Source organism: Rhodanobacteraceae bacterium (genome assembly GCA_024234055.1).
GTDB lineage: Bacteria > Pseudomonadota > Gammaproteobacteria > Xanthomonadales > SZUA-5 > JADKFD01.
The window spans coordinates 115,343-173,013 of sequence record JACKOW010000009.1 but is presented as its reverse complement, the minus strand read 5'-3'; the positions used below and the strand labels follow the sequence as shown (position 1 = coordinate 173,013).

Below are 57,671 nucleotides of genomic sequence, written 5' to 3'. Positions count from 1 at the left end.
CATGCGAGAGTGTGGTCTTGCCCAAGCCCGGGGGACCAAAGATCAGCACATGGTCCAGCGCCTCGCCACGTCGGCGCGTGGCTTCGATGTAGATCTCCATCTGCGCGCGCACGGCCTTCTGGCCCAGATATTCCGACAGCTTGCGCGGTCGGATACTGGCCTCGATGAGGTCTTCTTCACGGCTGGCAACCGGAGAGACGATGCGCGGGTCGCTGGAACTCATGGTCATCCGTGATGATTACGGCTCAGTTGCGGGGAAGAACGGCAGGCAAGGTTCGCAGGAAAAAGCACAAAGAGCGCAAGGACCATCATCCAGTGATCGAGTCATTGGCGTAAGACATGGCACAGGTAGACATTGACTCCAGGCACCCCGGGCGCAGGTAGTACTCGGTGCGGTCGGACGTCATCCATCCCCGGCCTCGCTTCTCGTCCTGCTTCGCATCCTTTCTGCTTTTTCTTCGCGTTTCGCGTCTCGCGTCCAGAAAAAGCGCTTGGACGAAGCGGATTCTGAACGAGCGGAGCGCACAAGCAAAGGAGCGCTTGCCGCGCGGTTCTACCTGCGTTTAGGCTGCGCGCCTATTCTGCATATCGAGTGAATACTCATGACACCTCATCCGATCACGCTGATTGGTGCCCCGACCGACGTCGGTGCTGCTGACCGCGGCGCCTCGATGGGCCCGGAAGCGCTGCGCGTTGCCGGTTTGCGCGAAGCGCTGATGGCGCGCGGCTTTGATGTCGACGACCGCGGCAATCTGGTCGGACCGATCAATCCGATGCAGCCGCCCGACCAAGGCTATCGTCATCTTGCGGAGGTGACGGCCTGGAACAAGCGCGTGTTCGAGGCGGTGAGCGCCGCTCTGGACGAGGGCCGCTTGCCGATCATGCTCGGCGGTGATCACTGCCTGGCCATCGGCTCCATCGGTGCAGTCTCGGCGCACTGCCGGCGCGTGGGCAAGAAGCTGCGGGTGCTGTGGCTGGATGCCCATGCCGACTTCAACACCTGCGAGATCACCCCTTCGGGCAACATCCATGGCATGCCCGTCGCCTGCCTGTTCGGCATCGGGCCCAAGGCGCTGGTGGAACTGGCCGGATTTTCGCCCGCGTTGAACCGCGATCAGATTCATCAGATCGGCATCCGCAGCGTCGATACCGGCGAGCGCCGACTGGTGCACGAACAGCAGATGTCCATCTTCGACATGCGCTACATCGACGAACACGGATTGCGCAAGGTCATGCAGGAGGCGCTGGCGGACCTGGACCACCACACCCACCTGCACGTCAGTTTCGATGTCGATTTCCTCGATCCGGAGATCGCGCCGGGCGTGGGTACCACGGTGCCGGGTGGACCGAACTACCGCGAAGCCCAGCTGGTCATGGAAATGATCGCCGATACCGGATTGCTGGGATCTCTGGACGTGGTCGAGCTCAATCCGGCCTTCGATGACCACAACCGTACCGCCGTGCTGGCGGTCGACCTGATCGAGAGCCTGTTCGGGAAATCGACACTGGTGCGTCGCGAGCGCTGAGCCTGCCGCCGGCAGAGTCCGATCTACCGGTCGCGACGTCGACAGTTCTTCGGTCGCTCGACCCTCGTTCCCCTCGTTTGCCGTTGCAATGCGGCGACGCTCGTGCGAGCGTTCGTCTTCAGGGGGCAACACCAATGAAGACGAATCTGGATGCGCGAATTCGAACGCACGCAGGTGCCGTTCCGCCGTGGCCTGCAGGCGCGGGTACTGATCGGTGTGCTGCTTGGCCTGGCGATGATGCTGGCTGCCGTTCTGCTGGTCTTCTACGGTCGCGGCTACGATCTGCTGCTGGCGCGGGAGAAGGCGCTGGCCAGCAGTGCCACCCAACGGCTGGCGGCAGAGGTGGGGCAGCAACTGGCGCTCGCCGAGGGTCTGGCCGCCACGCTGGCCAATCTGGGTGAACTGCTGCCACGCGATGCAGGCTTGTGGCGACGTCTGCTGCCGCATCTGCTGGATCTGGAAGATCGTGCCGACCTGATTGCCGGCGGCGGCATCTGGCCGGAGCCGGGCGAATTCGAGCCGGGCACCGAGCGTCGCAGCTTCTTCTGGGGCCGTGATGCAGCCGGCAAGCTCCGCTATTTCGACGACTACAACGCCCCGGGTGGGCCCGGATACCACCAGGAGGAATGGTATGTACCGGCGCGCCATCAGCGCGAGGCGCACTGCTACTGGTCGCGCTCCTATCAGGATCCCTACACCAGCGAAGCCATGGTGACCTGCACCGTGCCGATGCATCGCGGCGCCCGCTTCATCGGTGTCAGCACCGTGGATCTGCGCCTGTCCGGCCTGCAGCGTTTCTTGCTCGAACGCGGCCAGGCACTGAACGGCTACGCCTTCGCCCTGGACCGCAACGAAGTCTTCATCACCCGTCCACCGGAGCCGGCCGAGCTGGCGGGCGCCAGCTACTCGCCCACGGTCGCCGTTGAAGGCCTGATCCGCCAATATCCGGTCTTCGCCGAACTGGCGGCCTATCTACGCCGTGGCACCGAAATCAGACCCGACCCGGAGCTGTTGGCGTTGGCCCGGGACATCGCCGCTGCCAGCGACAACATCGACGATGCCGAGGCTCTGCGCATTGCCGACCAGCTGCGCGATGATGGCAGCAGCGGACTGGCGGTTCGGCAGACCACGCTGGATCGGGATGCCTTTCTGGGCGAGCCGGTGCTGGTGACCAGCTTGCGCTTTCCGGAAGCCCACTGGCAGCTGGTAGTGGTGCAGCCGGCCAGGCTGGTGCGTGATGCGGTGTTGGGTTTCATGCGCCAGCTGGCCTGGACCATGTCTCTGGCCATCATCGCGGTAATGGCCGTTGCTGGCTGGCTGGTGCGACGCTACCTGGTGATGCCGATCCGGCGCATGGTCTCGCAGCTTGCTGTCGCCGAACAGAGTTCAAGACCGGGACGGATTGATGTTCCCGGTGGCGACGAACTGGGCTTGCTGGCACGCAAGTTCAATGCCTATGCCGAGCAATTGCAGAACAGCAGCGATCAGTTGCGGGCCTCGGCGGCGCAGTTTCGCGCCGTCACCGAACTGGCCCACGATGCGCTGATCCAGATCGATGACGATGGCCTCATCCGCAGTCTGAATCGTAGCGGGGAACTGATGTTCGGTTGGCGCGAGGAGGAACTGCTCGGTGCGCCGCTGTCCCGCTTGATGCCCTGGGATCCACGGGTGGATGGCGACAACGCGGGACAGGTCGAGCGCCGCGCGACCAGCCGCGCCGCGACCCGAGTCCAGGAATTCGGCGCTGAGCGCCGCGACGGCAGCAATTTCCCAGCAGAAGTCTCGGTCAGCTACTGGCGAGGACCGAGCGGCGGTCTCTACAACCTGCAGGTACGCGACGTCACCGAGCGCAAGCGCTCGGAAGAACAGATCCGGATGCTGGCCACGCACGACACGCTCACCGGCCTGCCCAATCGCACCCTGTTCAATGATCGACTGGAACAGGCGGTCGAGCAGAGCCTGCGCACGGGTACGCTGATGGCGGTGCTGTTCCTCGATCTGGATCACTTCAAGCTGGCCAACGACAGTCTCGGTCATGCGGTGGGTGATGGCGTGCTGTGCGCCGTCGCCGAGCGCCTGAGAACCCGCTTGGTTCCGGGCGCCAGTCTGGCGCGCCTGGGCGGTGACGAGTTCGCGCTGCTGCTGCCGCAGATCAGCGATGCCAGCGTTGCCGCGCGCATGGCCAATACGCTGATCACGGCCTTGGCCGACCCTTTCGACATCGGCGGGCATCGCGTGCAAGTGGGCGTCAGCGTCGGCATCACGCTCTGCCCCAACGACGACCAGAACGCCGACCAACTGCTGCGCAAGGCCGATCTGGCCATGTATCACGCCAAGGCCGAGGGCCGGAACACCTATCGCTTCTATACCGAGCGTCTGCATCACGAGTTGACCGAACGGCGCGCACTGCTGGACGACCTGGCCAATGCCATCGCCGGCAATCAATTTGTTCTGCACTATCAGCCGGTGGTGTCGGCGAGCAGCGGCGCCCTGCACGGCATTGAGGCGCTGATTCGCTGGCAGCACCCGCAACGCGGCCTGCTGGCGCCCGACCTGTTCGTTCCGCTGTGCGAGAGCAGCGGCCTGATCGCGGCCATGGGGCAGTGGGTGATCGAGCGCGCCCTCGCCGATCTGGCTGCCTGGGATGCTGCCGGATTGCCACGCGTACGATTGGCACTGAATCTGTCCCTGGCCCAATTCCATGACCCGGAGCTGGTCAAGACGGTCAGTTCGGCGCTGGCTCGCCACGCGCTGACGGCTGATCGGCTCGAGTTCGAGCTCACCGAGACCGTGTTGATGCACGATCAGGATGAGGCCGTGGCCCTGATGCTTCGGCTGCGCAGCTTGGGCGTCAGTCTGTCGGTCGACGACTTCGGCACCGGCTATTCCTCGCTGGCCTATCTGAAGCGCTTCCCGGTGCAGAAGCTGAAGATCGACAAGTCCTTCGTGATGGGTGTGGCCGACGATCCGGACTCGGCGATCATCTGCCGCTCGGTCATCGGATTGGGTCACAATCTGGGCATGGAGCTGGTGGCCGAAGGCGTGGAGCGCAAGGCCGATCTGGCCTTCATCCAGCGCCATGGCTGTGACTGGGCTCAGGGCTTCCATTACAGCGCCGCACTGCCCATGCCGGAACTGAGACAATGGCTGGCATCAAGATCGCCGGCACTTGAGCTGAGCACAACCAGCAGGGGATAGGACCATGCTCGCAGCCTACATCGAAGCCTACGGCGGACCCGAGCGCCTGCGCGTGGGGACCTTGCCCGAACCCAGCCCCGGCGCTCACGATCTGCTGGTCGAGGTCGCCGCCGCCAGCGTCAATCCGATCGATTTCAAGCTCCGCCAGGGCAAGGTCAAGTCGATGATGCGCTTCGATTTTCCGCTGGTCCTGGGCAATGATCTGTCCGGCACCGTGCGCGAGGTGGGCGCCGCGGTGACCCGCTTCAAGCCCGGCGACCGCATCATCGCCCGCCTCGGAAAGACCCGTATCGGCGCCTTTGCCGAGCGCGCGCTGGTGGCTGAGTCCGATGCCGCCCTGGCCCCGTCGAGCATCGATCTGGTCGATGCCGCGGCCCTGCCCCTGGCGGGCCTGACCGCCTGGCAGGCGCTGTTCGAACTGGGCCAGCTCAGCGCCGGGCAAACCCTGCTGGTGCATGCCGGCGCCGGCGGTGTCGGCCATTTCGCGCTGCAGCTGGGTCGCTGGAAAGGGGCGAAGGTCTACACCACGGCCAGCGACAAGAATCGGGAGCGCTGCCTGCGGTTGGGTGCCGATGCCGTGATCGACTACCGCACCACGCGCTTCGAGCAGATCATGCATGGCGCCGATGTGGTGCTCGACACCCAGGGTGGCAACACCTTGCTGCGCTCGATTGCCATCACCCGGCCTGGCGGTCATGTGATCTCGATAGCGGCGATGCCCACCCCCGAGGTGGCGCGCGCCTGGGGCGTCGGTCCGCCGCTGACCTGGATACTGGCCTTCCTGACCCGCCCGGAGCGCGCCGCTGCCCGAGCCCGCGGCGTCAACTACCACTATCTGTTCATGCGCCCCGACGGCGCCCAACTGGCGGAACTGGTCAGTCTGGTCGACGCGGGTCAGCTGCGCCCGGAGATAGACCGTCGCTACCCGCTCAAGGACGCGGCCGAAGCACTGGCCTATGTCGAAGCCGGACATGCCGCCGGCAAGGTGCTGGTGGTGCCCTGAGGGCCGCGCCACAAGCGGCCCTCACCAAACATGTCGTAACTTATTGATCTACTGAATCACGAAGAAGGGGAAGGGGGCAGGGGTCCAACCTCGACGCATGATCTGGCCGTGCCGCGACGTGGGTCCCCTGCCCCCCGCCCCCTGTTTGATTCGCGACCAAGCGCACCGCCAGGGGCGAGCGGGACTCTCAATAGACCCTGCAGAACACCGATTTCAGGTAGCGCGATTCCTGCACGTGCGCCAGCCAGGGGTGATCGGCGCCGGCACCGCGCACTTCCAGGATCTGGACCGTGCGATTGGCGTAGAAGGCGGCGCGCCGGATCATGTCCAGGAACTGCTCCTCGCTGACCAGGCCCGTGCAAGAACAGGTCAGCAGGATGCCACCGGGTTTGACCACCGCCAGCGCCGCCTTGTTCATATCCAGATACTTCTTCAGCGCCGGAATGACCTTTTCGCGGTCGCGGGTCATCTTGGCCGGATCCAGGATGACGGTGTCGAACTGTTCGCCGTTGTTGGCGGCATCGCGCAGCCACGGAAAAATGTCGGCGTGGACAAAACGCGCACGCAGCTTGTTCAGCCGCGCGTTGTGCTTCGCCAGTTCCAGCACTTCCTCGTCCAGATCCACGCCCACCACTTCCTCGGCACCGGCGGCAGCGGCATAGATGGCAAAACCACCGGAATTGCAGCACAGATCAAGCACCCGCTTGCCCGCCGAAAAATCCCCGAGGCGCTTGCGGTTGTCGCGCTGATCGGCAAAGAAACCGGTCTTGTGCTTCTGACCCGGCGCCACCTTGAAGCGCAGGCCGTACTCGGTGATCGTGGTCGGCGGCGGCGGCGCCGGCACCGAGCAATCGAAACTCTCCTGCTTGGCAACATGCTCTTCGGCAAACCAGTAGAACTGATGGTCACCGAAGTGCTCGGCCAGCGCGCGCCGAATGACGTCGCGCAAGCGCCACATGCCAGCCGAGAAATACTCGATGACCAGGGTGTCGGCAAAACGATCGACCACCAGTCCACTCAGGTCATCGCCTTCGGAGTGGATCACCCGATAGGCGTCGGTGACTTCGTCCAGCCTGAGCACCTGGCGCCGCAGTTCCAGCGCCCGGGCGATGCGGTAGCGAAAGAAATCCGCATCGACGACCAGCTCCGGCTGCTCGGTGAGTACCCGCAGGGCGATGCGCGAATGGCCATTGTAGAATCCGCGGCCCACCCAGGCACCGGTGCGGTCTTCTATATCGACCACGCTGCCAGGACGCGGTTTCGGGTCCGGCTTCTCGACCATCTTCTGAAATATCCAGGGATGGTTCGAGCGGCGCTCGGTCTTGAGCCGCACCAGCGGCAGAGCTTCGGTAGGGGTCTTGGTCATTCGCCGATGATACCTGCCCCATCATCAGCGGCGCTCAGCCGCTGAAACAACTGCCGCAGATGGACCAGCCTCACCGGTTTGGCCAGATAGTCGTCCATGCCAGCCGCCAGGCAGCGCTCGCGCTCACCCGGCTGGGCGTTGGCGGTGACCGCCACAATCTTCGGTTGCCGCGCGATGGCCATGCGGCGAATCGCCGCTGCCGTGGCATAGCCATCCATTCCCGGCATCTGGCAATCAAGCAGGATCAGGTCGAAATCGCCCTCCGCAACCATGGCGACGGCCTGTGCGCCGCCATCCGCCGCCACACTCTCCAGCCCCAGTGCCTGCAGTTGCGCCAAGGCCACATCGCGATTGACGTCGACGTCATCGACGACCAGGACCTTGCCCGGAAAGCCCTTCGAGGGCTCGGCCGGGACGCTCTCGGTCGCCACGGTATCTTCCGGCGTCGATTCCAGCGCCAGCGTGAAGCTGAAACAGCTGCCGCCTCCGGGCGCGTTCTCGACGTTCAGAGTACCGCCCATGGCGTTGACCCAATGCCGGGTGATGGTCAAGCCGAGGCCGGTACCCTGGAATCGTCGGCTGGAGGATGCATCCACCTGGACGAAGGGCTCGAAGATGCGCTCGCGATCTTCCGGGCGTATGCCGATGCCGGTATCGATCACGCTGAAACGCACCTGGCCCGGCGCCGCCGCTTCGAGGACGATGCGCACACTGCCGACCTCAGTGAACTTGATGGCGTTGGCAGTCAGGTTCAGCAGAATCTGCCGCAGGCGCAAGGGGTCAACCCTGACCCTTCGAGGCAAGCGCGGATCGGCAGCCTCCAGTTGCAGTTGCAAACCGCGTTGCTCGGCCAGTGGCTTGAGACTGTCGAGCACCGATTCCACGATTTCGCTCAGAACCGCCGCCTGGGTCACCAGCGGCGCCTGCTGACGATCGGCCCTGGCCAGATCGAGCAGGTCGTTGAGCAACGCCATCAGACCCTCGGCACTTCCCAGCAAGGTCTGCAGTCGCTGTTTGTGGGCGGGAGCCAAGTCTTCCCGCAGCAGCAGTTCGGTGGTACCGATGATGCCGTTCAGCGGCGTGCGAATCTCATGGCTGGTGTTGGCCAGCAACTGGTCCTTGGCCACGCTGGCCGACTCCGCCGCGGCCAGCGCCCGTTTGAGTTCATGGGTTTGCTGAGCGATGTAGTTCTCGCGCTCGGCCACCACACGTTCCAGATCCGCGTGCGAGCGCGCCCGCGCCGCCATGGCCTCGATCCAGCCGCGGCGCGCTTCCGACAGGCGCTCGGCCAGATGCAGCAGGCCCTCGCGCATGGAGTGCACTTCGACCGAAGCGCCGGCCGGAAGGGCTTCCAGTTCCGGGATGCCGACCTCGCTTTGCACATCCAGACGATCGATATCCTGCTTGATCAACTCCAGCGGCCGCGCGATCAGGGCGACGACTCGGCCAATGGCCAACCAGATCGCAAGCATGCCCACCAGCGCAATCGCAGCGATCAGCCACTGCAGCTGCCGGCGCGACTGGGCGATGGCCGTGCCCGGCGAGCGCACGATCACCTGCCAACCGAGCATTCCCAGCTGGGACACCGAGGAGAACCGAGGAGGCTCATGGTCCAAGGCGTCGGGCCGCGTATCGTCACCGCCTGTCGGTTCCGGCTCTATCCGCATCAGCGGCCGAGGCGCGGCGCCATTGGAATAAACCACGGCGCCACCACGGTCCACGACGTCAAGCGACAGCCCTTCCTCTGCCAGATTCAGTCGCTCGACAACCCGGTCAAAGTTGGCAATGCGCAGGGCGCCCTGGACCACCCCGGCAAATTGTTGATCGAGGGATACCGGCGCGGCGATGGCGACAATGATGTCGGTGCCCAGACCACGGCCCTGAAAGACATCGGAGATGTAGCTCTGGCCGCTGTCACGGGGCACCTGGAAATAGGACCGGTCGGTCACCGAACGCTTGACCGCCACATAGTCCAGATCTTCCTGGAGGGTGCGACCGCTGGCTACAGCCCGCAGAAAGCCGTCGGCGTCGGTGCGCAGCATGGTCAGGAAGCCAGGAAAGCGCTGTCGCATCGATGCCAGATCACGTGACAGCGAAATGGGCTCGACATCGAACCTGGACTGGTAGTCGGCCAGATACTCGATGGCCGCCATGTGCAGCGTCAGATACTGGTCCAAGGCCGCCGCGGCCGTTTGTGCAGCGGCATCCAGCCTGGCCTGATGCACCGACACCAGATGCCGGCTTTCCAGCATCCCGTATGACCAGGCAAACAGCACCAGCGGCAACCCGCAGACGGCAATCAGCCAGGTACCGAGCTGATCCCGCAGCCGAGCACTACCCGTGGCGGGCCTAGCCGACATGGCACCGGCCGGCTCGATGAATTGGGGCGACCTGAGGTGGGCGGCATGTGGATTCCGTCATCGGTCCTTTCCTGGCAGGCCGTCCCGGAGGAGGCGTCCATTGACTTAGCCATGATGGCTCGGCAGAGGCTAGCATGGGCGAGTACTGACACCGGAGCCACTCCCTTGGCCGCATCCCTGGACCCGTCTGACCCTGCCATCCTGGATTACGAGACACTGGACGAATTGCGACTGCTGGACCGGGTCAAGCCTGGTCTGCTCGACCAGCTGATGGAGCGATTCGAAGCCAAGCGTCAGGGCCAACTGGCAGCGCTGGAGCAAGCCATGGCAGATCAACGCTGGCCCGAGGTGAAGACGCTGGCGCACTCCCTCAAGGGCGGCGCCGGCTCGATAGGCTTGATCGCGCTATCGCGACTGGCGGCACAGCTGGAGAGCGACCCTCAGTCGCTGATCCTGAATCCGGCTCTGCTCGGCACACTTGACCGGGCCATGAACGAGGGCATGAGGGCGCTGCGCGCCTGGCGGGACGGATAGGCGGCTGGCGGTCACTAGAACGGCAGTACCAGTTTGGCATCCAGCGCCAGCAACTGGGCCCGGAACAGCCCCTGGATGCGGGACAGGGCATCACCATCGGCAGCATCAAAGCGCAGCACCAGACAAGGCGTGGTGTTGGAACAGCGCACCAGCCCCCAACCGTCGGGCCAGTCAGCGCGCACACCGTCGATCAGGGTGACCCGCGCGCCATCGAACTTGGCCCGCTCGCGGAACTTCTCCATGAAGCGATAGTGAGCACCTTCCGGCATGTCGATCTTGAGCTCGGGGGTGCTCACGCCCTGCGGCAACTCGGCAAAGATCTCCTCCGGATCACGGCCATCAGCGGCGATGATCTCGAGCAGGCGACAGCCCGCGTACAGGCCATCATCGAATCCGTACCAGCGTTCCTTGAAGAAGAAGTGGCCACTCATTTCACCCGCCAGTTCGGCCTGAGTCTCCTTCATCTTCTTCTTGATCAGCGAATGCCCGGTTTTCCACATGACCGGGCTACCGCCATGACCGAGGATCACGCCAGACAGATGACCGGTGCACTTGACGTCGTAGATGATCGTGGCACCCGGCGCGCGGGTCAGCACGTCGCGGGCAAACAGCATCAGCAAGCGGTCGGGATAGACGATCTTGCCGGCGGCAGTGACCACGCCGAGGCGGTCGCCGTCGCCATCGAAGGCCAGACCGATGTCGGCCTTGAGCTGGCGCACGGTGAGGATCAAGTCTTCCAGATTGTGCGGATCACTGGGATCCGGATGATGATTCGGGAAGTTGCCATCAACCTCGCAATACAGCGGCATGACCTCACAGCCGATTTCCTCGAACAAACGCGGCGCGATACCGCCGGCGATGCCGTTTCCGCAGTCGATGACCACCTTGAGCGGACTCTCCAGCTGGATATCGCCGGAAATCCGCTCGATGTAGTTCTCGACCAGATCCATCTGGGTGAGCGCGCCGCGCCCCGATTCCAGACGATCGTCGACGATGCGGTCATAGAGAGACTGGATGTCCTGCTCGGCCAGCGTGTCGCCGCCGATCATGATCTTGAAGCCGTTGTAGTCGGGCGGATTGTGGCTGCCTGTCACCATGATGCCCGAGCCCGCGCTGAGGTCATGCGTGGCGAAATACAGCACCGGTGTGGGCACCGCGCCGATGTCGATGACATCACAGCCGGCAGCCAGCAAGCCCTGGACCACGGCGTCGGCCATGTCCGGACCGCTGAGTCGACCATCGCGACCCACCAGCACCGTCTGCAGACCCCGTGCGCGCACTTCTGAACCCACCGCGTGCCCAATTTGCTGGGCGATGGCGGGAGTCAGGGTCTTTCCTACCACACCGCGGATGTCGTAGGCGCGGAAGATGCTGCGATCAAGCACACCCCCGGCCTTCGACGATGCAGCCTTGACCGGTTTGGGTGGAGCCATAGGCGGGGCCGTGGACGCCGCCGCGACTGCGGCCGGGCCGGCAGCGGCTTCCGTCGGCGCCTGCCTGGCCGCTGCCAACTTGTCCTCCTTCGCGGCTGCCTCGACTTTCAAACGCTCCCCCAGCGTCACTTCCTTGGGCGCGCCCGCGCGCGACGGGTGCAACAGGCGTTCCAGCAATTCTGGACGCGTGCGCCAGACGATGACCAGGATCGCAGCGAGCAAACTGATGATGGCAGCCACCAGATTGCCCAAGGCGCTCTCCGGCCCCAGCACGATCAGCGGCGGTGGAATCCGATAACCGATGCGCAGCATGGCCCCGGGCACGGCTGCGGTATTGGCAATCGCTTCCGGGCTGCCCTCAAGTACGCCGGAATTGCCCACTTCGCCCTGCAGCAACGCCAATTGCAGGCCGCCGGTGGAGATCTGCTCGAAACTGGTCCTCAGCGGCTCATAGGGCAGCTTGATCAATGCGAAACCAACGATGCTGCCGCCATTGTTGACGGGGTTGACCAGGACCAGCTCGAGCGGGCCGCCACGCACACCGTGGACCTGCGCCGGTGCCGGTGCCCCCAGGCGTGCAGCGCTGAGCAGCATCTCGGCGTTGGCATAGCCAAAACCGCCGATATCGTCGCCGATCTCGTCGAGCACGTCGGCGCCGACGAAGCGGCCATCGCTCACCTCAGGCATGTTCTCCCGGATCGCGGCAAGCGCCCGAGTGGCGTCACCCGAACTGCCGCTGGCGAAATAGCGAGCGATTTCGGGATGCAACAAGGCTGCACTCAACTGACGTTGGCGCTCGGAGACAAATCCGCCGATGCTCTGGCGAGCCTGCGCCACCACGCGATCGGCTTCGCCTTGCAGGGACTCGGTAGTCCAGGCCTGCCAGGTCTGAAACAGAAACAGGGCGCCCACACTGAGCAGCAGGGCCAAACCGACCGGCGCCAGAATCTGGCGCACATCGAATTTCGCGCCCTTGGCGCCGGGCCTGGCTGCAGTGGCATCTTTCAGCTTTGAGAGAAGATTGCGCATCGATGGCACGCTGGCAGGGAATCCTGATTGGCTTGATGCTGCTGAATCCGATCCTTCGACCGGCCTGGAATGCGCCTAGTCTCGCTCAGCTGCGCCCGCTGTGTCCAAAGCCACCGCTCCCGCGTTCTGTGGCATCGAAACCGTCGACCACCCGCAAGCTGGCCTGCAGCACGGGCACCAGAATCATCTGCGCGATGCGATCGCCCGGCGCAATACTAAAGGGCTGGTCGGATCGGTTCCAGCACGACACCATCAGTGGCCCCTGATAGTCGGAATCGATCAGACCGACCAGATTGCCGAGCACAATGCCGTGGCGAGCGCCGAGGCCGGAGCGCGGCAGGATCAACGCCGCCACGGCGGGATCGGCGATATGGATGGCCATGCCGCTGGAGATCAGCTCACTGGCACCCGGCGCCAGCGTCAACGGCGCCTGCAGACAGGCCCGCAGATCAAGCCCTGCCGATCCGTCAGTGGCATAGGCCGGCAGCGGCCAAAGCGTGCCCAGGCGCGCATCCAGAATCCTGACGGCCAGATCCAGGGGGCTGCTGATCATGCCGTGCCGGCCTCCAGCCGCTGACCGATCAAGCGGATCAGGCGCGCCGCCAGCTCGCGCTTGCTGCCACTGCCCAGTTCACTGACGCCGTCGGCAGAGATCACGGTCAGAGCGTTGTCATCTCGATCGAAGGCGGCATCCGGTCCCACCCGATTGGCGACGATCAGGTCCAGACCCTTGGCCTCTAGCTTGCCACGGGCGTACTCCAGTACATCCCGGGTTTCCGCGGCAAACCCCACCAGCAGGCGGGGCCGCGCTGCACGCGCCAGTTCGGCAATGATGTCCGGATTGCGCACCAGCGCCAGGGCCATGCTCTCGGCACCCTTCTTGATCTTGTGCTCGGCTGCCTCGGCCGGACGATAGTCAGCCACCGCCGCCGCACCGATGTATACATCGGCGCCGGCCGCCGCGTTCATGACCGCCTCGTACATCTGCAAGGCACTGCGCACGTCGATGCGCTCACAACCCGCCGGCGTCGGCAGATGCACCGGACCGGCAATCAGCTGGACTCGGGCGCCCGCGGCACGAGCAGCCGCGGCGATGGCGAAACCCATCTTGCCGGAGCTGCGATTGCCGAGAAAGCGCACCGGGTCCAGATCCTCGAAGGTCGGCCCTGCGCTGACCACCACCCTGCGCCCCGACAGACTTTGCGGCACTGCGCCGATCAGCGCATCGATGATCTCTGCCGGCTCGGCCATGCGTCCGGCCCCGACATCGCCGCAGGCCTGATCCCCGAAGCCAGGGCCGATGATCTGCAAGCCGCGCTGCACCAACACCTGCAGATTGTCCTGTACCGAGGGATGCGCCCACATCTGCGCATTCATCGCCGGCGCCAGCGCTACCGGCGCGGCGCTGGCCAGACACAGCGTGGTCAACAGATCGTCGGCAATGCCGGCGCGCAACCGAGCCATCAGATCGGCGGTAGCCGGGGCAATCACGATCTGGCTGGCCCAGCGTGCCAGTTCGATATGCCCCATCGCCGCTTCTGCCGACTCATCCCAAAGGCTGCTGCGCACGGCACGGCCGGAGAGTGCCTGGAAGGTAGCCGCACCGACAAAGTGCCGCGCCGAGTCGGTCATCACCACCTGCACTTCGGCACCCTGTTCGCGCACCCGGCGCACCAGTTCGGCGCACTTGTAGGCGGCGATGCCCGCTCCCACCCCCAGAACCAGCCGCATTGTCGAAAGCTCTGCCACGCGTCGGAAAATTCCTACAGCACAATCAGCACAAGACTACCGGAAATTGCGCGATTGCCGGATCGCCCCCGGGAAGGCTGCGCGCCCATGCTGGCCGCTCCCGATCTCAGGACCTGCCCATGAACACCCATCGACCCATCCACGACTGGCCCGATCAGGAGCGCCCGCGAGAGCGCCTGATCGCGCTGGGCGCCGAACGCCTGAGTGATGCCGAACTGCTGGCCCTGTTGCTGGGTACGGGTACCCGCGGCTGCAGCGCCGTCGACAGCGCCCGTGAACTGCTGCGGCAATGCGGTGGATTGCGGGCCACACTGGCAGCGGCCCTGAGCGAGCTGCCCGCGGGCCTGGGCATCGGCCCGGCCAAATGGGCGGTGCTGCAGGCGGCGGCAGAGCTCGGCCGACGAGCCGGGGCCGGCAATCTGCGCCGGGGCGGCACCATCGGTGCACCGGCAGATGTGCATCAAGTCTTTCAGGCGCGCCTGCGCGATGCCGAACGGGAGGTGTTCTCGGCGCTGTTCCTGGATGCACGGCATCAGGTGATCGGCATCGAGGATCTGTTTCATGGCGGCCTGACCGGCGCGGCGGTGTACGTGGGAGAAGTGGTCAAGCGGGCCCTGAAGCTGGCCTCGGCGGCAGTTGTGGTGGCCCACAACCATCCGTCGGGCGTTGCCGAACCGAGCGCCGCCGACCGCGAGCTGACCGAACGCCTGCGCCAGGCACTGGCGTTGGTCGAAATCCGACTGCTGGATCATGTCGTGGTGGGTGACGGCGCCACGGTTTCCTTTGCCGAGCGCGGCTGGATCTGAGGTGCCGGCGTCGCTTCCAGCCTCGTATACTCGGGACGAACCCAACCTCGGACGCAAGCCGGATCACACATGCAAGTCGATGTCGCCAGCGCCTTGCTCGACCTGGACAGCCAGTTCCCGGCAGACGCCTGCGAGCACCGGGTGCGCGATGTTGCCCAGGCTGCCGAAGCCTTGCGCGAGCGCCGGCCTGATTTGTTTGCGGTGATGCAGGAGGTCGGGCAGTCCTATCTGTCGACCTTTGGTGAAGAATGGCGGCCGCTGCTGAAGAAAGCTCAGGATGCGCTGGCGCTGAGTTTTGTGCGCATGGCCTCGCGCCACGGCAGCTGGGGCCGTGATCTGCACGAGTATCACAATGAACAGCATGCGCTGGAACTGCTCAACGGACGCCTGGCGCGGGCACGGCTGCAACTGGGCTGGCAAGCCCTGGGGGCGCAGGACTGGCTGTTGCTGGCGCTCTTTGCCACCTGCCATGACCTGCGCCAACGCGAAGCCGCCGACTTCTGGCACGACATCGGCGCCAATGAACGTGCCAGCATCGCCGAGGCCTGTCGCATCCTGGATCAGGTGGGTTTTTCGCGCGAGCAGGATCGCGAGTTCTTCGTTGCGCTGAGTCTGATGATCGCCGGATCCACTTTCGATGCCCGCCCGGCCGCACGCAATTTCTTCAATACCGCCGAGGTTGCTTCCTCTGGCGGGTCATTGGCGCCCAAGCTGGTGGCCGAGCTCAGGGCCGAACGCGCCGAGGAGGATCTGGATCCGGAAACGGCGCGCTACACCCGTCTGATGTTGTTCGCCGCTGATCTCGACACCGCCAATGTGGCTGAGCCCTTCGCCGCCTTTGCCGGCAGCGCCGTGCGCCTGGTTCAGGAGCGGGAAAAGCGTGCCGGCCGAGCCCTCAATGCCGCCGAATCCGCGCTGCCGGTGTTCGATTTCCTGACCTCGGGACAGGAGCGCTACTTTTTCGAGCTGCATCGATTTGTGTCGCCGCTGGGCCTGGAAGTCTTCGGCAACGGCAAGCGCAGCAACGAACCCAAGGTGCAATGGCAAAGCCGACGCATGCGCGAGCTGTTTTCCGGCGGCCCCAGGCCCGGCCAGACCGGCCAGCACGTGATCGAAGCCTTCTTGCGCCTGGCTGACGAGATTGGCTGAGGCCGGGCTGCTGCCGAGTGGCCTGTTGCTGATTCCGGTGTCGGGTGGCAGCGGCAGCGGCGAGCTGCAGCGGGCTCTGCTGTTGGCGCGCAGTGCACGGCAGCGCTGGCCCGGCCTTCCGATCACCATTGCCGCGGCGGCTTCAGCGCTGCCGGCGCTTGCTGACCCGGGCATTGAGCAGGTGGCGCTACCGGCGTCACCTACGCGCTGCAGCACCGAAGTGATCGCGGCCATCCGCTCGCGACGCCCGGCGGTGGTGATTTTCGACAGCACGGCAAGACCGGCCCAGTTGCGTGCCGCCCGAGCCGCTGGCGCCAGCGTGATCTATCTCAGCTCACGACCCTCGGCGCGCTCGCGCGGCTTTCGCCCCGGCGTGCTGGCGCGAATCAACGAACACTGGTCCGTGGAACTCAGTCTGGATGCCGCCCTACCCGGCCGCTTCCAGCGCTGGCTGCTGCGCTGGTTCCAGACTGTGCGCTGGCGCCCCCTGGGTACGCTGCATGAGGCGCCGGACGCGGCGCGCTTACCCACCGAGGTGATGAGTTTTGTCGACGAGCACCCGGCCTTCGTGCTGTTCTGCCCTGGTGGTGGCGGTGGGCAGATCGAGGGCAGACCCGCGGGCGAGGCCTTTGCCGAAGCCGCGCGGGCGCTGCAGGCGCCAGCCGTGGTGGTTCGCGGCGACTGGGCCGCGGAACGGATCGAGCACGGCGACGGCGTGCTGCGCGTGGGGCCCTTGGCCAACGCCGCGCTCATGGCTCTGTTGCAGCGCGCCGAGTTGGCCGTGCTCGGCGCCGGCAGCCTGTTGTTGCAAGCCCTGTCGCTGGATGTCCCGTGCGTGGCGGTAGCCCTGGCCCGCGACCAATCGGCGCGACTGCAGATGCTGGAGGCCCACGCAGCGGTGATCGAATGCCAGCCCCGGACCGAATCCCTGACCACCGCGGCACGCCAGCTGTGGCGTGATGAATCGCAACGGCAAGCCTTGCGCACCCGCGCGCAGACGCTGGGACTGCGCAATGGCCTTGAGGAGGCCCTGATCGCGCTGGAAGCGCTGCTCTCGCGACCCTTGGGCTCTTGAGCCTGCCCTGCGGCGCAGCATCCGGACACCCCATCGGCCAGACCGCCTGCGCTGCCGACGTTCCCCTTCTTCCTGTGCGTCTCTTCCGCGATTCCATTGCGTTCTCGGCGTCCTGCCCTCGCAAAACCGGCCGAGGTCGCCAAGAACGACCCGCTGGGCTACTGCCGAATCACCTCAGCGTGCATCGGCACCAACTGCGCCAGAAGGCGGTTCTGCACCGCGAGCGGCAGTCCTACCTGCTGCATGGCCTGCTCGAGGTCTTCCACGAACCAGTTGAATTCGCGCTCGCTGATGTCCATGCCGCTGTGGGCATCGCTCATCGGCAACCCGGTGTACTCACAGGGACCGTCGGCCAGTTCGCAGATCTGTTCGATCAGGCGCTCCCGGAAATAGTCAAAATCGGTCTCGGCAAAGAGTTCGCCGATCCGCGGGTCCGTGCGTGATTTTTCAATCAGGGCATCGACCAGACTGGCCACGCCCTCGGCACCACCCAGTTGCTGGTACAGGCTATCCCGCGGAACCGTGGCGCAGGCGCCCAGCATCAACAACAGACTCAGGACCACCAGACTCAATCCGACCCGCATGGCGAGCCATCTGTGTCGTCCCGACGGTGCCATCGGGTCAGGAAGCGGCGTCATTGCGACCCAGGACCTGATCTGAGGGAGGCCATCCAGATGCCCAGCAGGCAGTCTCTGGATTGATTCGTCGCTGCGCTCCTCTCCATGGACCCATATCGCAAATTGTTGATTTGATTTGTTCATTTGTAGAAGCGCCCTTGCGGCGCGACCGCTGCGGCGGACCTGCGGCTTGCAGGTCGCGACGCGAGGTCGCTCCTACGGGCAAGCTGGCGGTTGATGGCCCGTGAGGAGTTTCGGGCCGAAGCAGGTGGCTCGCAATGACGCGGCGGTGAATCATGAGATGGGTTCATGGTGAAGCCTGCACGCTGAAGTAGTAGCCGCGCTGTCCGGAAATGCCGCCTATCGAACCCAGGTCCGCGTAGGCCAGGGCCAGATGCCATTGCTTGGAGGGCAACCAGGCCACAAAGACATTGCTCCAGTCGTCCTCGTGGGCAGACGCCAGTCGATCGGGTTTGCCGCGATATTCGACGCCCAGCAGCCAGTCCGGATGCACAAAGACCGCGACACTGCCCTCCAGCGTGGTGCTTCGGCGATCGCTGAAACCGGCCAGACCGAGCTGATGGGCGGTGGTCGAACGCAGAGTCAGGCTGGCCAGCGTGCGGCGACTGCCGATGCCATCCACCCAGAGCTTGCTGGCGCTGAGATAGACATCTGCGCCCTGTTGATTCTCGGCCGAGGCCAGCATGACCAGATCCGGATCGCGCGAGCGCCGCCATTGCAGGCCCAGCGATACTTGCGGGCCCGATCCATAGATCAGATCGCCGCCCAGGCGCAGTTTTGCCCCCAGCACCTCGGTATCCAGACGCCGATCGGGAAACAGACCGCGTTCGACCAGGGCATCCAGTCCCAGCGACATCCGCGCATAGGACAGTTCCAGCCGGTTGTCCCAGGCCAGCGCCAGCGCTGTTGAACGCAGATCGAAATCGCCGGTATCGACGACCGTCGCCCCCGCCACCAGATCCCATTCGCCGCGCTCGCCATGGCCGGCGATCACCGCCCAGGGCACCAGCCCGCCACCGGCGGCGCCTTCCACCGAGAGCAGTCCGCCGCTGCCACGCAGCCGGCCATCGGCGGCGCTGGCCTGAAGCGCGAGCACACACAGGCTCAGCAGGTATAGACCACGCATCCAGTCCGCTCGCGTAGAGTTCTCACCAGATTGTACCGGGCACCCGCAGGTCTGCAATGGATAAACACACCCACGGATTGAAATGCTATCTGGTCGGCGGCGCGGTGCGTGACCGACTGCTGGGGCGTGCGCATGGCGACCGCGACTTTGTGGTCGTCGGCAGCGCGCCCGAAGCCATGCTGGCGGCTGGATTTCGGCCGGTGGGCGCCGACTTTCCGGTGTTCCTGCATCCGCAGACCCAAGCCGAGTACGCGCTGGCGCGCACCGAGCGCAAGACCGGGCGCGGCTATGCCGGCTTCACCTTCCACACCGGCGCCGACGTCAGTCTGGAAGAAGATCTGCGCCGCCGCGACTTCACCATCAACGCCATGGCCGAAGACGCCGACGGCCGCGTGATCGACCCCTATGGCGGCCAGCAAGACCTGCAGCAGCGCCTGCTGCGACATGTGTCCGAGGCTTTCGCCGAGGATCCTCTGCGGATTCTGCGCGCAGCGCGCTTCCTGTCGCGCTTCGCGCCGCTTGGATTCAGGCTGGCGCCGGAGACACTGGAATTGATGCGCGGCATGGTCGACAACGGTGAGGTCGACCATCTGGTACCCGAACGCATCTGGCAGGAGCTGCGGCGGGCGCTGACCGAGGCCCAACCCAGCGCTTTTCTGGTCACACTGCGCGAGTGCGGCGCGCTGGCCAGGCTGTTTCCGGAAATCGACGGCCTGTACGGCGTGCCCCAGCGTGCCGAATTCCATCCCGAGGTCGACAGTGGCATTCATCTGCAACTGGTGCTCGACCAGTGCCCCAGACTGGCGCCGGGCGACGATCAGGTTGCCTACGCAGCGCTGGTGCACGATCTGGGCAAGGCACTGACACCCGCGGAAGAATGGCCGCGGCATGTGCTGCACGAGCAACGCGGCGTCGAGCCAGCCCGTGCCCTGAGCGCGCGCCTGAAAGTGCCGACCGAGCACCGCGATCTGGGCCTGCTGGTCTGCGAGCACCACCTGACCATGCATCGCTTTGCCGAACTCAAGCCGGGCACGGTGTTCAAATTGCTGGAACGGCTCGACGGATTACGCAAGCCGGAGCGGGTGCGGCGCTTCGCGCTGGCCTGCGAGGCCGATCACCGCGGCCGCCTGGGGCGCTCCGAGGAACCCTACCCGCAGGGTGAGCGACTGCAGTCGGCACTGCGCGCCGCACTCGCAGTCAGTACTGCACCCTTGCTGGAACGGGGTCTCAGCGGGCCGGCCGTCGGCGAAGCCTTACGGCAGGAGCGGGTCAAGGCGGTGGCTGCGGTGTTGGCGGGAGGAGCTTGAGGGCACGAGGGCACGAGGGCACGAAGGCACGAGGGCACGAAGGCACGAAGGCACGAAGAATCTCAGCCCTGCCTCGCGCCCGCTTTAACGCGCCCTCGTGCCCTCTCGCCCTCGTGCCCTCTCAACAAACCCAGCTCAGCCACCGCACGACCTCAGCGCGGCAGCCGCTCCAGTGCCCGCAGGGCGTCGGCGAAGGCGCTGGCTTCGTCGGAATTCCAGCTGCCACCGAGCATGCGCACCTCGGATTCGACTTCGGCGGCACGTGCACCGCCACTGAGTGCCACCCGCGAAGCGCGCGAATCCAGACCGGCGGCGATCAACTCAAGCACGCCATCATTCAGAGTCACCTGCCGATCCCGCGCATAGTCCTTGATGCGCAGTGCAAGTTTTTCGTCGATGCCCCTGACCAGATAATCCGGCATGTACTGACGCTGTCTCCGTGCGGTCCCAGATCTCAATGCTGCGATGACTGTGCCCATCTGTCCAGAAATCAGACGTGATGGAGCGCACAGCGGGGCCAATCCGGGTCGGTTTGCGGGCAACCGCGCCCGAGCAAGCGCACGGGCCCGCAGCGACCGGCTGATCTCGTAGTCTGTGCAGATGAACGCAGACACCACCCCACCGCAGGACTGGCGCCGGTGTTTACCGGCCGGCGTGCGCCCCTATACCGAATCGGCACCGCTGGCGGCGCTGTTCCTGGGCATTTCCTCCGGCTTCCCCTACGCGATGATCGGGGCCACGCTGACCACGCGACTGGCGCAGGATGGCATCGACAAGAAGGCGGTCACCGCCTTCTCACTGGCCTTCCTGGTCTACAACCTCAAGTTCCTGTGGGCCTGGATCATCGATGGCGTGCGTCTGCCGCTGATCGGCCATCTGGGGCAGCGTGTGTCCTGGCTGTGGGTCACCGGGACGCTGGTGATGGCCGCCGTGATCAATCTGGCGCTGGTCGATCCCAAGGCCAGTCTGTGGGCCACCGCCCAGGCAGCGATCCTGGTCGGCGTGGCCGGCGCCAGTTTCGATATCGTCATCGACGCCTATCGCATCGAGTTGCTGAGCCCGCGTCAACTGGGTGTAGGTGCCGGCATGTCGCAGTACGGCTGGCGCATCGGCTCGGTGGCCGCCGGCGCGCTGGCACTGGTGGTCGCCGAGTCTGCCGGCTGGCAATGGGCCTACGCCGTCTGTGCGGTGTTTGCCTTGCCAGCCATGGTGACCACCCTGTTCATGGGCGAACCCGCGCGCCATCGCGAGCCCGGCCATCGCACAGGCCTCGGGGAGCTCTGGCGTTCAGTCAGCGAGCCGCTGATCGAATTCTTCGCCCGCCGCGGCGCCGTTCTGGTGCTGCTGTTCGTGCTGCTGCACAAGATCGGCGACACCCTGGCCAACCTGACGTTCAGATTGCTCTTCGACGATCTCGGATACACCAATACCGAGATTGCCGCCTACGATGTCGGCATGGGCTTCTGGGCCTATCTGATCGGCATCTTCGTGGGTGGCGCCATGTATGCGCGCATGGGCGTGCGCCGATCGGTGATCTGGTGTCTGTGGCTTATGGCGGTGTCCAACCTGAGTTTTGCCGGCCTGGCCCAGATCGGGCACTCCAATGCCTTCATGGCCGCGGCCATCGGCTTCGAGAACTTTGCCAGCGGCGCCGGCGGTGTCTGCGTGGTCGCCTATTTCTCGGCACTGTGCGATCTGCGCTTCACCGCCAGCCAGTACGCGCTGATCTCGGCTGGCGCCAGCGTGGTCGGTCGCTTCATCACCGGCACCTCTGCCGGCGCCCTGATCCAGTCCCTGGGCTATGTGCAGTTCTATCTGCTGACCACGCTGCTGGCCCTGCCGGGCATCGTGCTGTTCATGCTGCTGGTGCGGCGCGGCTATGTGAACGAGGCCGACGGCGAGAAGCCGGTTTAGGTTGCTGGTTGCTGGTTGCTGGTTGTCGGTTGTCAGACCAGAGCCCGGGCACCGGCCGTGGTAGCCCGCACTGCGCGCAGCGCTGTCCGGGCGGCGATGCCGCTGGACCTCACCCAGCCGGGCTGGCCCGTATTGATCGGGACCGCTCTCCTTCGCGACCTTTCTGCTCTTCCTTCGCGCCCTTCGCGTCCCGCTCCTGGCTCAAACCCGGCTGCAGTGCCTGATCCGCGTCAGCCCTGTTTGGGCCGCAGCCACCAGGCGCCGCCGAGCGCGGCCAGCATCGTGAAGAATCCGCCCAGTGCCGCATAGACATGTGGCCAGATCGGGCCGCGCGCGGCGGGCGCGTAGTGTTGGCAGAGCACGATGGCCAGCACCGTCAGCAAGACGGCCATGGCCAGCGCCAGTCGATCGTAGTGCTGCAACGTTGCCGTGCGCGGCGCGCGGCTAGCAGCGAAGTGGTAGATGCCCATCAGCACCGCCAACAACGGTGCGAGCAACAGGATCCCGACCAGCCCGGTCATGGAGGGCTAGTCGGTCATCGCTGCGCGGAGTTCTGCGAAAGCGGAGCGAAGAGCCTCCAAGTTCTCAAAGGCACGCTCTGAAGGACCCGCCAAGACAGCTACGCGCGCCCCTCCTTCGCTCCACAATTCCTGACCTCGGATATTCAACAATCGACCATCTTGCAGCGCACTCATCGCCGCCGCGCTGGCCTTGGCGTCGACATAACCCACACCGGTCAGCAACAACTCGCCGCTGGCGGCGAAGAACTTGAAGTTGAGCTTGCCGTCGGGCTCCTTGAACTGCACGAAACGCGGCAGTTTGGCTTTCTTGGCCGCTTTGGGCGCCGCGGTGGTTGCCTGCAGGCGGTTCAGAGAGCGCAGACCTACCGCATCGCGCAATCGGGCCAGCAGCGCCCGCGCTTTCGGTCGCAGGCGCTCGGCACCTTGCTGCAGGATAGCTTCGATCTCCTGCGGCCGTGTCACCAAATGGATGTAGCGCTCGCGAGCGGGGCCGAGTTCGGCATCGATGCGCTCGAACACGCGTTGCTTGGCATCACCCCAGGCGATGCCCTCGGCATAATCCTGACGCAGCGCTTCGGTTTCAGCGGCGCTGGCAAAGGCCTGGTAGAGCTGGAACAGCGAGGAGCTCTGCGGATCCTTGGGCTCGCCCGGCGCCTGCGAATTGGTGACCATCGCAAAGATCGACGCCCGCAGCGCCTTGCTGCTGCCCCACAAGGGGATGACGTTGTCGTAGCTCTTGCTCATCTTGCGACCGTCCAGACCCGGCAACACCGCGGTGTGCTCCTCGATGGCGGCCTCGGGCAACGTGAAATAGTCGCCCCCATGCAGATGATTGAAGCGCTGCGCCAGATCGCGGGCGATCTCGATGTGCTGGATCTGGTCGCGCCCCACGGGCACCCGGTGGGCATTGAACATCAGGATGTCGGCGGCCATCAGCACCGGATACAGGTACAGGCCCATGGCGATGCCGTGATCGGCATCCAGACCCGCAGCGACGTTGGCATCGACCGCGGCCTTGTAGGCATGAGCCCGATTCAGCAGCCCCTTGGCGGTCACACAGGACAGCAGCCAGGTCAGCTCGGTGACTTCCGGCAAATCGGACTGGCGGTAGAAGTGCACGCGCGCCGGATCGAGGCCCGCTGCCAGCCAGCTCGCAGCCACTTCCAGTGTCGAACGGTGGACTCGCTCGGCATCGGCAGAGCCGGCGAGCGCATGGTAGTCGGCCAGGAAATAGTAGGACTCGATGCCCGGATCCAGGCTGGCGGCGATGGCCGGCCGGATGGCGCCCACGTAGTTGCCCAGATGCGGAGTACCGGTCGGCTTGATGCCGGTGAGGACGCGAATGCTCATCGGAACCTGCTGAAGGAGGACGATTCGGGAGGCCTGAACCCGGCGCACAGCATGGCGACCGGAATTGCGCGAGCGAATGGTGGGTCGTGAAGGGATCGAACCTTCGACCAAGAGATTAAAAGTCTCCTGCTCTACCGCTGAGCTAACGACCCACTGCAAGCCGGGCGCGGAAGTTTAGGGAAGGGGGGCGGATACGGCAAGCGTTGAAACACGCGGACGGCGTCAAATGACGCCAATCCAACCAATCGCACACCGGCATGCCGGCACCAAGGAAGTCCCGCCGCAGCGACCACGGGGGCAGTCGCTGCGACGGGAACACCAGACCTGCCACCGTGCAGAAGGGGTCCGGGTCCTGTTGCCAGAAACGGATTGTCGGTAGGCAGGTCCGCGAAATAGATGTCGCCAGTGCCTGGAATGTCTCATTCACCTCGCTACCGCCCGACGGACGGTAGCTTTCACGCAGATCGAGCCGAGACCGGCACACGGACGACCTCAGAACCTCAGTCAACCGCTGCCGCCCGCCGGCGTTGATGACCGAAAACCGAAGGAATTCAGCGAATGCGATCGGGATGGGTAGCACTGTTGTTGCTGTGGAATGTGCTCGCCGCCGCGGCGCCACCGTCACCGGGGCTGTATTTCGACCGCGACCGCGATGGCCACGGTCTTGATCTGCAGATCGTAGGCGATCGCGTGGTCGGCACCTTCTTCAGCTTCGCCGACGACGGCCAGCCGGTCTGGTATCTGATCGACGGCAGCTGGTCCGGTGACAGCGGCAACCTCGCCATCAGCGAGTACCGCTACGATCCAGGCGCCAACCCGGCGGCCACGGTGTTTGCGCGCTTTCCCGGTGCCAGTTTGACGCGCGTCAGCGACAGCAATGCCTGCGGCAGCGGCGGCGCCAGACCCGGCGCCAGCGGCCTCTACGACTTCCGCTTCGCCATCGGCGGCGAGGCACTGCGCTGGTGCCTGGAACCGATCGTACCGGCCACCACGGCGCCCGAATCGGCGCTGTCCGGCAGCTGGTTTGGTGGCAACGACGACAGCGGCTGGGGCCTGATCGGCTATTTCTTTGGCGAGGCCGGTGCCACCCGCGCCTTTCACACCCTCTACGTCTACGACGCCGAGGGCAAGCCGCGCTGGGCCTACGCCAGCGACCCGGTCAGCGCCACCGCCTTTGCGCAGCAGTTCCGCTTTGCCCGCGGCTATTGCCGCAGCTGCGCCAGCCAGCCCCTGGTGGTGGCAGACGCCGGACCCGTGTCCCTGCAACTGGTGACACCGCGCAATGATGTCGACAGCAATCGCATCGGCCTGCAGATGGAATACCCCTACGGTGCCGGCGGTCGCTTCGTGCGTGCTGACCACCGACTGGAAATCCTGACGCGCTCGCCCCCTCCGGAAGCCGTGGCCGCCACCCGGGAAGGATTGGTGGCTGGCGAAACCCTGGCATCGGGCAGCACACGCTTCATGGGCATTCCCTATGTGACGCCTCCGCTCGCTGCCCTGCGCTGGCGCGCGCCGCAGCCAGCGCCTGCACGCACACGAGTGTTGACGGCCAACGTCATTGGCCCTGGCTGTCCCCAGAATGCGGTCAGCGACGGCCTCTACAACTCCGGCCTCGGTCGACGCGACGAAGACTGTCTGCAACTCAACATCTGGACACCCGAGTTGCGCGAGGGCGCCGCGATACCGGTGATGGTCTGGATCCATGGCGGCGGCCTGGTACAGGGCTCGGCCGTCGAGCAGCGCCCTGACGGAGGTCTGGTGTACGACGGTGCCACCCTGGCTGACGACGGCGTGGTGCTGGTCTCGATCAACTACCGACTCGGTCCACTGGGCTTTCTGGCGATGTCCGAATTCGCCGGTGAAGCGCCGGATCATCCGAGCGCTGGCAACTATGGGCTGCTCGACCAGATCGCCGCCCTGCAGTGGGTGCGGGACAACATCGCGGCTTTCGGCGGCGATCCCTCCCGCGTCACCATCTTCGGCGAATCGGCCGGAGGCCTGTCGACCTGCGCCCTGCTCTCCAGTCCGCTGGCACGTGGATTGTTTCAGCGCGCGATCATGCAAAGTGGTGGCTGCCGACGGTCGCTGCCGGAACTGGACAGCGCACCGGCAGGACAGAGCAGCGCCTTTGCCCAGGGCGATCGCGTGATCGGTCTGGCCGGATGTGCCGGCGTCAATGACCGCAAGGCCTGCATGCGCGGACTCAGCTGGGAGGCATTGATCGAGGCCACCCACCCGACCGTGGGCTTCGGCCGCAGCGGCGAGACCTTCGGCCATGCCATCGATCGCTACAGCCTGACCGAGGCGCCAGGGCTAGCCATGCAGAACGGCAGTGCTGCCCCGGTGCCCCTGATCGCCGGCATCAATGCCGACGAGCTGACCTCGTTGTTGCCGGTGAGCTCACGGCCTGCGACCGTGGTCGCCTACGAGGAGCTGATCCGCCAGACCTTCCCGAGCATCGCCACGCTGGTGCTGCAGCAGTACCCGGCCAGTGCCTATGCCGAGCCGTGGTACGCCTATGCCGATCTGCTCGACGATCTGCAGTTTGCCTGCCCGGCCGCCGCCTACACGCGCAACCACGCCGCCAACGGCCACCCAACCTGGCGCTATGTCTACACCCATGTGTTTGCCGGACCAAGCGCCGTCTACGGTGCCTTCCATGGCGCCGACATCGGCTTTGTCTTTGGCCCGACGCCGAGCGCCACGGCGGCCGAGGCCGACCTGTCGGCACAGGTGCAAAGGCAATGGACGCGCTTTGCGGCCAGCGGTGACCCCAACGGCGGCAACGACCCGGTGTGGCCGCAGCGACTGGCCAACGATGATGTGGCCATCGAGTTCGACGACCTCAGGCGGGGACTGGTCAGCGACTACCGCAAGAGTTATTGCGATTTCTGGTCGCGCTATGTGGTGTTTTGAAGGCGCGAGGGCGCGAGGGCACGAGGGCACGAGGGCACGGGAAAGGCTGCGGGCTTCGGGCTGTTGTGGGTCCAGACTTGTCTGGACCCACCAGCGACGGCGTTATTGCGCGCCACCTGTGCCGGCACGACTGCCCATGACGTAGCGCGGCTCCGGCGCGCGGCGGATCGGGATGTGCACCAGAGTTGTTCGCGCCGGCGGCCGCGGCCTGGCCTGCCAGGCGCCGCGCGCGTGCCATCGCTGCGCGCAATCCAAGTGGCTGCGCGTGACTTCGCTCTTTGCATGACGCCGCCGGGGCTACAGAAGCATCGCGGCTGAAGCCGCTCCCACAGGAGTGCCGGGACTCTCGCGGCTGAAGCCGCTCCCACAGGGGAGCGTAGGCCGCTGCGTCTGCCTTGGATCGGTCCAGCCCGCATTTCTCGCACCTGCGCGAGCAGATGCCCCCAATTTCCTAGTGGTTCAAGGCGATTCCGAGGCACGCACCAGTCACGGAGTGTTTGGCTGCATCTGCCCGCTTTGCGGACCTCGCGCGTTCTTTGCGACTATCGCTGCGTTGCTCCTCCTCGCCATGGAATCACCATTCCTCGTCGTCGCGCCTTGCGCTAGTCGCAAAGCCCTGCGCGATCTTCCGCAACAGGTGTGAGAAATGCGGGCTAGTGGAAGTTCTTTCCGAGCTTCAGCACATTGCGGCCATCGGCGTGTTCATAGCTGAACTCGTCCATCATCGAACGCACCAGATGGATACCGAGACCGCCGATCTCGCGATCCGGAAGTGGGCTGTCCAGATCGGGAGCCTCGACCTGGGTGGGATCAAAGGCCGGGCCCGCGTGCGCGATGACGGCCCGCAGCACGCTCTTGCCGATGATCAAATCCACCTGCATCGGGTCATTGAGGCTGACACTGCCGTGCATGATGGCGTTGGTGAGCAGCTCGTCGAGCGCCACCTGCATGGCCCGCATCGCTGGCTCGGGCACATCGCCAGCCATGGCTGCGCGCTCAAGGGCATCGTTCACCGCACCAATTTCGGCACGCCCACCCTTGATCCGGAAATTCCAGATCTGAGGTTCAGGCTCGGCAACTGCGGCGCTGCGGCTGAACAAACGCTTGAGCCATTGCCACATCGTTAGCCCTCATTGGTCGGGGAGCGCGGTGCCATCGTGGCCGAAGCCATGAAGCTACGCAAGAGTATCAGTCAGAGCGCCGCAGATGTTCCAGTCGGTAATCAACAATCAGCGGCGCATGATCCGAAAATCGATCTTCCTTGTGGACACGCACGGCAGCGGGTGCCTCGGCCAGATTCGGCGAAGCGAGTTGGTAGTCGATGCGCCACCCCACATCCTTGGCCCAGGCCTGGCCGCGATTGCTCCACCAGGTGTACTCGGCCACATCGGGCTTGAGCTGACGATGGCTGTCGACCCAGCCGCGCTCGACCAGCAGGCGCTCCATCCAGGCGCGCTCTTCGGGCAGGAAGCCCGAGTTCTTCTGGTTGCCGCGCCAGTTCTTCAGGTCGATGGCACGATGGGCGATGTTGTAGTCGCCACAGACGATGTAGCGCCGGCCATCGCCGGCCATGTCCTCGAACTTCTCTGCCAGCCAGTCCAGCGTCTGGAACTTGAATGACTGACGTGGCTCTCCCGAGGACCCCGAGGGCAGGTACAGCGAAACGATTGACAGGTCACCGAAATCGGCCTGCAACCAGCGTCCTTCGGCATCGAACTCGGCTCGACCGATGCCTTCCACCAGACGATCGGGGCGACGAGGCAAATACAGGGCAACGCCGCTGTAGCCCTTGGCCTGTGCATCAACGAAGTATCCGGTGTATCCGGGAATGGAGAAATCCTGCTTCAAACGCTCGGGCTCCTGCAGGCGGGTTTCCTGCAGGGCGATGACGTCGGCGTTCTGTTCGGCCAGCCACGGCAGCACGCCCTTGCGCGCCGCTGATCGCAGGCCATTCAGATTGAGACTGATGATGCGCATGACCACCACTGGATCGCTTCAGAACCGGACGCAGGCTAGCAGCCTGCCGGAAGCGAAGGAAATCGGCAGCCAGCGCATCTCAGCCGAAGCGCCCGGGCGGCTAGTCGGGTCGGACCAGTCGCGTGCCCGACAACAGTCCTCGTTCGGTGCAGCTGATGCCCGCGGTCGGGTACTCCAGGGTCGTCCGATAATTGATGCTCACGGCATGGTCGACGATGCGCATCTGTTCCACCTCGAAACTGCCAAAGCTCACCGGGGCGCTATTGCCATCGCGGCAGGCAATCAGGCCTTCGCCATGAATCATCGAACCGGCCTGGGTGAAGTTGCCGTCAGTCCAGTCACAGAACACGCCTTCCCCACCCAGGATGGTGGTGGTGACCCGGGTATCGCGGATCGCGCTGGCAACGATGTCGAACTCAGCGGGAAACACATAGCTGCCGATCTCGGGGCTGTTGTCACAACTGAACACCGCCACCTGGGAGCCGAAATAGATGCCGTCCATACCGAGATTGGCATAGCTGATGCGCTGGATCGGGCGCATGGCGGTCACCCCGTCGATGGTGTAGCTGACGGTGGCCTCGTTGAAACCGGTGAAATGCAAGGTCATGCTGCCGGCATTGCGCGGCAGCACAGCGGCCGGGTTGAACAGACCGAAAAGCGGCGGGCCGGTCACCTCAAACAGCGTTCCGGTGAAGAACTCCTCGCTGCCACGCGGTGCGTTCGACAGCAGATACCAGACCGGTTTGCCGTCGGCCCGGTAGTGGAACATCACTGCAGAGATGACATCGCCCTGGTGCAGCACCATCAGTCCCCAACCACTTTCGTCGGGCAGCCACCACATGTCCTGATAGTTGCGAGTAGCCAGGGCCGGCCACGCCGCCAGGGCCAGAACCAGTGCCAGAAACAGACTACGCCAGCGCGCCATGGCCATCTCTCCAGATAAGTCCGACGCTTGATTATGCGCCGCTCGGTGCGGTCGATCTGCCAATTGCGACACGCCGATCTCACCCGCGGACCAGGGTGCACGACGGCGATTCATGGCGGTTGCCTGAACAGGATCTGCGCAGCCGCCAGGAATTCAGCTGCAGCGAACCTTGAGCAACGCCCCGATCGCCATGCTCGCGCCTGCCTCGCAACCCGCGTGGGCGCAGTCCTCAGCCAACGTCGGGAGCCCAAGTGCGTCAGCGTGCAGCAAGACCGTCATCGACGAGACCCTTGTCACCCGCCCGGATTGCCGCCTGGACCGGCACCCTGGTTCTGCACACGCTGATCATCGGCAACCTCTGGCGCGACACCGCGGTGCGCCCGGCGCTGGTCGAGCGCAACGCGTTGACCGTGGACATCGCCCTCATCGAAACCCCGGAACCGCCGCCACCACCAACCCCGGCGACCAATCCGCAGGCGGCACCAGCTTCAGCGCAGGCGGCCAGGGCCAGGCCGAAAGTCGCAGCCGCAAGGACGCGCCCAGTGGCAACCGCTGCCGAGCCCGCGCTGATCCTGCCTGATCCGGTATCACCCAGCCTGCGCCTGGAACAGAGCCGGGTGGCCGTGGCTGCCGAGATCGCTAAGGAAAATGCGCCCAAACGCCGGGCCTTCGCCGGTCGCTCCATCGACGCCATGCTGCCCGGCGCCGACACCGGAAAACTCCCCGGCTTCCGTCCGCAGACCGTGGAAGAAAGCAACGGACTGGCGCGCCAGATCGGACAAATGTTGAGCGCGGGCGTACCCAGCGCCGCGGTCGACTACCACGCCCCGCTGGATCTGCTCACCGAAGGCTGGGAGAACCGCCACCACAGCAGCGACCAGGCCGAATGCGATCGACGCTACGCCCAGTTCGAATCCGATCTGCGCCACCAGCTCTGCGGCGACGTGCGGCCGCCGAAGTGAGGTCTTGGGTTGCTGGTTGTCGGTTGCTGGTTCGGGGGGTGCGACCGGGACTCTTACCAAACATGCGCTAGACCATGGATGTATCGAGCTTGGGAAGAAGGGGCAAGGGGCAGGGGTCCAACCTCGGCGCAGGATCTGACCGTGCGGCGACCTGGGTCCCCTGCCCCCTGCCCCCTGCCCCCTGTTTGATGCTCGAACAAAACGCACCGCCAGCGGCGACCAGGATTCCCACCGACAACCGACAACCGACAACCAGCAACCACCCGCCCGAACCAACACTCCACATCCCAGCGCGTAGACTGCGGGGCGTTTCCAAGGCCCCATTGATCATGACCCAGACTCGACCCAGTTCACGCCAGCCCGACCAGATGCGTCCGGTGAGCTTCGAACGCAACTACACCCGTCACGCCGAAGGCTCGGTGCTGGTGAGCTTCGGCCACACCCGCGTGCTCTGCACCGCCAGCGTCGACGACCGTTCGCCGCCGTGGCTGCGCGGCACCGGCGAGGGCTGGGTGACGGCCGAGTACAGCATGCTGCCTCGGGCCACCCATACGCGCTCGGCGCGCGAGGTGGTCAAGGGCGCTCCGGGGGGTCGCACCCACGAAATCCAGCGTCTGATCGGGCGCTCGCTGCGCGCCGTCGTCGATCGTCGGGCGCTGGGCGAGCGACAGATCATCCTCGATTGCGATGTGTTGCAGGCCGATGGCGGTACCCGCACCGCGGCCATCACCGGCGCCTACGTGGCCCTGGTCGATGCCACCCGCAAGATGCTCAAGAACAAGATGATCAGCAAGGATCCGATCCACGGTCAGGTGGCGGCGGTTTCGGTCGGCATCTGGAAGAGCATCCCGGTACTGGACCTGGATTACACCGAGGACTCGGACTGCGAGACTGACATGAACGTGGTACTCAATGACGGCATGGGCTTTATCGAACTGCAGGGCACGGCCGAGGGTCATGCCTTCCGTCAGGACGAGCTGGACGTGATGCTGGCGCTGGCACGCAAGGGCGCCGCCGAGTTGCACGCAGCGCAGCGGGAGGCTCTGGCCCGTGACTGACTGGCGCGACGTGGTGCTGGCCAGCCACAACCAGCACAAGCTGGAGGAGCTGCGCAGCCTGCTCGCCGATCTGCCCTGGCGTCTGCACGGTGCCGGTGAGCTGGCCATTCCCGAGCCGGACGAGCCGGCCTGTACCTTTGTCGAGAATGCCCTGATCAAGGCCCGCCACGCCGCCCGTCTGAGCGGCCGCTGGGCACTCGCCGACGATAGCGGCATCGTCGTCGACGCTCTGGCTGGCGCTCCCGGCGTGCACAGCGCCCGCTTTGCCGGGCCCAAGGCCGATGCGAAGGCCAACATCGACAAGCTGCTCAAGGCTACCGAGACGCTCGAAGGCGCCGCCCGCAGCTGCCGTTTCGTCTGCGTGATCGTGTTGATGCGATCGGCTGACGACCCGTCGCCGATCATTGCCGAAGGCGTCTGGACCGGTCGCCTCTCACGCATTCCGCGCGGCAAGGGCGGCTTCGGCTATGACCCGGTGTTTCTGGATGCCTCCAGCGGCCTCAGCGCAGCTGAACTCAGCCCCGAGCAGAAGCACACCCTCAGCCATCGCGGCAAGGCCCTGGCCCAGCTGCGCGCACGCCTGGCCGGCTGATCGTCACACACTCGTGGGAGCAGCTTCAGCCGCGACGGGTCTTGCACCACTGTGGGAGTCCCGGGTGCCCCTGGCGGTGCGCTTATTCGCGCGACAAACGGTCGGCGATCTCGGGGGCCATATTTTTTGTCCGCAAAGGACGCAAAGGACGCGAAGATCCAAAGGACGTCCGGCTGTGCGCGATCTCTGGCGACACCACCAGCTGACATCTTGGAGTAGCTCTACTTTGCGTCCTTTGCGTCCTTTGCGGAAAATGTCTTGATTCAGATACTTGCGACATGTTTGGTGAAAGCGGCTTCAGCCGCGAATGGTCTTGCGGACCGATCGCGGACAAAGGCCGCTCCCACAGAATCACGGAGTAATTGAGCACAGCCGCAGATGATGACGCCCATCAACCCCGCCAACATCCCGCTGTCACTGTACGTGCATCTGCCCTGGTGCGTGCGCAAGTGTCCTTATTGCGATTTCAACTCGCATCAGCGCCCCGCCGCATTGCCCGAGGACGCCTATGTAGATGCCCTGATCGCCGATCTGGCGCTGGAGGCACCGCTGGCGCTCGGCCGTCCACTCGAATCGATCTTCTTCGGGGGCGGCACACCCAGCCTGTTCAGCGCCCGTGGTATCGGCCGCATTCTTGATGCCGTGCGCGCGTCGCTGAGGCTGCAACCCACATGCGAAATCACCCTGGAAACCAATCCCGGCACGGCTGAGTTCGACCGCTTCGAAGGTTATCTGGGCGCCGGCGTCAATCGTCTGTCTTTCGGCATGCAGAGCTTCGACGACGACAAGCTCAAGCGTCTGGGTCGCATCCACGGCGCCGATGAAGCGCGTAGCGCCTACGTCATGGCCCGCAAGGCCGGTTTCGACAACATCAACATCGATCTGATGTATGGCTTGCCTGGCCAATCCGTGGCGCAGGCCGTGCGCGACTTGCGCACCGCCCTGGCGCTGGAGCCCGAGCACCTGTCGCACTACCAACTGACACTGGAGCCACAGACGGTCTTTGCCCGCACGCCACCCACCGATCTACCCGATGAAGAGGCGCTCGCCGACATGCTGGACGAGTGCCAGCCGCTGCTGGCGGCGGCCAGCTTCGAGCACTACGAGGTCTCGGCCTATGCCCAAGCCGGCAAACGCTCCCGGCACAACGAGAACTACTGGTTGTTCGGCGACTACCTCGCCGTGGGCGCGGGCGCCCACTCCAAGGTCAGCGCCGCCGATGGTCAGGTGCGCCGACGCGTACGCCAACGCACGCCCAGCTTCTACCTGCAGCAAGCTGGCAGCAGCCGGGCCTGGAGTGAGGATCGCAACGTCGAGCAGCACGAACTCGGCTTCGAGTTCATGCTCAACGCGCTGCGCCTGAAGCAGGGCTTCGCGGAACAGTTGTATCGGCAACGAACCGGGCGCCAGCTCGAGAGTGAAGCCGGCTACCAGCGCGCACTGGCCCGCGATCTGTTGCACCATGACGATGGCCGTGTGCGGGTCAGTGAACTCGGTTTTCGTTTCCTCAATGACGTGGTCGCTGGCTTCCTGCCGGCGCTGTCCAAGCGCTGATCCGTGTTGCTTGTGGCTGCCAGCTTCGCAGTTGTCCGGCGATCATCCAATCAACACTCACCTGGAGCCCATCGGCAATGAACTCTCCCGCGAACTATCCCATCGGCACACCCGGCACGGCCTGGGGCGCGGCGGAAGTCGCCGAGTGGCGCGCACTGCAGCGGCGCCAGCGCAGTTATCAGGACGAGGTGCTGAGCGCCATCGATGCCTTGCGCTCGCGCTTCGACCTGCTCCAGTACGGACATCTCGACCACGATCCCGCGCGCTATCCGCTGTACGCGATCAAGAGCCGCGACTGGCGCGAGGAACTGCCGATCGTGCTGGTCACCGGCGGCGTGCATGGCTACGAGACCAGTGGCGTGCACGGCGCCCTGCGCTTTCTCGACCGGCATGCGCAGGACTACGCGGGACGGGTCAATCTCATCGTCGCCCCCTGCCTGAGCCCCTGGGCGTACGAGATGATCCATCGCTGGAATCGCGACGCCGTGGATCCGAACCGGTCTTTCCGTGCCGAGAGCCCGGCCCAGGAATCCGCCGCGCTGATGAACCTGATCGCGCCGCTGAAGGATCGGGTGCTGGTGCACATCGATCTGCACGAGACCACCGACAGTGATGAAAGCGAGTTTCGCCCGGCGCTGGCAGCCCGCGATGGCAAGCCCTTCGAGCCCGGGGAGATCCCCGACGGCTTCTATCTGGTCGATGACACCGAGCAGCCGCAACCCGAGTTCCAGCAAGCCATCATCGACGCCGTGGCCAAGGTCACGCACATCGCACCAGCGGACCAGAACGGCGAGATCATCGGCTCGACGGTCGTCTCCCCAGGCGTTATCCGCTATCCCTTCAGGGCGCTCGGCCTGTGCGCCGGCATCACCTCGGCCCGCTTCAAGACCACCACCGAGGTCTATCCCGACAGTCCCAGCGCGAGCCCGGAGCAATGCAATGCGGCGCAGGCGGCGGCGGTGTGTGCGGCCATCGACTTTGCGCTGGCGTGGCTCGCCGAGGCCTGATGACGCCAGCGCCGGCGATACGGCGCGCCACCTTACGAACCTGCCGGCGTCATGCCTCCCGGTCCAGGATTTCGGGAGGCTGGCGTCCATTGTGAAGGATCAACAAGAAACACCGTTGGCCAGTGCATATGGGCCCATGCTTGGCGCAAGATTCAGCTTGGGTTAACTATCCCAATACGAGCGAGGACAGCGCAACCTGCCCTCGACGAAGTTCAGCATGGCCAGGCATCGGAGTAGGTATGGGCAAACGCATCGCGTTGTTGTGCTTGTTGGTCGCGTTCGGCAGTGCCGCGCTAGCTCAGGGCCGGGCTCAAGTCCTTGCCGACAGCGGCTTTCGCCCGGTGCCCGATGGCTTCGGATTCGCCAACTGGGGCGGAAACCAATATCCCCATGCCAAGCTGACCGCCGACGATGTCTCCTTCCTGTTTGGCGATCAGGTCTGCGCCCGCAAGCAGGGGGATACCTGTATCCCGACGCCGGCTGCGCAGCTATGGATTGATCAGGCCAACAAGAATACGGAGGGCGGGCACTGCGAAGGCATGGCCGCACTCAGTTCGGCCTTCTACCTCAAGCAGGAGAAGGTCGATAACTTCGGCGCGAAGCAGCCACATGAGCTGAAGCCCGACGACGAGTGGTTGATGCGCACGATCTCTACCTACGCGGTGACGCAGTACGTGGATCCGGTCAGTGCCACCGTCACGAATACCCAGAAGTGGTCCCTGCAACAGATTGTCGACGAACTCATCAAGACCCTGAAGGCCCGCAACGACTACCCCCGGATTGGAATCTGGGGTGACAGCGGCGGCCACGCGGTGACCCCATATCGGGTCGAGCAGAGTGCCCCAGGTGTCTACCGGGTGTTCCTCTACGACAACAATTACCCGGGGGCCGAGCGCTACCTCGATATCGATGTGCCGAAGAACCGTTGGGTTTACGGCTTTGCAGCGCTGAATCCCAGTCAGGACCCGAAGCCCTGGCAAGGGTCTGCGGGCACGATGGCGCTCACCCAGCTGTCGGTGCGCTATCAGCCGCTCAAGTGTCCGTTCTGCCCCAAGACCCCGCAATCCGGACCGAAGGCGACGCCCAAGCCGCAGCCGGCACCCAAGCCACAGGCGAAGCCGAACGCCAAGCCTCAGGCGAAGCCGACTGCCAGGCCCCAGGCCAAACCCAAGCCGAAACCGCAGGCCAAGCCCAAGACGGCGCCCCAGCCCAAGCCGAAGGCACCTGCCACCCGACCCAGCTCGGCGCCGAAGCGTCCGCCGGCAGCACCGACCGACACCTGGACGGTGTACACGCCCAGTCGCTGCACCCAGGTACAGGCCGTAAGCCGGGGTAGCCAGAAGCAGCTGTCGATGGGGGCCGCCGGCGCCAGCAACGGCATCGATGGCGCGTCGATGCGACCGATCTTCGGCTCGCAGGGCTGCGTGGTGCAACTGCCGCGCAATCAGGAATACGACGTCAAGCTGGTCGATGACGGACGCCCGTCCGACAACCCGAAGTCCGAGGTCACGGTCTTCACCGACGAGAAGGTCTATCAGGTCAGCGATGTCGAGGTTGGCGGCGGTGCGACGGAGACCGTCCGTTTCAGCGGTGACGATTTTGTCTACGAAGCCGGCGCCAGGCAGAAGCCCACCATCCGCGTCGCCGATAGCCGCGGCCAGTACGAAGTCAGCGACTTCGAGATTCAGAAGGGTCGCAGCTTCAAGGCCGAGGAGGACGACAGCGGGCGCATTGCCTTCAGTGATGACGATCCGGACCTGGACGCCTACAACATCGACGTGGAAATCGTCGGCGACGAGGAGACGCTGGAATACGAGCTCGAGGATGTCAGTGCGGGCGACGATGGTCAGGTACTGATGGACATCGACGACGAGGGCGAACTCGACTTCGACGTCGACAGCGATGGCGACGGTGAAGGCAACTATTACGACGAAGACGACGACAACGACGGCACTCTGGATGAAGTCGACACCGACGACGACAACGATGGCGTGGCTGACGACGAAGATGAGAACTATCTCGGCGAGCCTGACGACGACTATTCGGACGACGGCGCCGACGAAGACGACGACGGCGCCGACGAAGGTGACGACGACGCCGCTTACGACGACGAAGACGACAGCGCCGACGAAGGGGATGACGAGGCTGCCTACTACGACGAAGACGACAGCGCTGACGACGGCGATGATGACGCCGCCTACGACGACGAAGACGACAGCGCCGATGAAGGTGATGACGACGCCGCCTACGACGACGAAGACGACAGCGCTGACGAAGGTGATGACGAGGCTGCCTACGACGACGAAGACGACAGCGCTGACGAAGGTGATGACGAGGCTGCCTACGACGACGAAGACGACAGCGCTGATGAAGGTGATGACGAGGCTGCCTACGACGACGAAGACGACAGTGCTGATGAAGGCGACTACGGCTCCGATGAGAGCGAGGACTACGGCTCAGAGGACAGCGAGGACTACGGCTCCGATGAGGCCGAGGACTACGGCTCCGATGAGAGCGAGGACTACGGCTCAGAGGACAGCGAGGACGAGGGCGAGGGCGATTACGACGAATAGGGCTTGAGTCTGATCTTCCGCCGCTCTACCTGGCTGATTCCCGCGCTCCTGATCACGGGAGCGCGGGATCAGAAAGTTCAACGCTCGACCTCAATGGTCTGCGCCGAGGCCCGCAGCGGCTGTTGCGCGCCACCCGCCAGGGCCCGAGTGAGCATCCCGCCAAAGAGCAGAACGAGTACGCCACCGGTCGCACCGATGGCAGCGTGCAGGCCCCAGAACTGGGCCGGAGTCATGCGCTCGTAGTAGCCGCCAATCCAGCCGATCAGGTTGTTGGCCACAAACAGAGTGGTGAAGGCCACGCCCATCATGGTGGCATTGACGCTGGCCGGTGCCGTGCGTGAGACCAGCGCCAGCAAGGTCGGCCAGTAGTACAGGAAGGCGATGCCCATGCCGGCGCAATAAAGCATGGGCCAGACCGGGTGCACCGGGGCACCATCGGCAATCAGGATCGCGGCAACCAGGATCAGATTGCTCAGGGCTGCCAACCAGGCGCCGATGCCGATCTTGGCCAGATCACCGGGCTCGCGTCGGCGTTCTGCCTGCTTGCGCCAGATCCAGAACAACAGCGGCACCCCGAGTATGCTGAACAGTGGATCGATGGACTGGTACCACGGCACCGGAATCGTGAAGCTGCCGACCTCCAGCGCCACCTGCGCCTGTATCCAGACCGGCAGCACATTGGCCAACTGATAGTAGGCGACCGACTGGAAGATGCTGATCAGCATCACCGCGACCAGCGCCAGGATCACGCCCCGGTCGGCGGCAGTGAGCCTGTCGCGCTCGAAAGTGCAGCGTTCCACCCGCGCCGGCAGATGCCGATAGCCGACCAGATAGGTGGCGAGGCCAGCCAGCATGAAGATCGCCGCCATGCCGAATCCGTAGTGCCAGCCATAGACCTTCGCCAGCAAGCCGGTCAGCAGTGGGCCGGTGACGGCGCCGACATTGATGGCCACGCTGAAGATCGCGAATCCGCGAGTCCGCAACGCCTCTTCATCGCGCGGGTAGAGCGCTCCCACCTGGGCCGAGATATTGCCCTTGAGGAAACCCGAGCCGACCACCAGCAGCACCAGCGCCAGCAGGAAGGACTGCTCGAAGGCCATCGCCAGATGACCACCGGACATGCACAGCGCGCCGATCACCACCGCATTGCGCTGGCCAATCCAGCGATCGGCAATCCAGCCCCCGAACAAGGGCGTGAGATAGACAAAGCCGGCGTACAGACCAAAGATCTGCGAAGCCAGCGCCTGCGTCGACAGGGGCCCGAACAGCGATTCGACCGCTGCCCGGAATCCGGCGAAGCCGACGATGTTCTCCACATGCCCGGGCAGCAGCAATTCGTTGACCATGTACAACACCAGCAGCGCGGTCATGCCGTAATAGGAAAAGCGCTCCCAGGCCTCGGTGAAAGCCAGGTAGTAGAGGCCCTTGGGATGACCGCCAATGCCGGCACTGGCGGATGACGGTGCGGGTTTGTTGAACGTGCTCAACGCCTTCCCCTGATTGGAAGCTAGCGCAGAGCCGAGCTCCGCTGCGATCGCCCATTCTGCCCCAGATTGACCTGCATCAAGGCAGGCAATCCGCAGCGGACTAGGCTGCAGTCATGAACATCCAACTGCCCTTTGCTGATCGCACCGCCGCCGCACACCTGCTGGCCAAGGCGCTGGACGAGTACCGTGGCCATCTGCCACTCGTCCTCGCGCTGCCACGGGGCGGTGTTCCGATCGGCCAGGTCATCGCCGGGGAACTGGGCGGCGATCTGGACATGGTTCAGGCGCGCAAGATCGGCGCTCCTTTCAACAGCGAGCTGGCCATCGGCGCCGTGGCGGAAAACGGCTGGCGCTTCGTCTTCGACAGCACGGCAGAGATGGACATCAGCGCCGCGCAGATCGATGAACTCGCCGAGCGCGAGCTGGCCTTGATGCGCAAGCGGCGCCAGGACTGGGTCCAGGGACGACCGCCACCCCAGGTTCGCGGGCGACTGGTTCTGGTGGTCGACGATGGCATCGCCACCGGTGCCACCATGATCGCGGCGATCGAGTCACTGCTGCCGCAAAAACCCGCTCGCCTGATCTGCGCCACACCCATTGCCTCTCGCGACTGCCTGTCGCGGCTGCGCGAGATCACCCACGATCTGGCCTACCTTGCTGCTCCTGAAGACTTTCGCGCAGTCGGTCAGTACTACATCGACTTCCGCCCGGTCGAGGATGTGGAGGTCAAGGCGATACTGGCGCCATTTGCGATTGCGGCGAAACCGGACTAGCAGCCTGTCCCATTTACGGATCGCGGGCGCCGATGGACCTGCAGGTACTGACCACGCAACAACGCCAGCGCATCCGGGAATCATTGCGAGCCACCTGTTTCGACCTGAAACTGCCCACAGGCCATGAACCACAATCCCGCCCGTAGGAGCGACCTCGCGTCGCGACCGGCAAGTCGCACGTCCGACGCAGCAGTCGCGCCGCAAGGGCGCTCCTACAGGTGAACCAAGCAAATCAACGACTTGCGACATGGGTTCATGGAGAGCCACCTGTATCGGCCCAGCAATGCGCACGGGCCATGAGCCCTTGCAGGTACGAAGCTGCCTTGAGGAGGGACGCGCGCCTGCGCGGCCGCTCTTGATCCCCGCTCAGCGCGAAGCGGCGCCGCAGCGCGGCGCCCTCCACAACAGCGCCCCGATACCCCCGGTGCCCGGCGCTGGAATGCGGTTCATGGAGAGCGTAGCGAAGCAATCCAGGGGGCGTGCAGCGATACCATGGCGCGGCAGTCCTGATGCTTGGGCCGTTGCGTGTACCGGCCGCGAAGACGAGACTGTAGGCCCCAACTGCAGAGCCAGCCCCATGCCCACCCAGGCCTTTGAGCTTGAAGGCGAACATGTCGAGCTCAATCAGCTCTTGAAGCTCTGCGGCTTGTGCCACAGCGGTGGCGCCGGCAAGGCCCTGGTCGCCGCGGGCGAAGTGAGCGTCGATGGCCGCATCGAGACCCGCAAGACCGCCAAGATCCGCGCCGGGCAGGTGGTCACCCTGGGCCATGAGCGCATCGAGGTGCGCGCGGCCGCTGCCAATCCGGGGGGGCTGACGTAGAACCGGCTCTTGTAGGTCCAGACTCGTCTGGACGCGGTGGTCAATGTGGAGCAGAAGCGTCCAGACAAGTCTGGACCTGCGACGGCCACGGCCCATGAACCCTCAGCAGACGCTAACGGCGGAAGCGCTACTATCCGCGTCCTTTCTCTCGTTGCGAGTTCTTCATGACCCTGTCCATGCACCATGCCTCGGTTCCGCTGTTCCAGCAGATGCTCAAGGCGCTCAGCGATGTCCTCGGCAAGGCCGCCGAATACGCGGCGGCGAAGAAGATCGAGCCTTCGGTGCTGCTGCAATCGCGGCTGTATCCCGACATGTTTCCGCTGACCCGTCAGGTTCAGATCGCCTGCGATTTCGCCAAGGGCGTGGCCGGACGTCTGGCCGGGGTTGATCTGCCGGTATTCGAGGACAACGAGCAGAGCATCGAGGACTTGCAGGCGCGCATTGCCGGCACCCTGGCTTTCATCGGCGACCTTGATGCAGCGGCTTTCGACGGCAGTGAGGCCCGCGAGATTGTGCTGCGCCCGGGCACGCCGAAGGAGCGCAAGCTCGACGGTCGCAGTTATCTGATCCACTACGGGCTGCCGCAGTTCTTCTTCCATGTCACCACGGCCTACGCACTGCTGCGCCACAACGGCGTCGAGATCGGCAAGAAGGACTACATGGGCGCTTACTGAGCGTCGAAGAACGTCATCTTGGTCCGTAGCTTGCCACCAGGCCCTGTGTCGCCGCCTGCGAATGACCGTTGTCACGCAGGCCCTGCGGGCCAACGTAACCTGCCTTCGAACCTGGCTCCGCTCCAGAAAATCCCGCGCACGGGCAAGGCGACCGTCGATGCGCCTGTGTAGAGCCACGCGAACCCCACAGGGTATGCTGTGCGCACTGTCACCCGGTCGGCGAAGATGACGCGGCAGCCAGCTTTCGATCACCCTGCTTCAGCCGCGGAGCCCCATCTCCGTCGGCCTTTGCCATCGGCTTGATGTCAGCCCCGGGCGCCCGCTTGCGTGTCGCCATGATGCGATTTGCACTGCTGGCGCTGATCGGGCCGTGGTCGGCACCGCTGTGGGCGCTGCCATCGGATCGCGCCCTCAACGAATACACCCTGACTCACTGGAACAGCAGCGACGGCCTGGCGCACAACATGGTCACGACCATGGCACAGACCGGCGATGGCTATCTGTGGCTGGGCAGCTTCGAAGGCCTGTCGCGCTTCAACGGCCACGAGTTTCGGGTCTATGACGACCAGACCCTGCCATTCACCGGGGTCAACGGCATCCGCGGGCTGGTCGTCGATGGTGGCCGTCTCTGGGTCAGCACCTCACGCTCGGGCTTGTTCGCGCTGGACTCCTCGGGCTGGCAGCGCTACGGCCCTGAACAGGGCCAACCCTTCGAACAGATGCTCGGCGCCGAACTCGGCGGCGATGGCTGGCTGTGGCTGATCGGTGAGGAAAACGGCATCGCCCGCTGGCGACCTGGCCGAGAGGCGCTACACATCAATCACGCTTCCGGTCTGGCGCACGACACCGTTTATGTCACCCTCGGCGATGGCGCCGGCGGGGTCTTTGTGGGCACCGCCGCGGGGCTTGACCATGTCAATGCCGATGCCGTGGTCGAACACTGGGGTGCCCAGCGTGGTCTACCGCCCGGACCGGTACGCAGCGTTCAGCGAGCGCCGGATGGCAGCCTTGCCGTCACTGTCGGCGGCAAGGTGGGCTGGATCAGCGACCGCGGCTACCGTCCGCTGAGCGGCACTCGGGTACCGGGCTCAGCCCAGGTATTGCTGTACGACAACGATGGCGGGCTGTTGATCGGCACCGCCGATCAGGGCTTGTGGCGCCACAGTCCGCGCGGACTGGAACAGCTTGATCGCCGTCACGGCCTGCACGGCAATCGGGTGGTGTCGCTGTTCGAAGACCGCGAGGGCGATATCTGGATCGGCTCCGCCGACGGCCTCTACCAGCTGCGGGATCTGCGCTTTTCCACCATCGATGAACGCCACGGCATCGGCGAGGGCTATGTCCGGGCGCTCTGGGAACAGCCGGCCGGCACGCTCTGGATCGGCAGTACCGACGGCCTCTATCGCCGTGACGGCGACAGCGTGCAGCGATTCGGTCGCGAACAGGGCCTGCCGAATGAATCGATCCTGGCGCTTGCCTACTCCAGGTCACAAGGCCTGCTGGTGGGCACCTTCGGCGGCGGTCTGGTCCGTATCGCCGACGATCGCGCCCAGCCCGTGCCTGGAACCGAGGCTTTGGCCAGTTTGCAGGTTAGAGCACTGTTGCCGCACTCCGATGGCAGTCTTTGGATCGCCAGCAACAGCGGCCTGTTTCATCTGCGTGGCCAGCGACTGACCCGTTACGGCCGCGACAATGGCCTGCCGCGGGATTTCACCATGGCCCTCAGCGAGGGCGCCGATGGCGAGATCTGGATTGGAAGCTCCGGCGGACTGGTGCGTTTTGACGGCCAGCAGTTCCAGAGCTATGGCCCGCAGCAAGGACTCCAGGCTGAAGACGTGTTTTCGGTGCTGGTCGAGGCCTCGGGCGAGCTCTGGATCGGCAGCAATCGCGGACTGAAACACTACGCGCAAGGCCGATTTCTGGATGTGCCGGGCGACGATCCTGCCTTCAACACCAGTCTGTTCCAGATTCTGAAGGACCGGCGCGGCGATGTCTGGATCAGCAGCAACCGCGGCATTTTCCTGGTATCGGGCTCGGAGCTGGCCGCCGTGCGCGCCGGACGAAGCGGACCGGTGCACGTCAGGCGTCACGATCGCAGCGATGGCATGAGCAGCGAACAGGCCAACGGCGCCTCACAACCTGCCGGAATTGCCATGGCCGACGGCAGCCTGCGCTTCGCCACCGCCGTCGGCGTTGTCGTGGTCACACCGGAGCGACGCTTTCCGCAACGCCCGGTGCGTCTGGATCCAGTCATCGAATCGATCCATGTCGACGGTGAAGACATGGCCATCACCGAAGGCCAGCGCCTGCCGGCCGGTACGCGCCGGGTGGAGTTTCGCTATGTCGGGTTGAGCCTGCTGGCACCTGAGCGCGTGAGCTATCGGCACCGACTGCTGGGATTCGACGAGCATTGGGTGGAAGTCGGCAACCAACGTCTGGCCTCGTACACCAATCTGGCTCCGGGCAGCTATCGCTTCGAAGTCGAAGCCGCCACGGCAGAGTCCGCAGCGCAGCGCACGGCACTGGAATTCTCCATCGAGCCATTGTGGTGGCAACGCGCGAGCACGTTGGCACTGGGCGGCGTGCTCGGCCTGTCACTGATGACGCTGGCCTGGCGCCGGCGTACCACCCAGCTGCGTCATCGCAGCGCCGAACTGGAACGGCTGGTCAACGAGCGCACCCGTGATCTGCAGGTCACCGCGCGCGAACTGGCGCAGGCCGACCAGGACAAGAACCTGCTGGTGGAGAAATTGCGCGAGCAGGCCGAAGCCTTCGAACGTCAGGCGCGAGAGGACTGGCTGACCGGCCTGCCCAACCGCCGTGCCTTCGAAGAGCTGCTGCAACAGCAGATTCAACGGGCCGGCGCCTCGGCCTCGCCGCTGTGCGTGGCCCTGGCCGATATCGATCACTTCAAGGACATCAATGACCGCCATTCGCACGCCACCGGCGATCGTGTGCTGATCGCCGTGGCCGAAGCCCTGCGTGAGGGGGCCGGTGCCGGCGCGCTGATTGCCCGCTGGGGCGGCGAGGAGTTCATGCTGCTATTCCCCGACTGCAGCCGTGAGCAGGCCTTGCAACGCTGCGAGCAGCTGCGCGCCGCGATCGCCGCGCGTGTGCCTTTCTTCGGCGACGGCGCGCCGCAACAAGTCACGTTGAGCTTCGGAGTCGCCGAGTTCTGCGATGCCACGGGCGGCAGGGAGCGCCTGTTGAGTCAGGCTGATCGGCGCCTGTACCAGGCCAAGGACGCCGGACGCAATTGCGTGCGCTGAGTGGGGCACGGGGCACGGGGCACGGGGCACGGGGCACGGGGCACGGGGCACGGGGCACGGGGCACGGGGCACGGGGCACGGGATGAAAGCACAGAACGGCGTCATTGCGCGCCACCTGTTTCGCCCCGACACTGCCCAAGGGCCATGAACCACCCGCGTGCCTGGAGCGACCTTGCGTCGCGACCGGCCAGCTGCAAGTCCGCAACAGTCATCGCGTCGCAAGGGCGCTCCTACAAGAGAACACGGCTGGCAGTGAGCGCACTTCTGCCTAGCCCGCATTTCTCACACTAAGTAGTGCACCGGGGTTCTCAAATCAGATAAAGTTGAGTTGCGAGAACAACTTAGCTGAGATTTGCGGAGAACCCCGATGCCGACACAGTGTAGCGCGACGAGCACGATTTTTGAGCAAGTGGATGGTCGTCAGGTGGTTGTCGGATTTGATGGCGGCGAGATCACGTCGGACGCGGGCGCACTGCTTCTGGGTCGCGTCGATGATTCGATCAAGCTCATGGATCGGCTGGCCGGGTGCTTTCAAGATGGTCGAGATCCTGAGTTGATCGAGCATTCGGTGCGGACGCTGGTGATGCAGCGTGTGGTTGGGATCGCACTGGGCTACGAGGATCTGAACGATCACGATCAGTTGCGGCACGATCCGGTGTTGGCGGTGCTGGCGGGCAAGCTCAAAGCGCAGCGCAAGGACTGTGCGCCGTTGGCGGGCAAGTCGACGCTGAATCGGTTGGAGCATGCGCCGAAGGCGACGCCGGGTGAGCGTTATCGAAAGATTGCGCATCATCCGGAGCAGATCGAGTCGTTGTTTGTGGATTTGTTTTTGGAGGCGCACGAGACGCCGCCGGAGTCGATCGTTCTGGATTTGGATGCGACCGACGACCCGCTCCATGGGGATCAGGAGGGGCGGTTCTTTCATGGCTATTACGATGGTTACTGCTACCTGCCGTTGTACGTGTTTTGCGGCAAGCATCTGCTGGCAGCGAAGCTGCGCCGGTCGAACATCGACGGCAGCGCGGGCGCGGTTGAAGAGATGGATCGGGTGGTGGGACAGATCCGCAAGCGCTGGCCCAAGGTGCGGATCACGCTTCGGGCGGACAGCGGTTTTGCACGCGAGGAGCTGATGGCGTGGTGCGAGAGCAACGCCGTTGACTACGTGTTTGGACTGGCCAAGAACGCGCGTTTGATCGAGGTGCTCGAGCCGGCTTTGGCGCGGGCTCAGGCGCGCCAGGCGCGCAGCGGAAAGGCGGAGCGGGAGTTCACGGATTTCCGTTATTCGACGCGCAAGAGTTGGAGTCGTGAGCGCCGCGTGGTGGGCAAGGCAGAACAGTTACCGGGTCTAAGCAATCCGCGCTTTGTGGTGACCTCGCTGACATCCGAGACGTGGTCAGCGCGAGCGCTGTACGAAGATCTGTATTGCGCTCGCGGGGAGATGGAGAACCGCATCAAGGAATGCCAAGGGGACCTGTTCGCGGATCGCACGTCGACGGCCACCATGCTCGGCAACCAGTTGCGTCTGTGGTTGTCGTCGTTTGCCTATGTCCTGATGGACGCGCTGCGGCGAAAAGCACTCGCCGGCACTGAATTGGCTCAGGCAACCTGCGGCACGCTGCGTTTGAAGTTGCTGAAGATCGGCGCCTGGGTCGTTCGGAGCGTTCGTCGGGTTCGTATCGCGATGGCGTCGAGCTTCCCGTACCAGGACTTGTGGAGCGCCAGCTACGCTCGTCTTGCCGACAGCGGCTGATTGAAACCAGCGATCCTGCGTCAACGGCCCCTTCCGGGGCTACGGCCGTCGGCGGCGGGCAATAAAGTCAAACAAATCAGCAAGAAAAGCCACGACATCCCGCGCCAAAATGAGCGGAAATCGAACACCAAGCGCCGTTCTGCCGCCGGTGCGGACGAACGATCTTCAACCACCGCAAGAAACAACGTCCCGCAACCGTTGAAGCGAGGGGGTGTGAGAAATGCGGGCTAGGGGTCAGGAACCCGATGGCGAGATCGAAGCAGCTTGAGGAGGGACGCGCGCCTGCGCGGCCGCTCTTGATCTTCTGGCACCCGCAAAGCGGCGCGGCGAAGCAATCCAGAAGCAAGGTCGCAAGTTCCTGGATTGCTTCGTCACTGCGTTCCTCTCCATGAACACATATCGCAAGTCGTTGATTTGCTGTTGTAGGTCACGTTGCTCGCGTGGCGAGCTACGTGACGCAATTCGATGTCACACGTCCGCTGACGCGGACAACATGACCTACGACATCGGGTTCATGGCCCGTGCGCAGTGTCGGGCCGAAACAGGCGGCTCGCAACGACGCCAGAATGCGAGCGCTACGCTGTACCTTGCTTGCGACGATTCGAAGCTCCGCGGCCCTCACTTCCCCTGCCCCGTTTCCCCTGCAATCCCCACCCTGCTAGCGTAGCCGCCCATGGCCCCAGACCCAGACGAGCACCTGAAGCACCGACTTGCCCCCTGGATCGTCGCCTTCGCCGGCATGCTGGTGCTGATGGTCAGCAACGGCATGGTGATTTCCGGCATCACTGCCTTCGACGAATCTCTGATTGGTGAGTTCGGCTGGTCGCGTGGCGATCTCAAGTTTCGGGATCTGATCACCCTGGTAGGCACTGGGCTGGTGGCGCCGTTCATCGGCGTGCTCATCGACCGCTTTGGCGTGCGCGTGCTGTTGATCGCCGGCAGCCTGATGCTGTCGGCGGGCTACCTGGGATACGCCGAGGTGCGCAGCATCTCCGATGTCTATCTGATCCATGCCCTGTTCGCTGCGGTGCTGGTGGCCAGTGGCATGAATGTCGCCGTGATCCTGGTCTCCGGCTGGTTTGTGCGCCATCGTGGCACGGCCATGGGTCTGGTGGTGCTTGGCACCAGTCTGGGCGGCGTGCTGTTTCCGCCGGCCATCAGCCTTCTGATTGCTGCGCACGGCTGGCGCGAGAGCTTCCAGCTGATGGCGCTGGTGCCACTGCTGTTGCTGCTGATCGGGGTGTTTCTGGCGCGCGCGCCGCGCGAGCTGGGTTTGCAGCCGCTGGGTGCCGACAGTCTGGCCAGCGATGCCCGCCCCCATGGACACGGCGACGATCTGACCCTGGCCCAGGCCACGCGCACGCTCTGCTTCTGGGCACTGGCAGCAGTGGCCGGGCTGAGCTTCTATTGCATGCTCGGCGTGATCTCCAGCCTGCGCCTGCATCTGCAGGATCTGGGTGCCGATTCACTGTCCGCGAGTCAGTCCTTTGCCTGGATGATGTCGATGGCGCTGGGTGGCAAGTTTCTGTTCGGCTTTCTCGCCGACCGCTTCAATCAGCGTCTGGTGTTTATCGCCAATCTGCTGATCATGTGGGTGGGCATCGTGCTGTTGGCGAGCATGAGCGTGAGCCTGGGACTCGCTGCGATCACCTTGCTGGGTCTGGGCTGGGGCGGCTTGTTCACGCTGATCCAGATCCAGGCGGTGAACCACTTCGGTCTCACCCATGCGGGCAAGATCCTGGGACTGATCACGCTGATCGATGCCAGCTGCGGCGGCCTCGGCGCCTGGCTCAGCAATGTGCTGTATGCCGGGCGGCAGAGTTACCAGTTCTCCTTCCAGATCATGGTGGGGCTGATGCTGCTGGCGCTGCTGGCAGCACTGGCGGTGCGCAGGCCGCGCCCCATGTCCTTGCGTACGCCGTAGCCGGTGTTCGCAAGCCATGGAGCGCGCGGCGATGGCCGGTGTCCCTGCGGGGACGATGCCGGCTTCTACTCGAAGCCATGGGCAAAAATCCCCGCGTAGTCATCGTCGAAACCGACGTTGCCGGGATCGCGCTAGTCCCGGTTTTCAGTGCTTCATGCCATCCGCCTGTGCCTTTGCCGCTGCCGGTACGGTCAAGGGCTGCTGCGTCGCCTCAAAGCCGTTGGCAAAGATGCCCTCCGGGACGATCAGGATGCTGGCAGTTGCCTGATTGTTGGCGGGTTGCAGATCGACAGTACCGGCCGGGGCGGTGATGGTGGCGGTATTGCTGAGCTGAGTTCCGACTGAGCTGCCGACCAGGCCCGAGACATCGAAGCGCAGATGTGTGCCGACCGGCAGGTCGACCGACACCGCCAGGTCTCCGCTTCCGCTGCCGGGGGTCGGACAGGGCGCACTGGAGGCTTCCGGCAGGCAGGCCCAGAGCGGGCTGAGCAGATCCAAGGGCATGGGATCGGCGAGGCTGGCGCCGATGACATCGTTGGGCCCGGCATTGGCCACCGTCAACGTGTAGACCACGGGGTCCCCGGTTTGGGCCACGGCCACGCTGGCCTTGGCGATCTGCAGATCGGCACTGGGTTCGACCGTGATACTCAGGGTCAGCGGCGCGGAGGTGTCCTCGCCGCCGTTGGCCACGCCGCCGCTGTCGCGGACTCGCACCTGCACACTGGCCGTGCCACCGGTTCCGGTCAGGGTGTATCCGAGATCGCCGCTGGGCGCGTCGATGCCAAGGCTGCCGGCCTGCAGGATTCCGTCGGGGTCGCTGAGCGAGTCGAGCACAAAAGCCAGCGCAGTCTGGCTGACATCCTCATCGGGTGGGCCGGCATCGATGCCGGCAAATCCGGCGGCAGTCTGCGGGCCGCTGCTGCCGGCCGGCAAAGTGGGATCGGTACCCAGTTGCAGGGTTGGGGCATCGTTGACCGCCTGCACCTGCAGTTGCAACGTAGCGTCAGCGGACAGGCCGCCCGGGTCACTCACGGTCAGGGTCAGGGTGGCGCTGCCGTTGGCATCGGGCTCGGGTGTGATCACCAGGCTGCGGTTGCTGCCGCTGCCGCCCAGTCCGGCGGCCAGGGCGAGGTCGCTGACCAGACTCTGGTTGGAACTGCTGGCGGTGAGCAGCAGCATCGCTGGGTCACTCTGGGCATCACTCAATTGCACGGCAATGGCAGCCGATGGCGAGTCTTCCAGGATGGCCACGCTGGACTGCACGCTGATCGCCGGTGGGGTGTTTGAGGCCACCACCACACTGTGCGGCTCGGTCGCCGAAGTGCTGAAACGATGGGTCGTTGACTGCCCGAAGTGGGCCACCAACTCGCGAGCTCCGGCGCTGAGAAAGACCAGATCGCAACTGAACTCGACCGTGAGGCCGGTGCCCGCGCTCAGCGTGCTGCTGCTGCAAGTCTCCCCGGTGGAGGCGGTGATGACGATTTCGCCATCGGCCGGTTGGGACGTACTGCCGGTGACGACCACGTGGACCGTGACCGCCTCGCCCGCCACGGAGGGATTCGGATCGGTCGGCATGAGATCGGTGCTGCTCTGATCGAGGCCGACGCTCTGGTAGTCGTCGTCTATCTCGTCGTTGTTGAGGTCGCGCGACTCGTAGGCGCCGGCGTCGCAGCCATCGTCCACGTTGGCGACATCGGGATCGTCCCAGGGGCGCGAGTAGCCGCGGGCATCGACAGTGACGCCCGTGGCACTGCAGCTGCCGGCCTCGTGGGCGGGGTTGCCGATGACGACCGGGTGGGTCGGCAGGCAGCTGCCGTCGGGCAGCGCCGTGCTGCAGCCGTACTCGCCCAGCGGCAGCAGCGAAGGGCCGACGTCCAGCACGTCGGTTCCAGCGTCGAAGGCGCACGCCCCGACCAGATCCGAGAGGACGTTGAAGCCAAGGCTGCTCAGGTAGGGCAATGGGCCGGAGAAGCCCGGGTCGAAACAGGCGGAGCTCGTGCTCGTCCCGCCGACCGTAGCGATGTTGCCCTCGAAGAGGGACCCGAGGACCGTGACGCGATCGTTGGCGGAGATCCCCCCGCCTTCGGCCGAGCCGTTGCCGCCGGACCCACTCCCCGCCAAGGCCTCGTTGGCGGCGAAGGTGGTGTGCTCGATCGCGAGCGGCAGGTCCACGGTATCGATGAAGAGCGCGCCGCCGGCTCCGATTCCACCGGCGCCGTCGACGCTGTCTCCCCCGTGGGTTGTGTTCCTGGAGAACGTCACGGTATCGATCTGCGTCACCCCGTAGGCGAAGACGGCTCCGCCGTTGGCGTCGCCGCCGCCGGCGGCGCCACCGACCCCGCCTTCCGCCCGGTTGCCCGCGAAGCTGATCCGGACGAGGCTCGTCCCGCCTCCTCGGTCGTCGGTGCTGAGAGCGCCTCCCTGCACAATTCCGCCTAGGACGTCACCGTCGCCTCCGCGCGCCACGTTCTGGGAGAAGAGGGAATCGGTGATCGTCGCGCCGTCTCCATAGAGGAAGAGGGCGCCGCCCTTCGAATTCCCTCCGCTGGCTCCGGAACGATCGGCGGCTTGGGCAAGGTTGCGCTCGAAGATCACCCCGGTGATCGTGGGATCGCCGTCGACGTAGGCCGCGCCGCCATCTGCCCAGAGCTCGGTCGAGCGGACTTCGTTGTCGGCGAAGCGGCTGGCGGACAGGGTCCCGAGCGCGCCGCCGTCCCAGAGGGCCCCGCCCTCGGCCCTCGGGCCCGACGCGACATTGCTCTGGAACAGGGCCCCGTCGATGCTCGTCGTCGCGGTCGCGGCGGCCCAGAGGGCGCCGCCCTGAGCGACGAAGCCGTCCGAGCGGGCGCTGTTGCCGACGAAGGTCGAGTCGACAATTGCCAGGACTCCGTTCCCGTCGACGAGTACCGCACCGCCCTGGTCGGCGCAACCGTTGGCCAGGATCAGCCCTTCGAGCGTCAGCGCTCCGCCGTCGGTTACCTGGAGCAAGCGGAACTCGTCGATGGGATCGGCGACGTCGCAGACGAAGGACGGGTCGCGCTCGATCCTCGAGCCTGCCGTGCCCGCGCGGATCACGATCGCGCTGGTGACGTCCGGCAGACCCGCGTAGGCGCCGCCGATCTCGGTCGACCGCGCGGGGTCGGCCGCGGTGAGGACCGCGTCGACCGCCAGCTCGATCACGTCGCTGCCGATCCGCTCGTCGATGCAGCCGCCGACCGTGGCGTCGCGGTTGGCGGCCTCGATCGCGTCGCCCAGCGTGCAGGCGACACCGTCGACGACGTGGGTGTCGACGCCGGTCAGCCCGAAGTCACCGCTTACTGTCAGGTCGCCGGTGATCGTGACGGTGCAGCTGTCGCCGGCACAAAGCCACCCGCTGCCGACGGCTGAGCCGGGATCCGGCGTCGCGGTCAGCGTCACGACCGTGCCCTCGGGGAACGCCTCGCTGCAGTCGGTACCGCAATCGATGCCCGCCGGGTCGCTCGTGACCGTGCCTGAGCCGTTGCCGGTCAGGACCACGGTCAGGGTGCGGAGCGTCGCCCCTACGGTCAGGGTGACCTCGGCGGTGTCCGTGAGCTCGCCGTCTGAAAGAACGTAGGTGAAGCTGTCCACGCCTTGGTACCCGGCGTCCGGCGTGTAGACGAAGCTGCCGTCGGGATCGAGCGCCAGCGTGCCGTGCAGGGGACCGCTGTCGAGCGATGCCGTCAAGGTCTCGGCGCCCTCGTCCCCGTCGCTGTCGTTCGCCAGGATGCCCGGCGCGGCGACGGCGAGGGGCGAGTCCTGGATCGTTTCGTAGGTGTCGTCGACGGCGACGGGCGCGTCGTTGACCGGCGTCACCGTCAGCGTGACCACGGCCGTATCCGTGACGCCCGGGTCGTCCACCAGGGTCGCGCGATAGGCGAAACCATCTACCCCGTTGAAGTTCGGAGCGGGGGTGTAGACGAACCCGCCGTCGGCGTCGAGCGTCACCGTGCCGTGCGTCGGAGCTACATCCACGGTCAGCGTCACCGGGTACGCGGCGTCATTGGCTGACACGCCCGGGGCGGCCACCGCCAGCGGCGTGTCCTCGATCGCCCCATAGGCGTCGTCCAGGGCCAGCCCCGAGAGCGGTCGGACCTCGATCGCAACCGTCGCCGCCGCCACGTCGGGCCACCCCACGAGGGTGTACCTGAAGGAGTCGGCTCCCGTGAAGCCGGGTGTGGGCGTGTAGTCGAATCCTCCGTCGGCGGCCAGGTCGACCGTGCCGTGCGTGGGCGGCGTGTCCAGTGCGACCGTGTAGGGACCGCTCTGGTCGTTGCTGGTCACGCCGGCCGCGGCGTCGACGCGGAAGGTCAGATCCTGAACCGCCGTGTAGTTATCGTCCGTCAGGGCGCATCCGTGATCGTTGCGGTAGACCCGGGTGATCCGGTTGCTGCCGGTGGAGCCGCTCAGCAGGATATCGAGGTCGCCGTCACCGTCGTAGTCGCCCCACTCGACGGAACCTTCCTGGACGCCCGGCAACCCGGTCTGGATGGTGACGAAGGCGCCGCCGTCGTTGCGATAGAGACGGGTCACGGCCTGGGACCCGCTCTGACCGATCAGAAGGATGTCGAGATCGCCGTCCGCGTCGTAGTCGCCTGCCGCGAGGGCGCTGTCCGAAACCCTCAGCAGCCCAGCCGGCCTTTCCACGAAGCTCCCACCGTCATTGCGATAGACCAACGTCTGCGAGCCGGCGAGCGACGAACCGGTCAAGAGGACATCGAGATCGCCATCGCCATCGACGTCCGCCCACTCACCCTCGCTTCGGTAGACGTCCCGCATCGTGGACCGATCGACGAATGTGCCTCCCTCATTGCGGTAGAGGTACGTTTCTGGCGTGGCCTGGTTGACGCTGAGTCTCCGGGTTCCGGTCAGCAGGAGATCGAGGTCGCCGTCGTTGTCGTAGTCACCCCAGGCGACGCTGCCGTCGTAGAGGTCCGCCAGGCTCTCGGTGACCCGGGTGAAGCTCCCCCCATCGTTGCGGTAGAGCCGCGTGTCGCCGTATCGCACCGTCGTTGGGTCGAAGGGATACGGCATGACCAATGTCGCTCCTGCGACGACAAAGTCGAGGTCTCCGTCGTTGTCGTAGTCCCCCCAGGCAGCGTCGGCGTTGAGGAGTCCGGGCAGGCCAACGCCGGAATTGGTGAAGATCCCGCCGTCATTGCGGTAGAGCCGCGATGCGGACTCTCGGATCAGCAGGACGTCCAGATCGCCGTCGCCGTCGTAGTCCCCCCAGGCAACCGAACCGGACGAGGAGCCCGGGAGATTGGCGAGGGCGTTGGTGAACGTCCCGCCGTCGTTCAAATAGAGGTGGGTGATCTGACTGCTCGTTCCGGTCGAGCCGAGGACCAGGATATCCAGGTCGCCGTCGCCGTCGGCGTCGCCCCAGGCCACGTCGCTGTCACTCGCCCCGGTCAGGCCGGCTCCGATGTCGGTCCACTGGCGGGCGCAGGCCGGCGGCGCCGTCGCTCCCGCCGTGAAGCGAAGCTGGTGCGGCGTGGCGACTCCTCCGTCGGTACTGCGAACGCCATCGCTGATCGTCAGGTGCACGACCTCTCCCGCGAAGAACGATCCCGGGAGCAGCGTAACGGTGCCACCGTTCACGTCGAAATCCCAGGCGGTCCGTCCCATCGATCGATGCAGGCCCAAGGTCTGGGGCGAGACCGTGGTCGGATCGACGTCCGCGTCGAAGGTCAAGGTGATGTTGTTCCGGTCGGGATCCACGTTCAAGGCCTGGTGGACCGGGTCGCTTCCGGTGAGATCGGGCGCCGACAGGACGGTCAGAGTCACCCCAGCGGTGTCGGTCAACTGCCCGTCGGAGAGGACGTAGGTGAAGGAGTCGGTGCCGTTGAAGTCCGGGTTCGGCGTGTAGGTGAACGATCCGTTGGAGGCGAGCGAGAGGGTGCCGTGACTCACGTTGGACCCCAGCGAAACCGTCAGCGGCGACGAGTCGATGTCGCTGTCCACGCCGTTGCCGGTGTCGTCGGTGACGACGTTGCCCGAGAGCGTTCCGTCCTCGTTCACCGTGTAGGCGTCATCGGTGGCCACCGGCGGGTCGTTGACCGGAGTGACCGTCAGGGTCACGGTCGCCGTGTCCGTGAGCTCGCCGTCGGAGAGGACGTAGGCGAAGGAGTCAGTGCCGTTGAAATCCGGCTCCGGCGTGTAGGCGAACGATCCATTGGAGGCGAGCGACAGCGTGCCGTGACTCACGTTGGACGCCAGCGAAACCGTCAGCGTTGACGAGTCGATGTCGCTGTCCACGCCGTTGCCGGTGTTGTCGGTGACGACGTTGCCCGAGACCGTCCCGTCCTCGACCACCGTGTAGGCGTCGTCGGTGGCCACCGGAGCATAGGTTTCGATGGCACCGAGATCGCAGCCCGCATCCTGCCCGCGGGCCACGCCGCGCTGGTCGGTGGCGCCGTCGACGCCGCACCCGTTGACGTTGATCGGGATCGCGTCGCGTGCCGGGCTTGTCTGCTGCAAGGCGTGGGTCGGACCCACCCCGCCGTTGGCGGCGAGGATGTCGAGCGCCGGGTCACCGCTGAGGCTGGTCGGGGCGCCGAGGCAGCTGCCGTCCTCGATCAGGTTGTAGCCGCCGTCAACCGGGCCCGCGCCGATCTCGGCGCAGTCGCCGCCCCCTGTGCTGTTGGCGATGATCGTGGCGTAGAGCGTGAAATCAGCCGTCGCGGCGAGGCCACCGCCGCTCGACGCGCTGTTGTCGCTGAAAGTGCTGAAGCGGATGGACATCGGCGCGTCGGCGCCGGTGACCGCGCCGCCTTCGACGGCGGCGCTGTTGCCGCTGAAGGTGGAGTGCTCGATCACCATCGGAAGGCCCGAGTTGTTGATGGCCCCGCCGCTGTTCGTGGTCGCCGTGTTGCCCACGAAGCTGCTGCGTCGGACCGTGAGCGATCCGCCCTGGACCCAGATGGCCCCGCCGGCGACGGCCGAGTTGCCCTGGACCAGGCAGTTTTCGAGAAGCAGCGGTCCTTCGTGCCAGATCGCTCCGCCGAAGGAGGAGCTGCCGTTCTGCAGCACGAGGTTCTGGAGCGTCAGGTCGCCGGAAGGGGTGACGAAGGCGACGCGCCCGGCGCCCCCCGCATCGAGCACGGTGGGATTCGCGACGGGGTTCGGCGCTACGCTCCAGTTCCCGGCGGCATAGCCTCCCACCAGCGTCAGGGCCTTGCCGACGGAGACGATCTGGGTCCGTCCCGCGACGGTCTGCACCCCGGTGCAGGTGCCGGCGATCTTGAGGGTGGCGCCGGACGAAGCGGCGTTCACGGCCGCCTGCAGGGCGTCGCTGCCGTTGCCGCTGTAGTCGGTCGTGTTGTCGCCGGTCGCCTCGACGAAGCAGGTCTGGGCAGAGGCCGGGGCGGCGACGATGCAGAGCAGGGTCGCGAGGAAGACGACCGGAGCCAGGGCACGCAAGGTGCGGGAGGTCGGTAGCGGGCGAGCGATCATCGGAGCGTCCTATTCGAAGCCATTGGCAAAAATCGACGCGTAGTCATCGTCGAAGCCGTCGTTGTCGAGGTCGCGCGACTCGTAGGCGCCGGCGTCGCAGCCGTCGTCGAGGTTCGCGATATCGGGATCGTCCCAGGGGCGGGAGTAGCCGCGGGCATCGGCGGTGACGCCCGAGGCGCTGCAGCTGCCGGCATCGTGGGCCGGGCTGCCGATGGCCACCGGGTGGGTGGGCAGGCAGGAGCCGTCGGGGAGCGTCGTGCTGCAGCCGTATTCGCCCAGCGGCAGCAGCGACGGGCCGGCGGCGGTCTGGTCGCCGGTGCCGTCGAAGACGCAGTCAGGGCTGGCCTCGGCGATGGTGTTGTAGCCCAGCGTGCCGAGGTACGTCGCGTTGGCTGCCTGGCAGGGCGAGTCAGTGCTGTTGGTACCCACCGTGGCGGTATTCCCCTCGATGACGGAACTCGAGATGGTGATGTGGTCGGCGACGTAGAGGCCACCGCCGCGGAGCGTCCCGAAGCTGCTGCCGTTGCCGGCAACGACGCGATTCCCGGCGATCGTGGTGTGGCGAATCGGTATGGGATCCTCGGACGTATCGACGTAAAGGCCAGCGCCGTCGGCCCCACCGCCGAGTCCGGAGAGACTGTTGCCGCCTTGCGCCACGTTGCTGCTGAGGGTGCTGTCGAGCAGCTCGATCACGTAGCCAAAAAGGGCTCCCGCCTGGGCCCGGCCACCCGCCAGGGTTCCGCCTTGCCCGCCCTCGGCCCGGTTGCCGACGAAGCTGACACGCTGGAAGACAGTTCCTCCGTTGGAACCATCGGTGTAGGCGCCGCCGCCAAAGGCAGAGCCACCCCTTGTGCCGCCGTCGCCTCCACGCGCGAGGTTGTCGGCAAAGCGGACCTCTCGCAAGGTCGCGCCTCGGCTGTCGGCGTAGAGCGCGCCGCCGTAGGCGTCTGAGCCAGGTCCTGTCTCGTCGGCCCCTCGGGCCTGGTTGGACTGAAAGACCACACGCTCGAGCGTGGGCGCTCCACTGATCCACCGAACCGCCCCACCTCTGGCACGGCCAGCGATGGCCAACGCGGCATTGCCGATGAAGCGGCTGTCGAGCAGCTCAACCAGCGCCTCGTCGGCATACAGGGCGCCGCCACTGGTGTTGCCGGAGCCGGCGGCGAGGTTGTCCTGGAACAGCGCGCCGCTGAAGCGCATGGATGCAGGCGTCGCTGCCGCGACCGCGCCGCCATCCGCGGGTAGCGTCACGGAACGGGCCGTGTTGCCGACAAAGCCGCTGTCGACGCCCAGCAGGACGCCGTTGCCGGACAGCAGCACCGCGCCGCCCTGATCGGCGCAGCCATTGGCCAGCGTCAGCCCGGACAGGGTCAGCTCGCCGCCCGCCACAACCTGGAGCAGCCGGAACTCGTTGGGGCCGTCGGCCACCTCGCAGTCGAAGGCCGGATTACGCTCGATCCGCACACCAGAGTTGCCGGGAGTGATCGTGATCTCGCTGCTGACGTCGGGCAGGCCGGCATGGGCGCCGGCCAGCAGGGAAGAGCGCACCGTGTCGGCGGCAGTGAGGACGGTGTCGTTGTAGAGTACGATCGTGTCGGCCCCGGCGGAGACATCGACGCATCCGCCGATCGTGACCTGATCGAGATTGGACGCTTCGATGGCATCGCCCAAGGTTCAGGTCACGCCATCGACATGGTGCACATCGGGACGGGCGAGTTCGAAGGCGCCGACGTCGCAGGCAGCGGCACCACTTTCGTCACCGTCCTGCGGCCGCGCCTCGCCGCGCTGGTCGACATCAATCGCGGTGACGCCGTCGATGAGCGTGCAATCGAGCACGGCATCGATGGCTA

At 65.4% G+C, this 57,671-nt stretch carries 40 protein-coding genes and 1 tRNA gene (2 of these 41 running past the window's edge); 22 read left to right on the top strand and 19 right to left on the bottom strand.

Annotated elements, in window-relative coordinates:
• On the bottom strand, positions 1-223 hold the 5' portion of the coding sequence (gene ruvB, locus H7A19_15325) for a Holliday junction branch migration DNA helicase RuvB (GenBank protein ID MCP5476201.1). It extends 821 nt beyond the left edge of the window; only the first 223 of its 1,044 coding nucleotides appear in the window; the start codon lies at positions 221-223; its stop codon lies beyond the left edge, outside the window.
• Positions 224-602: 379 nt separating this feature from the next.
• Between ruvB and rocF the strand changes: the two genes are divergently transcribed.
• The 3 genes from rocF to H7A19_15310 all read left to right on the top strand — a co-directional run bounded on the left by rocF (position 603) and on the right by H7A19_15310 (position 5,727).
• Positions 603-1,526, top strand: a complete 924-nt coding sequence (gene rocF / locus H7A19_15320; protein ID MCP5476200.1) for an arginase — start codon at positions 603-605, stop codon at positions 1,524-1,526.
• 150 nt (positions 1,527-1,676) lie between these two features.
• Positions 1,677-4,724, top strand: a complete 3,048-nt coding sequence (locus H7A19_15315) for an EAL domain-containing protein (GenBank protein MCP5476199.1) — start codon at positions 1,677-1,679, stop codon at positions 4,722-4,724.
• Positions 4,725-4,728: 4 nt separating this feature from the next.
• Positions 4,729-5,727 carry an NADP-dependent oxidoreductase gene (locus H7A19_15310; protein ID MCP5476198.1) on the top strand — a complete coding sequence of 333 codons (999 nt, stop codon included), beginning with the start codon at positions 4,729-4,731 and terminating at the stop codon, positions 5,725-5,727.
• A 187-nt stretch (positions 5,728-5,914) separates the two neighbouring features.
• On the opposite strand, the gene H7A19_15305 is transcribed toward H7A19_15310, so the two are convergent.
• Together H7A19_15305 and H7A19_15300 are read right to left on the bottom strand one after the other, a co-directional pair.
• Positions 5,915-7,093: a class I SAM-dependent rRNA methyltransferase gene (locus H7A19_15305; GenBank protein MCP5476197.1), complete on the bottom strand. Its 1,179-nt coding sequence runs from the start codon at positions 7,091-7,093 to the stop codon at positions 5,915-5,917.
• Complete coding sequence (locus H7A19_15300) at positions 7,090-9,453, bottom strand: response regulator (protein MCP5476196.1); 2,364 nt, start codon at positions 9,451-9,453, stop codon at positions 7,090-7,092. Before H7A19_15300 ends, H7A19_15305 begins: the two co-directional genes overlap by 4 nt.
• Positions 9,454-9,618: 165 nt before the next feature.
• Here H7A19_15300 and H7A19_15295 point away from each other — a divergent pair, with 165 nt between their 5' ends.
• Positions 9,619-9,987 carry an Hpt domain-containing protein gene (locus tag H7A19_15295; GenBank protein ID MCP5476195.1) on the top strand — a complete coding sequence of 123 codons (369 nt, stop codon included), beginning with the start codon at positions 9,619-9,621 and terminating at the stop codon, positions 9,985-9,987.
• Between the two features lie 14 nt (positions 9,988-10,001).
• Here the strand turns inward: H7A19_15295 and H7A19_15290 are convergent, their stop codons facing one another.
• The 3 genes from H7A19_15290 to coaBC form a co-directional block, all read right to left on the bottom strand.
• Entirely contained in the window at positions 10,002-12,449 is a 2,448-nt protein-coding gene (locus H7A19_15290) for a phosphomannomutase/phosphoglucomutase (GenBank protein ID MCP5476194.1), read from the bottom strand.
• Positions 12,450-12,534: 85 nt separating this feature from the next.
• Complete coding sequence (dut, locus tag H7A19_15285) at positions 12,535-13,002, bottom strand: dUTP diphosphatase (protein ID MCP5476193.1); 468 nt, start codon at positions 13,000-13,002, stop codon at positions 12,535-12,537.
• On the bottom strand, positions 12,999-14,180 hold the full coding sequence (coaBC, locus tag H7A19_15280) for a bifunctional phosphopantothenoylcysteine decarboxylase/phosphopantothenate--cysteine ligase CoaBC (GenBank protein ID MCP5476192.1): 1,182 nt from the start codon (positions 14,178-14,180) through the stop codon (positions 12,999-13,001). The genes dut and coaBC overlap by 4 nt, the downstream gene beginning before the upstream one ends.
• 137 nt (positions 14,181-14,317) lie before the next feature.
• On the opposite strand from coaBC, the gene radC reads away from it, so the two are divergent.
• The 3 genes from radC to H7A19_15265 all read left to right on the top strand — a co-directional run bounded on the left by radC (position 14,318) and on the right by H7A19_15265 (position 17,228).
• Positions 14,318-15,004 carry a DNA repair protein RadC gene (gene radC / locus H7A19_15275; protein MCP5476191.1) on the top strand — a complete coding sequence of 229 codons (687 nt, stop codon included), beginning with the start codon at positions 14,318-14,320 and terminating at the stop codon, positions 15,002-15,004.
• A 69-nt stretch (positions 15,005-15,073) separates the two neighbouring features.
• Positions 15,074-16,153, top strand: a complete 1,080-nt coding sequence (locus H7A19_15270) for a hypothetical protein (GenBank protein ID MCP5476190.1) — start codon at positions 15,074-15,076, stop codon at positions 16,151-16,153.
• Positions 16,146-17,228 carry a hypothetical protein gene (locus H7A19_15265; protein MCP5476189.1) on the top strand — a complete coding sequence of 361 codons (1,083 nt, stop codon included), beginning with the start codon at positions 16,146-16,148 and terminating at the stop codon, positions 17,226-17,228. The genes H7A19_15270 and H7A19_15265 overlap by 8 nt, the downstream gene beginning before the upstream one ends.
• A 158-nt stretch (positions 17,229-17,386) precedes the next feature.
• On the opposite strand, the gene H7A19_15260 is transcribed toward H7A19_15265, so the two are convergent.
• The gene (locus H7A19_15260; protein ID MCP5476188.1) at positions 17,387-17,812 is read right to left on the bottom strand and encodes a group 1 truncated hemoglobin; all 426 of its coding nucleotides are present in this window, start codon (positions 17,810-17,812) and stop codon (positions 17,387-17,389) included.
• 340 nt (positions 17,813-18,152) lie between these two features.
• Positions 18,153-18,992: a DUF3034 family protein gene (locus tag H7A19_15255; protein MCP5476187.1), complete on the bottom strand. Its 840-nt coding sequence runs from the start codon at positions 18,990-18,992 to the stop codon at positions 18,153-18,155.
• 77 nt (positions 18,993-19,069) lie between these two features.
• On the opposite strand from H7A19_15255, the gene H7A19_15250 reads away from it, so the two are divergent.
• Positions 19,070-20,299, top strand: a complete 1,230-nt coding sequence (locus H7A19_15250; protein MCP5476186.1) for a multifunctional CCA addition/repair protein — start codon at positions 19,070-19,072, stop codon at positions 20,297-20,299.
• Positions 20,300-20,451: 152 nt separating this feature from the next.
• Here H7A19_15250 and H7A19_15245 read toward each other — a convergent pair whose 3' ends face one another.
• Positions 20,452-20,721, bottom strand: coding sequence for a hypothetical protein (locus H7A19_15245; protein ID MCP5476185.1), 270 nt, complete (start codon positions 20,719-20,721; stop codon positions 20,452-20,454).
• Positions 20,722-20,899: 178 nt separating this feature from the next.
• On the opposite strand from H7A19_15245, the gene H7A19_15240 reads away from it, so the two are divergent.
• Positions 20,900-22,213, top strand: coding sequence for an MFS transporter (locus H7A19_15240; protein MCP5476184.1), 1,314 nt, complete (start codon positions 20,900-20,902; stop codon positions 22,211-22,213).
• A 230-nt stretch (positions 22,214-22,443) separates the two neighbouring features.
• On the opposite strand, the gene H7A19_15235 is transcribed toward H7A19_15240, so the two are convergent.
• The 3 genes from H7A19_15235 to H7A19_15225 all read right to left on the bottom strand — a co-directional run bounded on the left by H7A19_15235 (position 22,444) and on the right by H7A19_15225 (position 24,236).
• The gene (locus tag H7A19_15235; protein ID MCP5476183.1) at positions 22,444-22,734 is read right to left on the bottom strand and encodes a hypothetical protein; all 291 of its coding nucleotides are present in this window, start codon (positions 22,732-22,734) and stop codon (positions 22,444-22,446) included.
• A gap of 6 nt (positions 22,735-22,740) precedes the next feature.
• Positions 22,741-24,084: a tryptophan--tRNA ligase gene (locus tag H7A19_15230; GenBank protein MCP5476182.1), complete on the bottom strand. Its 1,344-nt coding sequence runs from the start codon at positions 24,082-24,084 to the stop codon at positions 22,741-22,743.
• 77 nt (positions 24,085-24,161) lie between these two features.
• A tRNA-Lys gene (locus H7A19_15225) sits at positions 24,162-24,236 on the bottom strand.
• A 406-nt stretch (positions 24,237-24,642) separates the two neighbouring features.
• Between H7A19_15225 and H7A19_15220 the strand changes: the two genes are divergently transcribed.
• Positions 24,643-27,003 (top strand): carboxylesterase family protein, encoded by a 2,361-nt coding sequence (locus H7A19_15220; protein ID MCP5476181.1) that lies wholly within the window; start codon positions 24,643-24,645, stop codon positions 27,001-27,003.
• 653 nt (positions 27,004-27,656) lie between these two features.
• Here the strand turns inward: H7A19_15220 and H7A19_15215 are convergent.
• The 3 genes from H7A19_15215 to H7A19_15205 form a co-directional block, all read right to left on the bottom strand.
• Positions 27,657-28,124, bottom strand: coding sequence for an ATP-binding protein (locus tag H7A19_15215; GenBank protein MCP5476180.1), 468 nt, complete (start codon positions 28,122-28,124; stop codon positions 27,657-27,659).
• Positions 28,125-28,191: 67 nt separating this feature from the next.
• Positions 28,192-28,980, bottom strand: a complete 789-nt coding sequence (xth, locus tag H7A19_15210) for an exodeoxyribonuclease III (GenBank protein ID MCP5476179.1) — start codon at positions 28,978-28,980, stop codon at positions 28,192-28,194.
• 100 nt (positions 28,981-29,080) lie between these two features.
• Positions 29,081-29,905 carry a hypothetical protein gene (locus tag H7A19_15205; GenBank protein ID MCP5476178.1) on the bottom strand — a complete coding sequence of 275 codons (825 nt, stop codon included), beginning with the start codon at positions 29,903-29,905 and terminating at the stop codon, positions 29,081-29,083.
• A 290-nt stretch (positions 29,906-30,195) separates the two neighbouring features.
• Between H7A19_15205 and H7A19_15200 the strand changes: the two genes are divergently transcribed.
• The 6 genes from H7A19_15200 (at position 30,196) to H7A19_15175 (ending at position 37,651) form a co-directional block, all read left to right on the top strand.
• Complete coding sequence (locus H7A19_15200) at positions 30,196-30,867, top strand: hypothetical protein (protein ID MCP5476177.1); 672 nt, start codon at positions 30,196-30,198, stop codon at positions 30,865-30,867.
• 329 nt (positions 30,868-31,196) lie between these two features.
• Entirely contained in the window at positions 31,197-31,925 is a 729-nt protein-coding gene (gene rph / locus H7A19_15195) for a ribonuclease PH (protein MCP5476176.1), read from the top strand.
• Positions 31,918-32,517 carry an RdgB/HAM1 family non-canonical purine NTP pyrophosphatase gene (rdgB, locus tag H7A19_15190; protein MCP5476175.1) on the top strand — a complete coding sequence of 200 codons (600 nt, stop codon included), beginning with the start codon at positions 31,918-31,920 and terminating at the stop codon, positions 32,515-32,517. The genes rph and rdgB overlap by 8 nt, the downstream gene beginning before the upstream one ends.
• Before the next feature lie 381 nt (positions 32,518-32,898).
• Positions 32,899-34,071 (top strand): radical SAM family heme chaperone HemW, encoded by a 1,173-nt coding sequence (hemW, locus tag H7A19_15185; protein MCP5476174.1) that lies wholly within the window; start codon positions 32,899-32,901, stop codon positions 34,069-34,071.
• 77 nt (positions 34,072-34,148) lie between these two features.
• Positions 34,149-35,078 carry a M14 family metallocarboxypeptidase gene (locus H7A19_15180; GenBank protein ID MCP5476173.1) on the top strand — a complete coding sequence of 310 codons (930 nt, stop codon included), beginning with the start codon at positions 34,149-34,151 and terminating at the stop codon, positions 35,076-35,078.
• A 239-nt stretch (positions 35,079-35,317) separates the two neighbouring features.
• On the top strand, positions 35,318-37,651 hold the full coding sequence (locus tag H7A19_15175) for a hypothetical protein (protein ID MCP5476172.1): 2,334 nt from the start codon (positions 35,318-35,320) through the stop codon (positions 37,649-37,651).
• A gap of 77 nt (positions 37,652-37,728) precedes the next feature.
• On the opposite strand, the gene H7A19_15170 is transcribed toward H7A19_15175, so the two are convergent.
• On the bottom strand, positions 37,729-39,138 hold the full coding sequence (locus H7A19_15170; protein ID MCP5476171.1) for a peptide MFS transporter: 1,410 nt from the start codon (positions 39,136-39,138) through the stop codon (positions 37,729-37,731).
• Between the two features lie 113 nt (positions 39,139-39,251).
• On the opposite strand from H7A19_15170, the gene H7A19_15165 reads away from it, so the two are divergent.
• The 6 genes from H7A19_15165 (at position 39,252) to H7A19_15140 (ending at position 48,348) form a co-directional block, all read left to right on the top strand.
• Complete coding sequence (locus tag H7A19_15165; GenBank protein ID MCP5476170.1) at positions 39,252-39,911, top strand: phosphoribosyltransferase; 660 nt, start codon at positions 39,252-39,254, stop codon at positions 39,909-39,911.
• 577 nt (positions 39,912-40,488) lie between these two features.
• Complete coding sequence (locus H7A19_15160; protein MCP5476169.1) at positions 40,489-40,731, top strand: RNA-binding S4 domain-containing protein; 243 nt, start codon at positions 40,489-40,491, stop codon at positions 40,729-40,731.
• 164 nt (positions 40,732-40,895) lie between these two features.
• A complete protein-coding gene (locus H7A19_15155) occupies positions 40,896-41,405 on the top strand; it encodes a DUF1993 domain-containing protein (GenBank protein MCP5476168.1) in 510 nt (169 codons plus the stop codon).
• Positions 41,406-41,740: 335 nt separating this feature from the next.
• A complete protein-coding gene (locus H7A19_15150) occupies positions 41,741-44,674 on the top strand; it encodes a diguanylate cyclase (GenBank protein ID MCP5476167.1) in 2,934 nt (977 codons plus the stop codon).
• A gap of 367 nt (positions 44,675-45,041) precedes the next feature.
• Entirely contained in the window at positions 45,042-46,424 is a 1,383-nt protein-coding gene (locus H7A19_15145; GenBank protein MCP5476166.1) for an IS1380 family transposase, read from the top strand.
• A 673-nt stretch (positions 46,425-47,097) separates the two neighbouring features.
• A complete protein-coding gene (locus tag H7A19_15140) occupies positions 47,098-48,348 on the top strand; it encodes an MFS transporter (protein MCP5476165.1) in 1,251 nt (416 codons plus the stop codon).
• 144 nt (positions 48,349-48,492) lie between these two features.
• Here the strand turns inward: H7A19_15140 and H7A19_15135 are convergent, their stop codons facing one another.
• The 3 genes in view from H7A19_15135 to H7A19_15125 are tightly spaced (at most 9 nt apart) and all read right to left on the bottom strand, a layout consistent with a single transcriptional unit that may run on beyond the window.
• Complete coding sequence (locus H7A19_15135) at positions 48,493-55,821, bottom strand: tandem-95 repeat protein (protein ID MCP5476164.1); 7,329 nt, start codon at positions 55,819-55,821, stop codon at positions 48,493-48,495.
• A gap of 9 nt (positions 55,822-55,830) precedes the next feature.
• A complete protein-coding gene (locus H7A19_15130) occupies positions 55,831-57,492 on the bottom strand; it encodes a hypothetical protein (protein MCP5476163.1) in 1,662 nt (553 codons plus the stop codon).
• A 3-nt stretch (positions 57,493-57,495) separates the two neighbouring features.
• Positions 57,496-57,671, bottom strand: partial view of a hypothetical protein gene (locus H7A19_15125; GenBank protein ID MCP5476162.1) — the 3' portion only. The gene runs 1,159 nt beyond the window's last position; 176 of the gene's 1,335 nt are visible here — the last part of the coding sequence; its start codon lies beyond the right edge, outside the window — the gene reads right to left on this strand; the stop codon is at positions 57,496-57,498.

Excerpts from the sequence above, each read along its gene's own strand:
- rocF (MCP5476200.1), top strand. The coding sequence starts at position 603 with ATGACACCTCATCCGATCACGCTGATTGGTGCCCCGACCGACGTCGGT.
- H7A19_15315 (MCP5476199.1), top strand. The coding sequence starts at position 1,677 with ATGCGCGAATTCGAACGCACGCAGGTGCCGTTCCGCCGTGGCCTGCAG.
- H7A19_15310 (MCP5476198.1), top strand. The coding sequence starts at position 4,729 with ATGCTCGCAGCCTACATCGAAGCCTACGGCGGACCCGAGCGCCTGCGC.
- H7A19_15305 (MCP5476197.1), bottom strand. The coding sequence starts at position 7,093 with ATGACCAAGACCCCTACCGAAGCTCTGCCGCTGGTGCGGCTCAAGACC.
- H7A19_15300 (MCP5476196.1), bottom strand. The coding sequence starts at position 9,453 with ATGTCGGCTAGGCCCGCCACGGGTAGTGCTCGGCTGCGGGATCAGCTC.
- H7A19_15290 (MCP5476194.1), bottom strand. The coding sequence starts at position 12,449 with ATGCGCAATCTTCTCTCAAAGCTGAAAGATGCCACTGCAGCCAGGCCC.
- dut (MCP5476193.1), bottom strand. The coding sequence starts at position 13,002 with ATGATCAGCAGCCCCCTGGATCTGGCCGTCAGGATTCTGGATGCGCGC.
- coaBC (MCP5476192.1), bottom strand. The coding sequence starts at position 14,180 with ATGCGGCTGGTTCTGGGGGTGGGAGCGGGCATCGCCGCCTACAAGTGC.
- radC (MCP5476191.1), top strand. The coding sequence starts at position 14,318 with ATGAACACCCATCGACCCATCCACGACTGGCCCGATCAGGAGCGCCCG.
- H7A19_15270 (MCP5476190.1), top strand. The coding sequence starts at position 15,074 with ATGCAAGTCGATGTCGCCAGCGCCTTGCTCGACCTGGACAGCCAGTTC.
- H7A19_15260 (MCP5476188.1), bottom strand. The coding sequence starts at position 17,812 with ATGCGGGTCGGATTGAGTCTGGTGGTCCTGAGTCTGTTGTTGATGCTG.
- H7A19_15255 (MCP5476187.1), bottom strand. The coding sequence starts at position 18,992 with ATGCGTGGTCTATACCTGCTGAGCCTGTGTGTGCTCGCGCTTCAGGCC.
- H7A19_15245 (MCP5476185.1), bottom strand. The coding sequence starts at position 20,721 with ATGCCGGATTATCTGGTCAGGGGCATCGACGAAAAACTTGCACTGCGC.
- H7A19_15240 (MCP5476184.1), top strand. The coding sequence starts at position 20,900 with ATGAACGCAGACACCACCCCACCGCAGGACTGGCGCCGGTGTTTACCG.
- H7A19_15235 (MCP5476183.1), bottom strand. The coding sequence starts at position 22,734 with ATGACCGGGCTGGTCGGGATCCTGTTGCTCGCACCGTTGTTGGCGGTG.
- H7A19_15230 (MCP5476182.1), bottom strand. The coding sequence starts at position 24,084 with ATGAGCATTCGCGTCCTCACCGGCATCAAGCCGACCGGTACTCCGCAT.
- H7A19_15220 (MCP5476181.1), top strand. The coding sequence starts at position 24,643 with ATGCGATCGGGATGGGTAGCACTGTTGTTGCTGTGGAATGTGCTCGCC.
- H7A19_15215 (MCP5476180.1), bottom strand. The coding sequence starts at position 28,124 with ATGTGGCAATGGCTCAAGCGTTTGTTCAGCCGCAGCGCCGCAGTTGCC.
- xth (MCP5476179.1), bottom strand. The coding sequence starts at position 28,980 with ATGCGCATCATCAGTCTCAATCTGAATGGCCTGCGATCAGCGGCGCGC.
- H7A19_15205 (MCP5476178.1), bottom strand. The coding sequence starts at position 29,905 with ATGGCGCGCTGGCGTAGTCTGTTTCTGGCACTGGTTCTGGCCCTGGCG.
- rph (MCP5476176.1), top strand. The coding sequence starts at position 31,197 with ATGACCCAGACTCGACCCAGTTCACGCCAGCCCGACCAGATGCGTCCG.
- hemW (MCP5476174.1), top strand. The coding sequence starts at position 32,899 with ATGACGCCCATCAACCCCGCCAACATCCCGCTGTCACTGTACGTGCAT.
- H7A19_15180 (MCP5476173.1), top strand. The coding sequence starts at position 34,149 with ATGAACTCTCCCGCGAACTATCCCATCGGCACACCCGGCACGGCCTGG.
- H7A19_15175 (MCP5476172.1), top strand. The coding sequence starts at position 35,318 with ATGGGCAAACGCATCGCGTTGTTGTGCTTGTTGGTCGCGTTCGGCAGT.
- H7A19_15165 (MCP5476170.1), top strand. The coding sequence starts at position 39,252 with ATGAACATCCAACTGCCCTTTGCTGATCGCACCGCCGCCGCACACCTG.
- H7A19_15160 (MCP5476169.1), top strand. The coding sequence starts at position 40,489 with ATGCCCACCCAGGCCTTTGAGCTTGAAGGCGAACATGTCGAGCTCAAT.
- H7A19_15155 (MCP5476168.1), top strand. The coding sequence starts at position 40,896 with ATGACCCTGTCCATGCACCATGCCTCGGTTCCGCTGTTCCAGCAGATG.
- H7A19_15150 (MCP5476167.1), top strand. The coding sequence starts at position 41,741 with ATGATGCGATTTGCACTGCTGGCGCTGATCGGGCCGTGGTCGGCACCG.
- H7A19_15145 (MCP5476166.1), top strand. The coding sequence starts at position 45,042 with ATGCCGACACAGTGTAGCGCGACGAGCACGATTTTTGAGCAAGTGGAT.
- H7A19_15140 (MCP5476165.1), top strand. The coding sequence starts at position 47,098 with ATGGCCCCAGACCCAGACGAGCACCTGAAGCACCGACTTGCCCCCTGG.
- H7A19_15135 (MCP5476164.1), bottom strand. The coding sequence starts at position 55,821 with ATGATCGCTCGCCCGCTACCGACCTCCCGCACCTTGCGTGCCCTGGCT.